Origin of the sequence: Micromonospora sp. HNM0581 (assembly GCF_012726175.1) — a bacterium.
In the GTDB taxonomy this organism is placed as follows: domain Bacteria; phylum Actinomycetota; class Actinomycetes; order Mycobacteriales; family Micromonosporaceae; genus Micromonospora.
The window spans coordinates 1-56,310 of record NZ_JAASAD010000021.1 but is presented as its reverse complement, the minus strand read 5'-3'; the positions used below and the strand labels follow the sequence as shown (position 1 = coordinate 56,310).

At 69.7% G+C, this 56,310-nt stretch carries 52 protein-coding genes, 1 tRNA gene and 4 pseudogenes; 41 read left to right on the top strand and 16 right to left on the bottom strand.

The genetic code is table 11. The features are described 5' to 3' along the window. Nucleotides 1-211 precede the first annotated feature (211 nt). The gene (locus HCA58_RS23680) at nt 212-805 is read right to left on the bottom strand and encodes a hypothetical protein (RefSeq protein ID WP_240956528.1); all 594 of its coding nucleotides are present in this window, start codon (nt 803-805) and stop codon (nt 212-214) included. Here HCA58_RS23680 and HCA58_RS20640 point away from each other — a divergent pair. The 3 genes and pseudogenes from HCA58_RS20640 to HCA58_RS23675 all read left to right on the top strand — a co-directional run. Then, nucleotides 774-1,085 carry a hypothetical protein gene (locus HCA58_RS20640; protein ID WP_169599486.1) on the top strand — a complete coding sequence of 104 codons (312 nt, stop codon included), beginning with the start codon at nt 774-776 and terminating at the stop codon, nt 1,083-1,085. The two genes, HCA58_RS23680 and HCA58_RS20640, sit on opposite strands and share 32 nt — an antisense overlap. Nucleotides 1,086-1,093: 8 nt before the next feature. After that, a complete protein-coding gene (locus HCA58_RS20635; protein WP_169599485.1) occupies nt 1,094-1,549 on the top strand; it encodes a hypothetical protein in 456 nt (151 codons plus the stop codon). A 97-nt stretch (nt 1,550-1,646) separates the two neighbouring features. Further along, a pseudogene (locus tag HCA58_RS23675) lies at nt 1,647-1,925 on the top strand (hypothetical protein); the annotation flags it as partial. Nucleotides 1,926-2,197: 272 nt separating this feature from the next. On the opposite strand, the gene HCA58_RS20630 reads toward HCA58_RS23675, so the two are convergent. Further along, on the bottom strand, nt 2,198-2,761 hold the full coding sequence (locus tag HCA58_RS20630) for a hypothetical protein (RefSeq protein ID WP_169599484.1): 564 nt from the start codon (nt 2,759-2,761) through the stop codon (nt 2,198-2,200). 346 nt (nt 2,762-3,107) lie between these two features. Between HCA58_RS20630 and HCA58_RS20625 the strand changes: the two genes are divergently transcribed. Together HCA58_RS20625 and HCA58_RS20620 are read left to right on the top strand one after the other, a co-directional pair. Further along, nucleotides 3,108-3,650, top strand: coding sequence for a ricin-type beta-trefoil lectin domain protein (locus tag HCA58_RS20625; RefSeq protein ID WP_169599483.1), 543 nt, complete (start codon nt 3,108-3,110; stop codon nt 3,648-3,650). Nucleotides 3,651-3,719: 69 nt separating this feature from the next. Further along, a complete protein-coding gene (locus HCA58_RS20620) occupies nt 3,720-4,463 on the top strand; it encodes an SDR family oxidoreductase (RefSeq protein ID WP_169599482.1) in 744 nt (247 codons plus the stop codon). A gap of 100 nt (nt 4,464-4,563) precedes the next feature. On the opposite strand, the gene HCA58_RS20615 is transcribed toward HCA58_RS20620, so the two are convergent. Genes HCA58_RS20615 through HCA58_RS20605 form a run of 3 tightly spaced genes read right to left on the bottom strand, consistent with a single transcriptional unit; the run spans nt 4,564 to nt 7,363 of the window. Then, the gene (locus HCA58_RS20615) at nt 4,564-5,355 is read right to left on the bottom strand and encodes a peptidase (RefSeq protein WP_169599481.1); all 792 of its coding nucleotides are present in this window, start codon (nt 5,353-5,355) and stop codon (nt 4,564-4,566) included. A gap of 1 nt (nt 5,356) precedes the next feature. Next, nucleotides 5,357-6,649 carry a VWA domain-containing protein gene (locus HCA58_RS20610; protein WP_169599480.1) on the bottom strand — a complete coding sequence of 431 codons (1,293 nt, stop codon included), beginning with the start codon at nt 6,647-6,649 and terminating at the stop codon, nt 5,357-5,359. A gap of 57 nt (nt 6,650-6,706) precedes the next feature. Beyond that, the gene (locus HCA58_RS20605; RefSeq protein WP_169599479.1) at nt 6,707-7,363 is read right to left on the bottom strand and encodes a 4'-phosphopantetheinyl transferase superfamily protein; all 657 of its coding nucleotides are present in this window, start codon (nt 7,361-7,363) and stop codon (nt 6,707-6,709) included. Between the two features lie 360 nt (nt 7,364-7,723). Between HCA58_RS20605 and HCA58_RS20600 the strand changes: the two genes are divergently transcribed. Then, nucleotides 7,724-7,894: a hypothetical protein gene (locus tag HCA58_RS20600; RefSeq protein ID WP_346776059.1), complete on the top strand. Its 171-nt coding sequence runs from the start codon at nt 7,724-7,726 to the stop codon at nt 7,892-7,894. 236 nt (nt 7,895-8,130) lie between these two features. Here HCA58_RS20600 and HCA58_RS20595 read toward each other — a convergent pair whose 3' ends face one another. Then, entirely contained in the window at nt 8,131-9,819 is a 1,689-nt protein-coding gene (locus HCA58_RS20595; protein ID WP_169599478.1) for a phospholipid carrier-dependent glycosyltransferase, read from the bottom strand. 83 nt (nt 9,820-9,902) lie between these two features. Here HCA58_RS20595 and rsmI point away from each other — a divergent pair, with 83 nt between their 5' ends. Further along, entirely contained in the window at nt 9,903-10,751 is an 849-nt protein-coding gene (gene rsmI / locus HCA58_RS20590) for a 16S rRNA (cytidine(1402)-2'-O)-methyltransferase (protein ID WP_169599477.1), read from the top strand. A 9-nt stretch (nt 10,752-10,760) separates the two neighbouring features. Here rsmI and HCA58_RS20585 read toward each other — a convergent pair whose 3' ends face one another. Further along, a complete protein-coding gene (locus tag HCA58_RS20585) occupies nt 10,761-11,705 on the bottom strand; it encodes a hypothetical protein (RefSeq protein WP_205809227.1) in 945 nt (314 codons plus the stop codon). Between the two features lie 150 nt (nt 11,706-11,855). Here HCA58_RS20585 and metG point away from each other — a divergent pair, with 150 nt between their 5' ends. Beyond that, a complete protein-coding gene (metG, locus tag HCA58_RS20580; protein ID WP_169599476.1) occupies nt 11,856-13,658 on the top strand; it encodes a methionine--tRNA ligase in 1,803 nt (600 codons plus the stop codon). Nucleotides 13,659-13,759: 101 nt separating this feature from the next. Here the strand turns inward: metG and HCA58_RS20575 are convergent, their stop codons facing one another. Both HCA58_RS20575 and HCA58_RS20570 read right to left on the bottom strand, forming a co-directional pair. Further along, a complete protein-coding gene (locus HCA58_RS20575; protein ID WP_169599475.1) occupies nt 13,760-14,611 on the bottom strand; it encodes an alpha/beta hydrolase in 852 nt (283 codons plus the stop codon). Nucleotides 14,612-14,694: 83 nt separating this feature from the next. Then, nucleotides 14,695-15,951 (bottom strand): hypothetical protein, encoded by a 1,257-nt coding sequence (locus HCA58_RS20570; RefSeq protein ID WP_346776058.1) that lies wholly within the window; start codon nt 15,949-15,951, stop codon nt 14,695-14,697. 75 nt (nt 15,952-16,026) lie between these two features. Here HCA58_RS20570 and HCA58_RS20565 point away from each other — a divergent pair, with 75 nt between their 5' ends. The 6 genes from HCA58_RS20565 (at nt 16,027) to HCA58_RS20540 (ending at nt 22,215) form a co-directional block, all read left to right on the top strand. Beyond that, nucleotides 16,027-16,929 carry a TatD family hydrolase gene (locus tag HCA58_RS20565; RefSeq protein ID WP_169599491.1) on the top strand — a complete coding sequence of 301 codons (903 nt, stop codon included), beginning with the start codon at nt 16,027-16,029 and terminating at the stop codon, nt 16,927-16,929. Between the two features lie 85 nt (nt 16,930-17,014). Continuing rightward, on the top strand, nt 17,015-17,887 hold the full coding sequence (gene rsmA / locus HCA58_RS20560) for a 16S rRNA (adenine(1518)-N(6)/adenine(1519)-N(6))-dimethyltransferase RsmA (protein ID WP_169599474.1): 873 nt from the start codon (nt 17,015-17,017) through the stop codon (nt 17,885-17,887). Nucleotides 17,888-17,965: 78 nt separating this feature from the next. Beyond that, nucleotides 17,966-18,913: a 4-(cytidine 5'-diphospho)-2-C-methyl-D-erythritol kinase gene (locus HCA58_RS20555; protein WP_169599473.1), complete on the top strand. Its 948-nt coding sequence runs from the start codon at nt 17,966-17,968 to the stop codon at nt 18,911-18,913. Nucleotides 18,914-19,072: 159 nt separating this feature from the next. Further along, nucleotides 19,073-20,875 (top strand): ABC-F family ATP-binding cassette domain-containing protein, encoded by a 1,803-nt coding sequence (locus HCA58_RS20550; RefSeq protein ID WP_169599472.1) that lies wholly within the window; start codon nt 19,073-19,075, stop codon nt 20,873-20,875. A 126-nt stretch (nt 20,876-21,001) separates the two neighbouring features. Continuing rightward, nucleotides 21,002-21,457, top strand: coding sequence for a DUF4383 domain-containing protein (locus HCA58_RS20545; RefSeq protein ID WP_169599471.1), 456 nt, complete (start codon nt 21,002-21,004; stop codon nt 21,455-21,457). Nucleotides 21,458-21,738: 281 nt separating this feature from the next. Next, nucleotides 21,739-22,215, top strand: a complete 477-nt coding sequence (locus HCA58_RS20540; protein WP_169599470.1) for a DUF4383 domain-containing protein — start codon at nt 21,739-21,741, stop codon at nt 22,213-22,215. Between the two features lie 4 nt (nt 22,216-22,219). Here HCA58_RS20540 and HCA58_RS20535 read toward each other — a convergent pair whose 3' ends face one another. Both HCA58_RS20535 and HCA58_RS20530 read right to left on the bottom strand, forming a co-directional pair. Next, the gene (locus tag HCA58_RS20535) at nt 22,220-22,903 is read right to left on the bottom strand and encodes a TetR/AcrR family transcriptional regulator (protein WP_169599469.1); all 684 of its coding nucleotides are present in this window, start codon (nt 22,901-22,903) and stop codon (nt 22,220-22,222) included. A gap of 106 nt (nt 22,904-23,009) precedes the next feature. Beyond that, complete coding sequence (locus HCA58_RS20530; RefSeq protein WP_169599468.1) at nt 23,010-23,966, bottom strand: acyl-CoA desaturase; 957 nt, start codon at nt 23,964-23,966, stop codon at nt 23,010-23,012. A gap of 283 nt (nt 23,967-24,249) precedes the next feature. Here HCA58_RS20530 and HCA58_RS20525 point away from each other — a divergent pair. The 8 genes from HCA58_RS20525 (at nt 24,250) to cysN (ending at nt 31,941) form a co-directional block, all read left to right on the top strand. Beyond that, a tRNA-Gln gene (locus HCA58_RS20525) sits at nt 24,250-24,321 on the top strand. Nucleotides 24,322-24,420: 99 nt separating this feature from the next. Beyond that, complete coding sequence (gene glmU / locus HCA58_RS20520) at nt 24,421-25,944, top strand: bifunctional UDP-N-acetylglucosamine diphosphorylase/glucosamine-1-phosphate N-acetyltransferase GlmU (protein ID WP_169599467.1); 1,524 nt, start codon at nt 24,421-24,423, stop codon at nt 25,942-25,944. A gap of 61 nt (nt 25,945-26,005) precedes the next feature. Beyond that, nucleotides 26,006-26,986, top strand: coding sequence for a ribose-phosphate diphosphokinase (locus HCA58_RS20515; protein ID WP_169599466.1), 981 nt, complete (start codon nt 26,006-26,008; stop codon nt 26,984-26,986). A gap of 267 nt (nt 26,987-27,253) precedes the next feature. Next, nucleotides 27,254-27,943 carry a 50S ribosomal protein L25/general stress protein Ctc gene (locus HCA58_RS20510; RefSeq protein ID WP_169599465.1) on the top strand — a complete coding sequence of 230 codons (690 nt, stop codon included), beginning with the start codon at nt 27,254-27,256 and terminating at the stop codon, nt 27,941-27,943. 115 nt (nt 27,944-28,058) lie between these two features. Further along, nucleotides 28,059-28,649, top strand: coding sequence for an aminoacyl-tRNA hydrolase (pth, locus tag HCA58_RS20505; RefSeq protein WP_169599464.1), 591 nt, complete (start codon nt 28,059-28,061; stop codon nt 28,647-28,649). A gap of 180 nt (nt 28,650-28,829) precedes the next feature. After that, nucleotides 28,830-29,657, top strand: coding sequence for a 3'(2'),5'-bisphosphate nucleotidase CysQ (locus HCA58_RS20500; protein WP_169599463.1), 828 nt, complete (start codon nt 28,830-28,832; stop codon nt 29,655-29,657). A gap of 74 nt (nt 29,658-29,731) precedes the next feature. Next, nucleotides 29,732-30,640 carry a sulfate adenylyltransferase subunit CysD gene (gene cysD, locus HCA58_RS20495; RefSeq protein WP_169599462.1) on the top strand — a complete coding sequence of 303 codons (909 nt, stop codon included), beginning with the start codon at nt 29,732-29,734 and terminating at the stop codon, nt 30,638-30,640. Then, entirely contained in the window at nt 30,640-31,941 is a 1,302-nt protein-coding gene (cysN, locus tag HCA58_RS20490) for a sulfate adenylyltransferase subunit CysN (RefSeq protein ID WP_169599461.1), read from the top strand. Before cysD ends, cysN begins: the two co-directional genes overlap by 1 nt. 93 nt (nt 31,942-32,034) lie before the next feature. Here the strand turns inward: cysN and galK are convergent, their stop codons facing one another. Next, on the bottom strand, nt 32,035-33,204 hold the full coding sequence (gene galK / locus HCA58_RS20485) for a galactokinase (RefSeq protein ID WP_169599460.1): 1,170 nt from the start codon (nt 33,202-33,204) through the stop codon (nt 32,035-32,037). Continuing rightward, nucleotides 33,201-34,184: a UDP-glucose 4-epimerase GalE gene (gene galE, locus HCA58_RS20480; protein ID WP_169599459.1), complete on the bottom strand. Its 984-nt coding sequence runs from the start codon at nt 34,182-34,184 to the stop codon at nt 33,201-33,203. Before galE ends, galK begins: the two co-directional genes overlap by 4 nt. Before the next feature lie 170 nt (nt 34,185-34,354). Here galE and HCA58_RS20475 point away from each other — a divergent pair, with 170 nt between their 5' ends. From HCA58_RS20475 to HCA58_RS20455, 5 genes are all read left to right on the top strand, one after another. Further along, the gene (locus HCA58_RS20475) at nt 34,355-35,368 is read left to right on the top strand and encodes a hemolysin family protein (protein WP_169599458.1); all 1,014 of its coding nucleotides are present in this window, start codon (nt 34,355-34,357) and stop codon (nt 35,366-35,368) included. Nucleotides 35,369-35,381: 13 nt separating this feature from the next. Next, nucleotides 35,382-36,407 (top strand): tryptophan--tRNA ligase, encoded by a 1,026-nt coding sequence (gene trpS / locus HCA58_RS20470; protein WP_169599457.1) that lies wholly within the window; start codon nt 35,382-35,384, stop codon nt 36,405-36,407. A gap of 35 nt (nt 36,408-36,442) precedes the next feature. Next, a complete protein-coding gene (locus HCA58_RS20465; protein WP_169599456.1) occupies nt 36,443-37,012 on the top strand; it encodes a 2'-5' RNA ligase family protein in 570 nt (189 codons plus the stop codon). A gap of 81 nt (nt 37,013-37,093) precedes the next feature. Further along, the gene (locus tag HCA58_RS20460; protein WP_169599455.1) at nt 37,094-38,017 is read left to right on the top strand and encodes a YhjD/YihY/BrkB family envelope integrity protein; all 924 of its coding nucleotides are present in this window, start codon (nt 37,094-37,096) and stop codon (nt 38,015-38,017) included. Nucleotides 38,018-38,095: 78 nt separating this feature from the next. Further along, on the top strand, nt 38,096-38,530 hold the full coding sequence (locus HCA58_RS20455; RefSeq protein WP_169599454.1) for a hypothetical protein: 435 nt from the start codon (nt 38,096-38,098) through the stop codon (nt 38,528-38,530). 116 nt (nt 38,531-38,646) lie between these two features. On the opposite strand, the pseudogene HCA58_RS20450 reads toward HCA58_RS20455, so the two are convergent. After that, a pseudogene (locus HCA58_RS20450) lies at nt 38,647-39,135 on the bottom strand (alpha-amylase); the annotation flags it as partial. On the opposite strand from HCA58_RS20450, the pseudogene HCA58_RS20445 reads away from it, so the two are divergent. From HCA58_RS20445 to HCA58_RS20405, 9 genes and pseudogenes are all read left to right on the top strand, one after another. Continuing rightward, nucleotides 39,136-39,418: pseudogene (locus tag HCA58_RS20445) on the top strand (ABC transporter permease subunit); the annotation flags it as partial. A 176-nt stretch (nt 39,419-39,594) separates the two neighbouring features. Then, the gene (locus tag HCA58_RS20440; RefSeq protein ID WP_169599453.1) at nt 39,595-39,936 is read left to right on the top strand and encodes a hypothetical protein; all 342 of its coding nucleotides are present in this window, start codon (nt 39,595-39,597) and stop codon (nt 39,934-39,936) included. Nucleotides 39,937-40,213: 277 nt separating this feature from the next. After that, nucleotides 40,214-41,278 (top strand): BMP family ABC transporter substrate-binding protein, encoded by a 1,065-nt coding sequence (locus tag HCA58_RS20435; protein WP_169599490.1) that lies wholly within the window; start codon nt 40,214-40,216, stop codon nt 41,276-41,278. 159 nt (nt 41,279-41,437) lie between these two features. Further along, nucleotides 41,438-43,183, top strand: coding sequence for an ABC transporter ATP-binding protein (locus HCA58_RS20430; protein WP_346776060.1), 1,746 nt, complete (start codon nt 41,438-41,440; stop codon nt 43,181-43,183). A 60-nt stretch (nt 43,184-43,243) separates the two neighbouring features. Continuing rightward, nucleotides 43,244-44,569 (top strand): ABC transporter permease, encoded by a 1,326-nt coding sequence (locus HCA58_RS20425; protein ID WP_169599452.1) that lies wholly within the window; start codon nt 43,244-43,246, stop codon nt 44,567-44,569. A gap of 3 nt (nt 44,570-44,572) precedes the next feature. Beyond that, the gene (locus tag HCA58_RS20420) at nt 44,573-45,853 is read left to right on the top strand and encodes an ABC transporter permease (RefSeq protein WP_169599451.1); all 1,281 of its coding nucleotides are present in this window, start codon (nt 44,573-44,575) and stop codon (nt 45,851-45,853) included. Nucleotides 45,854-45,917: 64 nt separating this feature from the next. Further along, nucleotides 45,918-46,622 (top strand): cytidine deaminase, encoded by a 705-nt coding sequence (locus tag HCA58_RS20415; RefSeq protein ID WP_169599450.1) that lies wholly within the window; start codon nt 45,918-45,920, stop codon nt 46,620-46,622. Between the two features lie 131 nt (nt 46,623-46,753). Further along, nucleotides 46,754-48,034 (top strand): thymidine phosphorylase, encoded by a 1,281-nt coding sequence (locus HCA58_RS20410; protein ID WP_169599449.1) that lies wholly within the window; start codon nt 46,754-46,756, stop codon nt 48,032-48,034. A 109-nt stretch (nt 48,035-48,143) separates the two neighbouring features. After that, entirely contained in the window at nt 48,144-48,824 is a 681-nt protein-coding gene (locus tag HCA58_RS20405; protein WP_169599448.1) for a DUF4272 domain-containing protein, read from the top strand. On the opposite strand, the gene HCA58_RS20400 is transcribed toward HCA58_RS20405, so the two are convergent. Further along, nucleotides 48,821-49,669, bottom strand: coding sequence for a putative RNA methyltransferase (locus tag HCA58_RS20400; RefSeq protein ID WP_169599447.1), 849 nt, complete (start codon nt 49,667-49,669; stop codon nt 48,821-48,823). The genes HCA58_RS20405 and HCA58_RS20400 overlap by 4 nt on opposite strands. Nucleotides 49,670-49,814: 145 nt before the next feature. Here HCA58_RS20400 and HCA58_RS20395 point away from each other — a divergent pair, with 145 nt between their 5' ends. Further along, nucleotides 49,815-50,894: an adenosine deaminase gene (locus HCA58_RS20395; RefSeq protein ID WP_169599446.1), complete on the top strand. Its 1,080-nt coding sequence runs from the start codon at nt 49,815-49,817 to the stop codon at nt 50,892-50,894. A 20-nt stretch (nt 50,895-50,914) separates the two neighbouring features. Here HCA58_RS20395 and HCA58_RS23665 read toward each other — a convergent pair whose 3' ends face one another. Continuing rightward, the gene (locus HCA58_RS23665) at nt 50,915-51,259 is read right to left on the bottom strand and encodes a hypothetical protein (protein WP_240956527.1); all 345 of its coding nucleotides are present in this window, start codon (nt 51,257-51,259) and stop codon (nt 50,915-50,917) included. A 463-nt stretch (nt 51,260-51,722) separates the two neighbouring features. Here HCA58_RS23665 and HCA58_RS20385 point away from each other — a divergent pair, with 463 nt between their 5' ends. The 4 genes and pseudogenes from HCA58_RS20385 to HCA58_RS20370 all read left to right on the top strand — a co-directional run. Further along, nucleotides 51,723-55,229, top strand: a complete 3,507-nt coding sequence (locus tag HCA58_RS20385) for a nitrate- and nitrite sensing domain-containing protein (RefSeq protein WP_169599444.1) — start codon at nt 51,723-51,725, stop codon at nt 55,227-55,229. Beyond that, nucleotides 55,226-55,630, top strand: a complete 405-nt coding sequence (locus HCA58_RS20380; RefSeq protein WP_013731521.1) for a roadblock/LC7 domain-containing protein — start codon at nt 55,226-55,228, stop codon at nt 55,628-55,630. The genes HCA58_RS20385 and HCA58_RS20380 overlap by 4 nt, the downstream gene beginning before the upstream one ends. Before the next feature lie 100 nt (nt 55,631-55,730). Then, on the top strand, nt 55,731-56,108 hold the full coding sequence (locus HCA58_RS20375; RefSeq protein WP_091634396.1) for a DUF742 domain-containing protein: 378 nt from the start codon (nt 55,731-55,733) through the stop codon (nt 56,106-56,108). Nucleotide 56,109: 1 nt separating this feature from the next. Next, nucleotides 56,110-56,310, top strand: a pseudogene (locus HCA58_RS20370) (ATP/GTP-binding protein); the annotation flags it as partial.

Genomic DNA, 56,310 nt, shown 5'->3' with positions numbered 1-56,310 from the left:
TCGTCGATTCTGGCCGTTCGTCGGCGTGCAGATGGGCAACCGGATCGCCAGCGCCACCGACAACGGCGGCCGGCGGGTGGAGTCGGGTACGACGGTGCCGGCCGGCTCGTCTCGGTCACCTCACCGGCCGGCCGCACCGTCGACTACGCCTACGACGGCAACGGCAACCTCACGTCGGTCACCAACCCAAGGGCCGGACCACCACCTTCGCCTACGACGACGCCGACCTGCCGGTCACCGTCACCGACCCGCTGGGCCAGCAGACCCTGCGCGGGTACGACGGACTGGGCCGGCTCACCACCCTGACCGACCGCAACGGCGACACCATGGTGCGCGAGTACGACCCCTCGGCCGGCTCACCTTCGCCGGCTACGGCCGGACGGCCGGGCCGAGTTACCAGAGCAGCCGGACCTTCACCAACGACGGCCGGGACCGGCTCACCGAGGTCGAGGACACCGCCGGCGGCACGATGACCGTGCAGTACGACGACCTCGACCAGATCACCGCCGTCACCATCGGCTACTCCTACGACGACGCCGGCCGCCGGTCCGGGATGACCGTGCCGGGACAGCAGCCCATCGCGTACGGCTACGACGACAGCGGCACGATCGAGAGCCTGACCCAGGGCGGCACGGTCGCCACCTGGCAGCGGGACACCGCCGGCCGGGTCGAGCGGATCGACCGGGCCGGGGTGGTCACCACCGTCGACTACGACGACGCCTCCCGGGTCACCGGCATGGCGGTTCGGCCAGGCGGCCCGGGGCGGCGGCTGGGTGCTGCCGCAGGGTGGCGGGGGAGCGAACATCGGCGGCCGGTGGTACACCGAGCACGCCCTGGAGCGGATGGCGCCGCGTACCCCCGAGGTGATGGCCCTGCCGGAGCGCCAGGCCCTGGAGCGGGCCTCCCGGGAGGGGCTGCGGCCGGGCACCCGGGCGTTCCAGACCTGGTGGAACAAGCACGGACCGAGCCCGCGCGGGGTGCCGCCGAGCGTGGTCGAGGCGGAGATCGCCAACCCCGGCACCACCGGGGTGCGGGTGATCCTAAACTCCCACGGTGACGTGGTCACCGTGATACTCGGGGGGTAGCGGAAGCAGTGACGGACTCCGACCACCCGCAGGTCCTGATCGGAGGACCGGGCGAGGACGGCGTGCTGATCCGGGTGTTCGGCCGGCTGCACCCCGGTGCCGACGACTACTGGGACGGCAACTGGCTGATGAGCCCGGTGGAGATCAGCGCCGGCGGCTTCCGGGCCGACCTGGACGCCGGGCTGCGCGCGGAGGAGCTGCGGGCGTTCCGGGAGGGCCTGGCCCGGATCGACGCGGAGATGTCCGGCGAGGCGACCCTGACCTCGATGGAGGAGTGGCTCTTCCTCACCGTCGCGGTGGTTTCCCGGAGCCGGCTGGCGATCACCGGGCTGGCCAAGGACCAGCCGGGCGGCGGGAACGAGCTCCGGTTCGGCGTGGCCGGGCTGGACCAGTCCTACCTGCCGGCGATCATCGAGGCGCTGGAGGGGATCGAGTCGGCGTACCCGGTGCTGGGCTCCCCGTGACGGAGCGGGCCTCCGGCCCCGACCGGCCGTCCCCCGACCTCGACCGGCGGGCGGCGGGCCTGGACCGGCGGGCGGCCCTGCGTGGCGCGCCCGACCGGAGGGGCCTCCGGTGAACCGACGCGTGAGCCGTACTGCCGTGCCGTGCTCGGCACCGTATTCCGATCAATCGGGGTCACTGGCCGCAGGAGGGTGAGCAGTGACCGGTGGCCCGGAGCGAGGCATCCTCGCAGTGCACGTGCGAGGGCTCGACGGCATGTGTGTCGGCTGCCGGGTGTGGTGGTCGCGGCTCGCCCCGTACCCCTGCTGGCAGGTGGATTGGGCGACCAGTCGGCAGGCCCGCGTGAGCGTAGCCCGATTTCTTGGTGGCGTGCGGTGAGCACCCACGGGCCGGTCCTGCCGACATGGAGTTGTGGGGGCTGCGACCTGCCCTGGCCGTGCCCGACCCGGCGGCGGGAGCTACGCGCGGAGTACGCCGACGCTCCGGTGTCGCTGGCCCTTTACCTTTCGCTGGTTGGTCGGCTTGCGTCCGGTGTGGGGGATGGTGGACTTGCTGATGGAGGCGGTGGTCCAGCCAGTTGCGGCGGGCGTCAGAGCCGGAGGAGCCGGAGTTCGAATGCTCCGGCTCCCGAACGAGGGCCTGGTGCCGTGTCAGTAGCCGAGGCGCCACTTCTGGTAGCCCGTGGAGTTGCAGCCGATGTAGTAGACGTCTCTGGAGTTGTTGCTTCCGATGCAGGTGTCGTAGTAATACTCCTGGAACCGGACGACCGTCCAACTTGACCCTTGAGCCTCCCAACGGCCCATGAAATTGCAGTCGCCCACGTTGCTGCTGGTCAGCAGACTGCCCCGTTGGAGGTTCGGCCACCACTTGCCCTGGTGAAGGCAGCGCCCGGTCTGCACGTTCCACAGGGTGACCACGTCGTAGCCGGAGCGCGCGACAAGTCGCGGTTCCCACAGCTGGTACCTGTTACCGAACTGACACGGCAGGCTGTAGACGTCGCCGGCTGCGTTGCTGTCCAGGCATCGACCACTTGCCCAGTTCCGCAACATGTTGTGGCCGACGTAGCCGGCCGTCGCCGGAGCAGTGGCGCCGAGAACTGCTCCGGCCAACACGGTCGTGACGACCAGGAAGCCCGCCAGCCATCGACTCGGCTGGCCCGACCGGCGTCGCCGCAGACGCTTGAGCACGAACATGTGCCGCTCTCCCTTCGCCATCAGGCGATTCGTAGTTGCCTATCCGCGCGACCTGCCATGGTTCTGACGCGGCTGCCGGATAGATCGTTCGGTCATTCGCACAACGGGGGGAGATCCACGTTCGTTCACGTCAGCTACGCGGCGATTCGATCCGGGCAGAAACCTGCAGGCCCGGTCCATCGCCGGCTGCCGGTTTCTGGATTTTCTGGGCGGACCGACCAGTTACATGGTAGGGCGGCACGAAGCCTGGGCGACGACTCGGTGAACGCGGCGCCGGTCGGATCCGTCGTGCGCATGGGTGTCCCGTCGGAGTGTCCATCCAGACGGGACAGCGTCTCACTGAGCCTTCTACGAACTGGGAGCTAGCGTGGTTCAACTCCAAAGTCGACCGACTGGTATCGGGGCTGTGGCCGGGCGGCCACGCCGCAGTCTGCTGATGATGCTCGTCATGCTGTGCGCGGCGGCTGTTTCGGTGGTCGTCGTGCCATCCCCGGCAAAGGCTCTGCCCGGTGAGAACTACCTGCGTAATTGGCGCACCGGCAGGTGCCTGGACGCCAACGACCGGGGTTACGTCTACACGCTGCCGTGCAGCATGCCGGTGAAATCGAACCGGTATCAGCTCTGGCGGCCGATTCACCAGGGAAGTTTGGATGGTCGCGACCTGGTCATTCTGCAGCACGTCAAGACTGGCAACTGCGTGCAGGCGAACACGGGCGGATTCACTGCGCTGAGCCAGTGCAATTCGGCTCAGAGCACCCAGTGGAAGGTGGCCGGCGGCAGCGACTGGTATCAGGTCACGTTGGTCAACAGGTTCAGCGGCCAGTGTTTGGACGGCAACGTGCAGGGCAGCGTGTACGGTCACGCGTGCATCGCCGGGAACGGCTATCAGCAGTGGCGACTGGGCTATTGAGTCGGGTAGCAACGGCTGCGGCGTGCCCCGACCGCCTGCTGTCCTGAGTGAACTGTCAGGATTGCGGGCATGACTGTCCGACTTGCCGGCAGGGTCGCGCTCATCACCGGCGGTAGCCGGGGCATCGGTGCCGCCGTCGCACGCCGGCTTGCTGCCGACGGCGCCGATGTCGCCTTCACCTACCGCAGTGCAGCGGACAGCGCGAAGGCCGTGGTGACCGACATCGAGGCGTACGGGCGCGTTGGGTTGGCCATCAGCGCGGACAGCGCGGACCCGGTGGCGGTGGTCGGTGCCGTCGAGCGGACCGTCGCCGAGTTGGGGCGGCTGGACATCCTCGTCAACAACGCCGGGGTGTTCGCGGGTGGGCCGATCGAGTCGGTCAGCCTCGACGCCCTCGACCGTGCCGTCGCGGTGAACGTACGCGGGGTGTACCTCACCACCCAGGCGGCGGTCCGCCACCTGGGTGACGGCGGTCGGATCGTCAACATCGGCAGCAGTTTCGCCAGCCGTGTTGCGGCTCCCGGGGTGAGCGCCTACGCGATGACCAAGAGCGCGGTCAACGGGCTGACCAGGGCGCTGGCCAGGGAACTCGGCCCGCGTGGGATCACCGTCAACCTGATCCTGCCCGGCTCGACCGACACCGACATGAATCCAGCGGACAGCGCCGGTGCCGACGCTCAGCGGTCACACATCGCTCTGGGCCGGTACGCCACACCGGCCGATGTGGCAGCTACCGTCAGCTACCTGGTTGGTGCGGACGGACGGCACGTCACCGGCGCGTCGATCGCTGTCGACGGCGGTTCGACAGCCTGAACCGGCTACCGGGGGAGTGGCCAGCTGCCGGCGTGGTCCGGCTTCACCGGGGGCCGCCGGCAGGTCGTGTGGGCACCTCAGCACGACCTGCCGGCGGGGCTCACCGGGTGGCGGGGCGCCGGGTGAGGGCGAAGCCGACCACTCCCGCGACAGCGGCCAGGATCCCGCCGAAGGTGGTCCAGATCCAGCGGGAGCCGGCCTCGGGTAGCCAGCCGGTGAGGCTCAGGTCCCAGCCGTCGTCCCCGTCGCCCTCCGGTGCGGCCGTCGGCTCGGCGTCCAGGACGGCGCCTGCGTTCGTCGGTGGCACGAGAGCCGCCTCCAGCCGGCCGTCGTCAGCGGAGGTGCCTTCGTCGTCGATGGTGGCCACCAGCAGATCAACGTCGATGGGTAGGCCGAGGTCGGGTTCGGGAACGTCGACCACGGCCAGCCGTACGTAGTAGGTGCCGGGCAGGGGGTCACCGGACCACGGCTCCGCCCAGGGGCGTACCCGCCGCAGGGTGCAGCCGATGTCGACGGTGCGCACCGACGCGTCGGCGGTCGGCGTCTGCGCGCCTGCCGTGCATGCCTGCCGGCGGCGCAGCCCGTCGAAGACCTCCACGGTCCAGGTCGATCGGCCGCTGCGGTTCTGCGCCAGGGTGACCGTCGCGGCGATCTCGTGGATCTCACCCGCCGCAGCCGGGAACGACCAGTACAGGTACTCACCGGTCGAGGCGGCGACCCGGACGGGTTGGCCGGCGGCGACCGGGGTGGCACTGAGGTACGAGGTGCCCGCCTTGGTGACGGTCGCGGCACCGGGGGAGGGGGTGGGGGTGGGGGCGGCCAGTGCCGTACCGGGGGTCAGGGCGACACCGGCGGCGATCAGCGCGGCGGCGGTTGCCGAGCGGGTAAGCATCTCAGTTCCTCCAGGTGGCTACCCACCAGCGGGTGAGCAGGCCGGTGATGAGCCCGGTGAGCAGGCCGGCCAGGGTCAGCAGGAGTAGCAGTACCCAGCCGCGGCCCAGGTCCGGCCCGTCCGGGGCGGGTGACGCGGCGACCACGTCGACGGTCAGCTCGACGGGCATGCCCGGGTCCGCTGCGGTGCCTGCTCGGGGCGCGAACATGTTGCTCACCACCAGGCAGACGGTGGTGACGGTTGGGGGTGCGCTCGCCGCCGGAGTCGGCTCGGTGTCCTCCTCACGCTCGGTGTCCTCCCCGGCCGACCAGCGAAGGCCCGCGGAGATCACATCGGCGCGTCCGCTGCCGGCGTCCACCCCGCGGACGAGTTCCCGGCCGTCGGCTGCGGTGGCCCGGAGCAGTACGCCGTAGTCGGGGTTGACCGGGCGGTCGAGTGCGACGCTCACCGAGGCGCGCAGTTCCTGGCCCGGCCGCACCGGCACCCGGTACCAGCGGTGTTCGGAGAAGGTCTCCCGGTCGGTGTAGACGCCGGGGGAGAGCAGCGGTGCATCCGGGCAGGCGTTCGTTCCGTCGACCTTCGCCGGGGTGGTGGCGTACGTGTCGCGAGCCCGGTCCACGAGTTGTTTCAGCCGGTCGGTCAGATCGTCGGCGCTCTGTGCGGCTGTGTAGGTGCCACCGGTGGCGGCCGCGATGCAGAGCAGCTGCCGGCGTACCTTCTCGTCCGGTGCGAGACCGAGGGTGTCCACGACCAGCGTGGTGCCCTGGGCGGCCAGTTCGCGGGCCACCTGGCAGGGGTCCGGTGGGGCGCAGGTGTCCTCACCGTCGGTGATCAGCACGATCCGTCGGGCGGTGGTGCCGGCACCGAGGTCCTTGGCGGCTTCACGCAGGGCGAGTCCGACGGGAGTGAAACCGGTTGGGCGGAGGGTCGCCACCGCGGCTTTGGCCTGCGTCCGGTCGACCGGACCCACCGGCACGATCTGCTGCGTGTCCAGGCAGCCCTGCTCCTTGTCCTTGCCCTGGTAGGTGGCGCCCAGCACCCGGATACCCAGCTGTGTCTCGTCGGGTAGGGCGTCCACCACCTCGCCGAACGCCTGCTGGGCCACGGAGATCCGGCTGCGTCCGTCGATGTCGGTGGCCCGCATCGAGCCGCTGACGTCCAGTACGAGCTGGACCCGGGGTGGTTCGGTAGTCGGTTCCGCCCGGTCGTCGGCGAGTGCTGGCGCCGGGCCGGCTAGCGTGGTCGCCGTCAACAGCCCGATGAAGGCGGTTGACGACCATCTCCTGTTGATCACTGAGCGGAGTCTAGACAAGTCCACTCAGGACAGATCAGGCGGTCGCGGTGCCACGTGCTATCGCAGGGTGAGCGTCGCGGCCGTACGGACGAGGTTGGCGTCGACCGCGAAGTGGCCGCTGATCACCGTGGGCGGATCGACGACCCGGGTGTCAGCGACCCGGGCGGGCGAGATCTGCGCGGTGAAGGCCCCGGCGTCGGGATCGAGGTGTACGAGCGCGTCGTGGAAGTCCAGCCAGCTGCCGACGACCGGATGCCACACCTTGTAGACGGTCTCCTTCGCGCTGAAGATCACCGCCGGCCAGTGGATGCCCGGGGGTAGTCGCTGCACCTGCTCGTCCTCCTCGGGCAGGCAGATCAGTCGGCGTACCCCCGGATTGAGTTCGCGGTGCTGCTCGGCGTCCATGCCGACCGCCCGGATCTCGTCGGCGCGGGCGACAGCCGCCGCGCAGTAGCCGCGGGTGTGCGTGATGGTGCCGACCAGACCTGCCGGCCAGACGGGTGCCCGGTCGGCGGCGGCCGGCACGGCCACCGGCCGCAGACCGAGCGCGACCATGGCGCGGCGGGCGCACACCCGACCGGCGGTGAAGTCGCGGCGGCGGCTGTCCACGGCGCGTTCCCCGAGACAGGCCGCCTCGGCCGCGTGCAACTGCCCGGACCAGTCGTCCGGACCGGCGACGGCCACTGCGACGGCGGGCGGGAGCAGGTCACGCATCGGTGACTCCGGGGTCGTGCTTTCGGTCAGCGGTGACGGTACCAGCGACCGGCGACGGTGGATGATCCCGGTTGATCCAATGCCTGGGACAGGTCGCGGTGGCCACGGTTGGTCAACGTACCGCAATGACACGATGCCTCGGCGTTCCCGGACGCGGCAGGGGCACACGCATGTTCGGCCCGGCGGTGGGCCCGCCCGCCGTCGACGGCATAGGCGGAGAGGAGCGGGATGACGGGTCTTTCGAATCGCTCGGGGGGCACGACGGCGGCGGGCAACGTCGCGTCCCCGGCGTGGGCGGGCGAGCACGCCCCGTCGACCCCCGAGTGGACATGTGGTACCTGCGGCGCCGAATGGCCCTGTGTGTCCAAACGAAGGCAGTTGTTGGCCGAGTACGGCGCGGATCGGGCGATGCTCAGCATCTACCTCGGTTCCTGTCTCGCCGCTGCCGCCGAGGACCTTCCCGTCGCCGGGGCGACGTCGTTGCAGGACCGGTTCTTCGGGTGGTTGCCGCGCCGCTCGCGACGGTACTGAAGGTGGCGCAGGGTCAGCTGGTGGTCACTCGGCGGCAACGACGGCGCCGGTTTTCCTGCCGCATCCAGCATTCGTCGGAAATCTGACCCACGCCGCCCCGTTGTGCCCTCGGTCGCGGGTGGTTAAGCTGCTGGTGCGCGCCCCAATCGCCCGCTTCCCCCGTGGCAGGCGATCGGGGCGCGTCTTGCTTTCCGCGGAGGGCCCGTACGCCTCAGGCGTACGGGCCCTCCGCGGCGTCAGATCCAGCGGCCGTCCAACCACATTCGCGCCGACCAGTCCTCGTACGGCAGGGTCGAGCCCACGAAGATCGGATAGAAGTACGCGAAACAGAGGACGACAAGCGCCACGTAGGCCCCGGCAACGACGCTGCCGACCAGCCTGCGGTCCCTGCTCGCCTCCTCGTCGACGCCGGTGACGGCACGGGTGCCGCTCGGCCCGGCCGGCGAAGCGACGGCACCCAGCACATAGACCACGGCAAGCACCAGGAACGGCAACGCGGGTGCGGCGTAGAAGGAGAACATCGTCCGGCCGTCGAGGGCGAACCAGAACCAGGGCAGCAGCCCGGCCGCTACGGCAAGCAGGATCGTCGCCGCCCGCCAGTCCCGCCGGGCCAGGCCGAGCCAGACCAACGCCACCAGCGCAGGCAGGAACGACCACCACAGCAGCGGCGTACCCAGCAGGAGGACCTCCTCGGCGCAGCTCGCCGCACCGCAGGGGCCGTCGCCGGTCCAGTGGAACGCCACCGGCCGCCCCAGCAGCAACCACTGCCACGGCCACGACTGGTACTTGTGCGGATCGTCGAGCTGGTTGTGGAACCCGAGCGCGGCCTGGTGGTACTGGATCAGGTTCCATAGCGCGCCGACGACAGGGGTGTCGCTGAGCCCGGCATCCGGGTAACGCTCGGCGAGCCGGTAGTAGCCCTCCTGACCGAACAACCAACCGGACCACGTCGCCACGTAGGTGACCGCCATCAGCAGACCGGCGAGCACCATCCACGGAACGCCGTCGAGCAGGGTGTCCCGCCACGGCCGGCGTACCCCGGCGGACCGCCGGGCACCGACATCCCACAGGAACATCAGCAACGCGAACACCGGCACGAAGAACAGGGCACTCCACTTCACCGCGAAGGCGCAGCCGAGTAGTACCCCGGTCGCCAGTCGCCACCAGGGCCAGTTCCGCCAGCCGCCGGGCGGGCGGCCGGCCCGCCCCCGGGAGGTCGGATCCAGCCCGGACTCGAGGGCTCGGACCCACCGGCGTCGGGTCGCGTCGCGATCCAGGACCAGCGCGCCGAAGGCGGCCAGGACGAAGAAGAGCAGGAAGATGTCGAGCAGTGCGGTGCGGGAGAGCACCAGGTGGAATCCGTCGATCGCGAGGAGCAGACCGGCGGCGCAGCCGAGCACCGTGGAACGGAACATTCGGCGGGCGATGCGGATCAGCAGCAGCACCGACACCGTGCCCAGCAGTGCCGCCGAGAAGCGCCAACCGAACTCCGGCGCGGTGGTGAACAGGTGACCCGGTACGGAGATCCCGTGCTCGGCGTCGTGGTAGCCGAAGGCCCACTCGCCGAAGCCGATCAGCCACTTGCCCAGCGGCGGATGGACCACGTACGACGGGGTGTTGTTCGGGTAGTTCCACTCCACGCCCTTGTCGACCAGCCCCCAGGCGTCCCGGGCGTAGTAGACCTCGTCGAAGATCTTGCCCGGCGGATGGCTGAGGTTCGCGAACCGCAGAACCGCCGCGATCACCACCACCACCGCCGTGGCCAGCCACGAACGGGCGTCCAGCCCGGCCTCGACGGTGGCCAGCCGGCGGCGGATCGTCGCCGGTACGCCACCCTCCACCGGACCAGGGTCGGTGCCTGCGTTACCTGCCGGCTCCGCGGGCTGGTCGGGGCTCGCGCTCTGTGCTGTCGACGCACTCGTCACCCGGCGATCGTAGGCTGCGAAGGGGACCGCGGGCGCCTGTCGTCCCCAATCCGGTACGTCCGTCGATGAAGGAGCGCATAGCTGTGGGTGGAATGTCCGAAACCGGTCGCCTGATCCTGCTCGGCGCGCCGCTCGGCAATCCCGCCGACGCCTCCGCCCGGCTGCGAGACACACTCGCCGTCGCCGACGTGGTCGCCGCCGAGGACACCCGCCGGCTGCACCGGCTCACCCGCGACCTCGACGTGACCATCACCGGTCGGATCGTCTCCTACTTCGAGGGCAACGAGGAGCGGCGCACCACCGAACTCGTCGACGTGCTCACCGAGGGGTATGTGGTCGCACTGGTCACCGACGGCGGCATGCCGAACGTCTCCGACCCCGGCTACCGGCTGGTTCGCGCCGCCCTGGCCGCCGGGGTGCCGGTCACCGCCGCGCCCGGTCCCAGCGCCGTCACCACCGCCCTCGCCGTGTCCGGGTTGCCCTGCGACCGCTTCTGCTTCGAAGGTTTCCTGCCGCGGGCTCCGGGCGCCCGCCGCACCCGACTGCGGGCACTGGCAGCCGAGGAACGCACACTTGTCCTCTTCGAGGCGCCGCACCGGATCGCTGCCGCGCTCACCGACCTGGTCGACGCCTTCGGTGCCGACCGACCCGCCGCGCTCTGCCGCGAGCTGACCAAGACATACGAGGAGGTGCTCCGTCGCCCGCTCGGTGAGTTGGCCCGATGGGCCGCCGACAGCGACCCGCGCGGCGAGATCACTCTCGTGGTGGCTGGTGCCCCCGCCGCTCCCGCCGTCCGCCCCGACGACGACGCGCTGCGCGCGGCGGTGGCCGAGCGAGAGGCTGCGGGCCGCACCCGCCGGGACGCGATAACCGACGTCGCAGCCGAGTACGGGTTGCGGAGACGCGACGTCTACACGCTCGTGCACAGGTGAACCGACTCGCTACCAGGCCGCGATCAGAAAACCGAGGGTGACGAGCAGTGGGCCGGCCAGCGAGGCGGTGATCGCCAGCCGCCGTTCGCCCGGATCGGGCAGTCGTGCCGCACCGGTCCAGCGGGCGATGCCCACCGCGCAGCCGAGCACCCCGAGCAGCCCGAGCAGCCAGCGGAGCTGGGCCCCCACCCCACGATCGGCGTACGCGACGTGTCCGTCCGGCCCGGTCACCCGGGCGGGCACGGCCGTACCGGGTACCGCACGATCCCGGGGCACCCCACTCACCCGTACGCCATGGGTCCGGAACTCCTCGTCCGCGGCAGTGAAGATGCCCCGGCACCGCTGGGTCAGGCCGTCGCCGGAGCATTTGGTCACCACCACCGTGCCGGAGGTGGCGTGCCCGACGGCGAGCCAGAGCGGACCGGCACTGACCCAGGCGAAGAAGGCCGCCGCGAGGCTCAACCCGACAAGCGCGGTCAGCCCCGCCACAGGATCCGGTGGGTGGCTGCTGCGGGGCCGGTGCCGGCGAAGCTGCCGGAACCGCCGCCACCACGGACCACTGTCGCCGGAAGTCTCCTGCCGTACCGGCGTGCCGTCCCAGTGCACCTGTTCGATCGGCGCCCAGAAGGGGTCCTCGTCCGGCGTGTCGTCGTCGTGTGGACGCGGCCGGCGACCCCGCCGTCCCGCCGCCCGCACCGGGACCCGCCGAGGCAGCAGGTCCACCGGCGCGCCCGTCGTCGGCTCCACTGCGACTCCGGTCGGTGAACCGGCCGGGTCGAGGTCGGTCGGGTCGGGTCCGGCCGCGTCGGCCGCACCTTCCGTTGCCGCCGCCGCCACCGCGCGGGGCTGGGGCGCCACCGTGTGGGTACGCGGCGACGTGCCGGAACCCGGTCCGGTGTCGGGAGGGCCGTCGGAGTGGTCTCGGGCGGCTCGGCTGCCAGTCACGTGCTTCATTTGACACCGGTAGCGGCGATCAAACAGGCAGCTCAGGAAGCGTGTCGGCGACAATCCGGACTATTTGTCGACAGTGTTCCGGTCAACGTGTCGACCAGAGACCCCCATTGGTTCGCGGTCACCGCGCGGGGGTCACTAGGCTTTCTGTCCATGAGTCACGTTCTCGCGGCAGTGGCCTGGCCGTACGCCAACGGCCCACGCCACATCGGCCACGTCTCCGGTTTCGGCGTTCCCTCCGACGTCTTCGCCCGGTACATGCGGATGGCCGGCCACGACGTGCTCATGGTCTCCGGCACCGACGAACACGGCACCCCGATCCAGGTGCAGGCCGACGCCGAAGGGCTGACGCCCCGCGAACTCGCCGACCGGTACAACCGAGTGATCGTGGAGGACCTGCACGGGCTCGGCCTCTCCTACGACCTGTTCACCCGCACCACCACCGGCAACCACTACGCCGTGGTGCAGGAGCTGTTCGAAGGGATGTACCGCAACGGCTACATCCTGCCGAAGACCACCATGGGGGCCATCTCCCCGTCCACCGGGCGGACCCTGCCCGACCGGTACATCGAGGGCACCTGCCCGATCTGCGGCTACGACAGCGCCCGGGGCGACCAGTGCGACAACTGCGGCAACCAACTCGACCCCATCGACCTGGTCGACCCACGCTCGAAGATCAACGGGGAAACGCCGGAGTTCGTCGAGACCGAACACTTCTTCCTCGACCTGCCCGCCCTGGCCGACGTGCTACGCCAGTGGCTGGACACTCGGGAAGGTTGGCGCCCGAACGTCCTGCGCTTCTCGAAGAACCTGCTCGACGACCTGCATCCCCGGGCCATCACCCGCGACCTGGAATGGGGGGTGCCGATCCCGCTCGACGGCTGGCGCGAGCGCACCGACAAGCGGATCTACGTGTGGTTCGACGCCGTCATCGGCTACCTGTCCGCATCCATCGAATGGGCCCGCCGCACCGGCGACCCGGAAGCCTGGCGGAAGTGGTGGTCCACCGATGATGAGGGAAAGGACTCGCAGTCCTACTACTTCATGGGCAAGGACAACATCGTCTTCCACTCGGTGATCTGGCCCGCGCTGCTGTCCGGCTACTCCGGAGAGGGCAGCCGGGGCGGCGAACCAGGCCGGGTCGGGAGACTCAACCTCCCCGCCGAAGTGGTCTCCAGTGAGTTCCTTACCATGGAGGGACGCAAGTTCTCATCCTCCCGCCGGGTTGTCATCTACGTCCGGGACTTCCTCCAACGCTACGACGCCGACGCCTTGCGATACTTCATCGCGGTGGCCGGTCCGGAGAACAACGACACCGACTTCACCTGGGCCGAGTTCCTGCGCCGCAACAACGACGAGCTGGTCGCCGGCTGGGGAAACCTGGTCAACCGGTCCGTCTCGATGGCAGCGAAGAACTTCGGCGGGATACCGCCGATCGGCCCGGACGGGCTCACTGAAGCCGACGAGGCGCTACTCGCCGTGGCACGCGCCGGTTTCGGCACGGTCGGCGACCTGATCGCCCGGCACCGGCAGAAACAGGCCATCGGCGAAGCGATGAAGGTGGTCGCCGAGGCCAACAGGTACCTCTCCGACCAGGCGCCGTGGAAGCTCAAGGACGAAGCCGCCAAGCCTCGGATGGGCACCATCCTGCACGTCGCCCTCCAGGTGGTGAGCGACGCGAACACGCTGCTCACCCCGTTCCTGCCACACTCCGCGCAGAAGATCCACGAGCTGCTCGGTGGCACCGGGGTGCACGCCCCCATGCCGGTGATCGAGGAGGTCGCCGACCTCGACGACGGCCCCGCGTACCCGGTGCTGACCGGGGACTACACCCAGGGTGCGCGGTGGGAGTCCGTACCACTCGTGGTGGGCCGGGCGCTGGCGGCACCCAAGCCGGTCTTCCGCAAGCTCGACCCGTCGATCGTGGACGAGGAACTGGCCCGGCTCGAGGGCTGACGACACGATCCACCGCCACGGGCGCGACCCACTCGGGACCGCCCGTGGCGTGACCACTCCGACCCCGTGTCCGCCACCGCGCGCAGGCAGCCCGAACCGGATCAACTGCGGGCCAGAGCCGGCGTACCGATGAACTCCATGATCGCCTGGTTCACCTCGTCGGCGTTGGTCCACGGGGTGCCGTGCGGGGCACCCTTCAACGTGACCAGGCGGCTGTCGGCGAGCATCGGCTGCAACCGTTGACCCGTCTTCGGGTACGGCAGCACGTTGTCGTTGTCGCCCTGCACGATCAGCACCGGCACGTCGATGCGGGACACGTCGGCCCGGAAATCCGTACCCCAGGCATCCACACAGTCGTGGATGGCCCGAGCCGAGGCCATTGCCGCGATGTTCCAGTGCGCCCGGTAGGCCTCCTCACTGACCAGCCTGCCCCTGTTCTCGTCGTAGTTGAAGAAGTTGTTGCAGAACTGCGTGAGATAGGCGAACCGATCACCGTCGATCGCCTGCTTGAACTCCTCGAAGAGGCTCACCTCGACGCCCTCGGGGTTGTCCGGTGCCTGCCGCAGGTACGGCGCCAGCGGCGCCAGCAGCACCGCCCGGTCCACTCGCTCCGAGCCGTACGCACCCAGGTAGCGGGTCACTTCACCGGTACCCATCGAGTGGCCGACCAGAATCGTGTCCCGTAGATCCAACTCGGTCATCAACACGTCGAGGTCGGCGGCGAAGGTGTCGTAGTCGTACCCGAACGCCGGCTGCGCCGAACTGCCGAAACCACGCCGGTCGTACGTGATCACCCGGTGACCGGCGTCGAGCAGGGGTCCGGAGACCTTCTCCCAGGTCGCCCCGTTGAAGGGAAAGCCATGGATCAACACGATCGGCTGGCCCGACCCGTGATCCTCGTAGTACAGGTCGATGGGCGCGGAGTTCTCCGTGCCGACGGTGATGAAGGGCATTTCGTCCTCCTGTCAGGGCGGGAAACCGAGCCTTCCCCGGCAGGCACCCGATATTCCTGCGTCACCCCACCCGACAGGCCAGCTCAGCGGAGGTACGGGTGATCCACCACCTGGTCGTCGGTGATCTCACCACCCGGAGCCCACGTCTCGTACACACCCCGTTCGTGACACTGGGCGCCGGTTGCGGCGACCGCGTCCGGATCCGGGCGTCGCAGTCGCAGCCGCAGCCAACCCGCCTCCTCGCGCAGCACCAGACACGGCACCCCCCGCCAGGCAGCCAGGCGCAACCGCCGCCGCACCCCGCCGACCGGGTAGCGGGCAGCCCGGGTCAGCGCCAGCACCCGGAAATCGCCGGGCAGGTCGGCGACCGCCTCGTACTCCGCACCCGCGTACGTGCCCACCAGCCGGGTCGAACGTGGCGCCTCCCCGGTCGGTACGTACTCCTGATCGGGTGACAGACCCGGCACCGCGGCGAGCAGGTGTCGCCACTGCGGTCCGACCATCCGTAGCCAGCCCCGCTGCTCGGCCTGGTAGGCGTAGAGCACCACCTCCTGGCCCTCCGGCGAGTACGCCAACAGGGTGGCGTTCGCCGGCATCGGCAGGTCGCTGAAGTCCCGGGTGACGAACTCGGGTATCAGGTGGTGACTGCTGGGGGTGAAACCGGTGCCCAGCACCGCCGGTCCCAACCGGTCGCGGGCACCCAGCGCCGTCAGCCCCCGGTACGTCGCACCCGCCGGCACGTCGTAGTCGCCCGGGTCGGCGGCCCGCCACCGCAGCGCGTACGTCACGTCCGCGCCCTCCCGGCTGTCCCCACCGTCGGTACGCAGCACACCTGTCGTCGCCGGGGTGCGCAGATGCGCCACGTCGTGTTCCCGGTAGCAGAATCCGTGCGGCAGCCAACCCCGCACGTAACCGGCGAACTGCCGGGCCGAGAGCATCTTCATCATCCGGGTCCCGCGCCGTACGCTCGCCGAAGCGCGTACCGCGGTGATCAGCGGGTCGTCCGCAGCGGCCGGCTGCTGGGCCAGGCGGTGCACTTCCGACCAACCTCGCTCCCGGTGCAGCGGCACCAGTAGGGGCGTCTCCGGATCCTCGGCCTGCTCGGTCGCACCGTAAACGGCGCCGATCTCGGTGACGTGCACGAACCGCCGCCACGGCAGCACCGCACCCGGCCGCGGTGCCCACTCGAAACCGGCCGCCTCGTCGGCGCTGAACAGCTCGTACGCCGCACCCCGGGCGATCTCCTCAGCCGGGTACACCGCTCCGCCGAACGCCACCCGCAGACCAGTCTGCTCCGGCACCGCGCCGCCGGGCCGGGAAAGTTCGCTTCGCGCGTCCACCCTGCGACGGTAGGGGTGCGGAGCGTAGTCGGGATGAACTCCGGGTGGCGGCACGGTGGACTCGTGCGGTGTGTGATCCTGTCGACGATGAGCGAGCCGAACGAGTCCCGTAGTCAGCGCGCGGCCCGCCGCGCCGGAGAGTTCCCACCCGCACCCGAACCGCTGCCCCGACCCGTGCTGGACAGCCACACCCACCTCGACATCACCGTCAGCGAAGCCGGGATACCCGGTGGCGGAACCGCGGAGGATCCGGTCGCCGCAGCCATCCACATCGCCGCCGCTGTCGGCGTGGACCGGCTGGTGCAGGTGGGTGTGGACGTCGCCTCCTCCCGCTGGGGTGCCGAGGTCGCCGGCCGGTACCCGGCGGTCCTGGCCGCAGTGGCGCTGCACCCCAACGAGGCCCCCCGGCTGGCCGACCTCGACGGGGCACTACGCGAGATCGAAGCGCTTGCCGGTCAGGAACGGGTCCGTGGTGTCGGCGAGACGGGCATGGACCGCTACCGCACCGGTGACGAGGGCCGCGCCGCGCAGGAGGAAAGCTTCAGGGCACACATCGCCATCGCCAAGCGGTACCGCCGGACACTTGTGATCCACGACCGGGAGGCGCACGCCGACGTGCTGCGCATCCTCGACGACGAGGGCGCGCCGGACACGGTGGTGATGCACTGTTTCTCCGGCGACGCCGAGTTCGCCGCCGAGTGCGTCCGCCGGGGCTACCTGCTCAGCTTCGCCGGCACGATCACCTTCGCCAGCGCCGGCACGCTGCGGGAGGCCGCCGCGCTGACTCCGCTGGACCAGATCCTGGTGGAGACCGATGCGCCATACCTCACTCCCGTCCCGTACCGTGGCCGGCCCAACGCCTCCTACCTGATCCCGCTCACAGTCCGGGCGCTGGCCGCCACGACCGGCACCGACCTCGACGAACTCTGCACCGCCATCTCGGCAACCGGCGAACGGGCCTTCGGCCCCTGGAACTGATCAGCCAGACGGCTTGGCAGGGCACCTTTCCACACCTGAGGCGTCGACAGGGTGCCCTGCCTTGCACCCCGTACGCTGTCGGGTTATGGCCGCAGACCTGCTCGGCCCGGCGGAGATCCGGGACCTCGCCGCCCGACTCGGCGTCGCACCCACCAAGAAGCTCGGCCAGAACTTCGTCCACGATCCCAACACGGTCCGCCGGATCGTCGCCACCGCCGGACTCACCGGCGACGACGTGGCGATCGAGGTCGGTCCGGGGCTGGGCTCGCTCACCCTCGGCCTGCTGCCCGTCGTCGCCCACGTGCACGCCGTCGAGATCGACGCGACGCTGGCCGGTGCGCTCGCGGGTACCGCCGCCCGGCACGCCGGTGCCACCGCCGCCCGGCTCCGGGTGCACCGCGCGGACGCCCTGCGGATCGTCGCCGCCGACCTGGCCGATCCGGCACCCACCGCACTGGTGGCGAACCTGCCCTACAACGTCGCCGTGCCGGTGGTGCTGCGCCTGCTCGCCGAGTTGCCGAGCCTCCGGCACGGTCTGGTGATGGTGCAGAAAGAGGTCGCCGACCGCCTCGTCGCCGGTCCCGGCTCGAAGGTGTACGGCATACCGTCGGTCAAGCTCGCCTGGTACGCACACGCCCGTGCCGCCGGAAAGGTACCGCCGAACGTTTTCTGGCCGGTGCCCAACGTCGACTCCGGTCTGGTCGCCTTCACCCGACGCGAACCGCCCCGCGCCGACGTACCCCGGGAGCAGGTCTTCTCGGTGGTCGACGCCGCCTTCGCGCAGCGTCGCAAGACGCTGCGTGCCGCCCTGGCCGGCTGGGCCGGCGGTGCCGAACGGGCCGCCGCCACGCTCACCGCCGCCGGTGTTGACCCCAGCGCACGCGGCGAATCACTCACGGTCGAGCAGTTCGCCGCCGTGGCCGCGTCGGCCCCGAGTCCTACGCCGGCAGCCCAGTAGGCTGAGCGCCGTGCCTGCCAAGGAGCTGATCGTGACCGAGTCGTGCGACGTGCGGCTGCCCGTTCGGGACCTCGTCCCGTGACCGAGGCGTGGCGTCCGGGGGACGACGAGCCGCGTGGAGCGAGCGGTCCGGTCCGGGTACGGGTTCCCGCCAAGGTCAACTTGCACCTGGGGGTCGGCCCGCTGCGCCGGGACGGCTACCACGAGCTGAACACCGTCTACCACGCGATCTCGATCTACGACGAGCTGACCGCGCGACGCGGCGACACGCTGATCCTCACCATGGAGGGCGAGGGCGCCGGGGATCTCGCCCTCGACGACTCCAACCTGATCATCCGAGCTGCGCACGCCCTCGCCGGTTACGCCGGTGTGCCACCGCACGCCCGGCTGCATCTGCGTAAGCAGATCCCGTTGGCGGCTGGGCTGGCCGGCGGTAGCGCCGACGCCGCAGCCGCGCTGGTGGCCTGCGACGCATTGTGGGGCACCGGCCTGTCCCGGGACGAGTTGGCGGGGATCGCCGCCGATCTCGGCTCGGACGTGCCCTTCCTGATCCACGGCGGTACCGCGTTGGGTACCGGCCGGGGCGAGGCGGTCAGCCCGGTGCTGGCCCGCCCGACCTCCTGGCACTGGGTGGTCGCCATCGCCGACGGCGGCCTGTCCACCCCGCAGGCGTACCGGGAACTCGACCGGCTCCGCGAGACCGGTGCCGCCGGGCCGCCCCTGGGTAGCACCGCCGGCCTGCTCGCCGCACTGCGGCAACGTGACCCTCGGGTGCTCGCCCCGAACCTCGGCAACGACCTTCAGGACGCCGCTCTGGCCATGCGACCGTCGCTGGCGAGCACCCTGAAGGCCGGCGAGGCGGCCGGGGCGCTGGCCGGCATCGTCTCCGGTTCTGGCCCGACCTGCGTGTTCCTCACCGCCAACGCCGCCGAGGCCGAACGCGTCGCCGCCGAGTTGGCAACGGCCGGGGTGTGCCGGCAGGCCCGCGTCGCCCACGGCCCGGTGCACGGCGCCCGCGTGAGCTGACGCCGCCGAACCCGCCCGAGCCGGGGCTCGTGCGCCGTTCGGGCTGAGCCGACGTCGGCGCGGTGACCTTCGTGGCGTTGCTTCCGCGTACCCTGGAACGACAGGCGTCCCCAGGTGCCCGCCGGCACCCGGGACGCCTTGATCATGAAAGGTGGGTACGTGGCCAACATCGTCAACCTGGATCGGGTGTCCAAAGGCTACGGCGCGGCCGGGCCACTGCTCACCGAGGTCTCACTCGGTCTCGACGACGCCGACCGGATCGGCGTGGTCGGGCTCAACGGTGCCGGCAAGTCCACGCTGCTACGACTGCTGACCCGCACCGAGCAGCCCGACGAGGGTCGGGTCACCCACCGCCGCGACCTACGCGTCGCCTGGCTTCCGCAGAATCTCACCCTCAGCCCCGAGGTCACCGTCCGCGACGTGGTCCTCGGCACCGAGTGGCTCGCCGAGAGCATGGGGGCGGAGCACGAATGGGCCGGCGATGCCGGCGTACGCGCCATCCTCGACGGGCTCGGCATGCCCCACCTCGGCCTCGACGCTCCGGTCGGGCCGATGTCCGGTGGTGAGCGCCGTCGGGTGGCACTGGCCGCCCTGCTGGTCCGCGACGCGGACCTGCTCATCCTCGACGAGCCCACCAACCATCTCGACGTCGGTGGCGTCGACTGGCTTGCCCGGCACCTGCTCGATCGCAAGGGCACCCTGGTCGTGGTCACGCACGACAGGTGGTTTCTCGACGCTGTCTGCACCACCACCTGGGAAGTCGCCGACCAGACCGTACGGGCCTACGAGGGCGGCTACGCCGCCTGGATTCTCGCCCGCGCAGAGCGGGAACGAATCGCCGCCGCCACCGAGGCACGCCGGCAGAACCTGCTCCGTAAGGAGATCGCCTGGCTGCGCCGTGGCCCCCCGGCCCGGACCTCGAAGCCGAAGTTCCGCATCGACGCGGCCAACGCGCTCATCGCCGACGTGCCACCGCCCCGCGACACCACGTCGCTGCAACGACTGGCCACCGCCCGGCTCGGCAAACAGGTGTACGACCTGGAGGATGTCCGGCTGCTTGCCGGTCCCAAGACGATCCTCGACGCGACCACCTGGCAGGTCGGTCCCGGTGACCGGGTAGCCATTCTCGGTGCCAACGGTGCGGGCAAGACCACCCTGCTGCGGATGCTGGCCGGTGTCACCCGCCCCGACGGCGGGAGGTTGGTCACCGGCAGCACCGTCCGGCCGGCCTTCCTCTCCCAGGAACTCGCCGAACTGCCGAACGACCTGCGCGTCCTCGAAGCAGTCGAGGAGGTTGCCCGGCGAGTCCGACTCGGCGACCGGGAGATCTCCGCCGCCCAGCTCGCCGAAGTCTTCGGCTTCGACGACCGGCGCCTCTGGACCCCGGTCGGTGATCTCTCCGGCGGTGAGCGGCGTCGACTCCAGATGCTGCGACTACTTGCCGGCGAACCGAACGTGCTGCTGCTCGACGAACCCACGAACGACCTTGACACCGACACCCTCGCGGCCCTGGAGGATCTGCTCGACTCCTGGCCTGGCACGATCGTGGTGGCCAGCCACGACCGCTATCTGATCGAGCGGGTGACCGACACCGTGTACGGCATGTTCGGCGACGGTCGACTGGTGCACCTGCCCGGCGGGGTCGACGACTACCTGGCTCGCACCGACGACCGGTCGCGGTCCGGACGTACCCCGGCTCCCGACGCCCTGACGAACACCCCGGCCGGTGGCGGGATGAGCGCCGCCGAGGCCCGGCAGGCCCGCAAGGAACTGGCGCGCCTCGAACGGCAGGTCGGCAAGCTGGAACAGAAGGAAGCCGACCTGTTGGATCAACTCGCGGCCAACGCCACCGACTACACCAGGGTGGCCGAGTTGGACGCCCAACTCACCCAGGTACGCGGCGAGCGGGAAGAGGTCGAGCAGGCCTGGCTGACCCTGGCCGATGCGATCCCCGCGACCTGAACCGACCCTGTTCGGCCGGATACGCTGCGCCGACGCGGGATTCCCGGGACCCCGTGTGCGGCGTCACAGTGTCGGATGCGGGAGAATCGTCGTCGACCCTCACCCAACGGCGTTGGAGAAACAGACATGGCCCACACCCCCGTCAACCACCCCGCGCGGCCGATCTACCGGGCGTTCGGCGGGCTGATCGGTCTGTACCTGGTGGCTTTCGGTGTGATCGGCCTCCTGGCCAGCACCGGTGAGTCCTTCTTCGGCCAGGGTGACACCGAGGCTCTGGGACAGGGTACGAACCTCGGCTTCTCCCTGCTCAACATCGTGGTTGGCGCGATCGTGTTGGCCGGCACCGCCATCGGGCGCAACCTCGACGTATTGATCAACCAGTGGTCCGCTTACCTGATCATGGTGGTCAGTCTGGCTGGACTCGCCTTCATTCGGACCGAGGCCAACGTCTTCAACCTGAGCGTCGCCACGGTGATCGTCCACATGGTGCTCAGCCTGGTGCTGTTGATGGCCGGTATGTACGGCAAGGTCGGCAGTGACGACGAGCACGAGGCGTGGCAGAAGGCACGGCTCGTGCTCTGAGCTGTCGCTGCTGGTTCCGGTAGTGGTTTCGCCGGAGCCCGACCCTCCGGTCGGTGAGGTTGGCTCCCTGCGCGGGTCGGGCTCCAGCGAAGGCCCGTCGATCGCGTATCCGTCGGGCGCGCCCGAGATGCGCAGGTGCGTGGTTGCGTCCCAGGCGGCCCTGCGGCCGTTTCCGGGCGCGGCTCGGCTGCATGGGTGGTGGCCGAGTTGGCATTCGAAGGACGCAGGCTCGCCACATGCGGGACAATGTCGTTGTTGTCCCGTTTCGCGTGGAGGAGCCGATGCCGCATTTCCCGGTGAATCATCCGGCGCGGCCGTTCTACCGGGTGCTCTCCGGTCTGGTCGGCCTCTACATCCTGATCTTCGGCGTCTGGGGGACTGCGCTCACCTGGGGTGACCCGTTGTTCGGCCGGGACGGCAACTGGGCGCTGGGCCTCCGCACCAACCTGGCCTTCTCGCTGGCCTCCATCGCCTTCGGGATCGTGCTGATCATCGGTGCGTCCCGGCGAACCAACCTCGGCCACTACATGAACCTCACCGCCGGAGCGGTCTTCTTGGTCACCAGCATCTTGATGATGTCGGTACTCCAGACCGACGCGAACTTCTTGAACTTCTCCATGTCGACGGTGATCGTCTCGATGCTCTTCGGACTGATCCTGCTTGGCACCGGCCTCTACGACAAGGTCGGCCCACACGAGGACGCCGCGAACGAGCGGAGCCGCCGAAACCACCCGGTCGCCGGGACCCACCGACGCTGACCGGTCAGCGTCCGCCCGCCGTGATCAACCCCGGCTTGGCTTCCAGGTGTGACAACCCGTTCCAGGAAAGATTGACCAGGTGCGCGGCGACCGTCTCCTTGCGTGGTTCCCGCACCTCCAGCCACCAACGGCCGGTCAACGCGACCATGCCGACAAGTGCCTGCGCATACAACTCGGCAAGCTTCGGATCGTAACCCCGACCGGAGAACTCGGCGCCGAGGATGTGCTCGACCTGGTGCGCCACGTCGTTCATCACGCTGCTGAAGTTGCCGGTCGCCGAGAGTGCTGGCGACTCCCGTACCAGCACCCGGAATCCGCTGGTCTCCTCCTCGATGTAGCCGAGCAGCGCCAGCGCGGCCTGTTCCAACAACTCCCGCGGATGGCCAGCGGTCAACGCCGTGGTGATCCGATCCAGCAGGGACCGCACCTCCCGGTCCACCACCACGGCGTAGAGCCCCTCCTTACCGCCGAAGTGCTCGTACACGACTGGCTTGGAAACCTTCGCCCTCGACGCCACCTCCTCGATGGAGGTGGCGTCGAAGCCACGCTCGGCGAAGATCTGCCGACCGATCGAGATCAGCTGCTCGCGGCGCTGGGCGGCGGACATGCGTACCCGGACCGTCGGCTTGCCGGACGCGGGCACCACCCGCCGTCGCTTGCCGCCCTCCTGCTGGGGGGGCCCGGCCATCTCGTCACCTCGCTGGCGCTCGGTGACGCCCTGTCGTGGGATGCTGCCTGTCTTCCGCCCGGTCACCCGAACATACTGCCAGGTAACTTGCGGATTGGTTGCCCGGTCACCGGTCCGCCGGCCGGGCCAGCTTCGCCGCGATCCGGTCTGGCCTTGGCCAGCGCACGTCCCACGCCGCGCCCGCCTTCTCGAAGAACCAGATCACCCGGGCCGAGACGTCGACCTGCCTCCGCAGCACGCCGTGCCGTGCACACGTCGGATCGGCATGGTGCAGGTTGTGCCAGCTTTCCCCGAAGGACAACAGCGCCAGCGGCCAGAAGTTCGCCGCCCGGTCGCCGTGACGCATCATGAACGGTCGCTCCCCGTACACGTGACACACCGAGTTGATCGACCAGGTGACATGGTGCAGCAACGAGATGCGGACCAGGCCGGCCCAGAAGAGTGCACTCAACGCGCCCTGCCAGGACCACGTCAACAGCCACCCCATCAGGGCTGGGCCGAGCACCGAGACGATCACCAGCAGCGGGAAGAGCCGGTCCATCCGCCGGATGTCCCGGTCGGCCAGCAGGTCCGGTGCGAACCGCTCCCGGTTGGACAGCTCGCGGCCGAACAGCCAGCCGATGTGCGCGTGGAACAGCCCCTTGGTGAGGCCGCGCAGCGTGGCGCCGAACCGCCACGGCGAGTGGGGATCCCCTTCCAGGTCGGAGAAGGCGTGGTGCCTCCGGTGGTCGGCCACCCACTGAATGACGTCGCCCTGGACGGCGAGCGAACCCGTGACGGCGAGGGCTATCCGTAGCCACCGCCTGGCCTTGAACGAGCCGTGGGTGAAGTACCGGTGGTAGCCGACCGTGATTCCCAGGCCCGACACCAGGTACCAGAAGACGGCGATGCCGACGTCGGTCCAGCTGAGCCAACCGCCCCAGGCCACGGGCACGGCGGCGATCAGCGCCGCGAACGGAATCATCACGAAGGACCACAGCGCGACAAGGATGCCGCGAGACTGGGTGCCCTGGGTGAGGGGCTTGGGGTTGGTTGGTTGCGGGCCGAGAACAGCTGCGGACATGGCACCTCGCAGGGGACGGTCGGTTCGCGGAATCTACGCCTACGTCACCGTAACTTAGGGGTGCGGTAGATCACATCAAGCACCGACAGGTGTAACTGGTGGACGTCAAAGAAGCACAACCCCGTCGAACGGCGGCGACGGGTGCCGAGGGCATCTCGTGATCCATGTGCCGGGTGGGTCGCGAGCCCTACCGGCGGGCAGAGGGTATGATCGGCGAACTGTTCCGGTCGATGACCGAACGCGCCTCTGCGATGTGATGCGTTCTGTCGACTTGACAGCTCGATGGGGTGTGGGGTAACGGCAACCCGCAGGCCTTTGGAGCCTTGAGCTCCTGGTTCGAATCCAGGCACCCCAGCAATTGCCTCTATGGCGATCCTCGCACCGTTGATGAACAGGCCGGATTGTCTGGTTAGCATGGGCGCGAGACTGTCCGCGTTCCGACGGGAGCCACGTCGTGCCCGAGCCTTACCCCCGTACCGTCGTCGTGCTCGCCGCCGGTGAGGGCAAGCGGATGAAGTCCTCGTTGCCCAAGGTCCTGCACCCGCTGCTCGGCCGGACGCTGGTGGGTCACGTCCTCAACGCCGCCGCCCCGCTGGATGCGGTACGCACCCTGGTGGTGGTGGGGCACGGTGCCGACCAGGTCCGGACCCACCTGGCCGGGATCGCCCCCGGGGCCACCGCGGTGCACCAGGCAGAACAGCACGGCACCGGGCACGCGGTGCGCATCGCGATGGAGGCCGCTCCCGAGGCGACCGGCACGGTGGTGGTGCTCAACGGCGACGTGCCGTTGCTGCGCCCCGAGACGGTCGGCGAACTGGTGGCGGCACACGAGAGCGAGGGTGCCGCAGCGACCGTGCTCGCGGCGGAGGTGCCGGACCCGGCCGGGCTCGGACGCATCGTGCGGGACGCGACGGGCCGGCTGGAGCAGATCGTCGAGCAGCGGGACGCCACTCCTGCCCAACTGGGGATCAGGGAGATCAACGCCGGCATCTACGCTTTCGACGCGATCCGGTTGCGCGACGTACTCGGCAAGTTGTCGACCGACAACGACCAGGGCGAAGAGTACCTCACCGATGTCTTCGAGCTGCTGGTCTCCGCTGGCGAACCGGTCGGTGTGCACCTGGCCGCCGACCACACCGAGACGCTCGGCTGCAACGACCGGGTGGAGTTGGCGGCGCTGCGCCGGTTGTTGCGGGACCGGGTCAACGAGCGGTGGATGCGGGCCGGCGTGAGTCTGCTCGACCCCGGGACCACCTGGATCGACGTGACGGTGGCGCTGGACCGCGACGCGGTGGTGGACCAGAACACGCAGCTACGGGGCGGTTCGGTGGTCGGCAGCGGCGCCGTGGTCGGGCCGGACGTGACTCTGGTCGACACGGTGGTGGGGCCGGGTGCGACGGTGCTGCGCAGCCACGCGGTCGGCGCCGAGGTGGGGCCGGGCGCCAGCGTGGGACCGTACGCGTACCTGCGCCCGGATGCCCGGTTGGCGGAGCGCGCGAAGGTGGGCACGTTCGTCGAGGTGAAGAACACCGAGATCGGTGCCGGCTCGAAGGTGCCGCACCTGACGTACGTCGGTGACGCGACGATCGGCGAACACAGCAACATCGGTGCGGCGTCGGTGTTCGTGAACTACGACGGTGTGCAGAAGCACCGGACGGTGATCGGCAGTCATGCCCGGACAGGTGCTGACAACATGTTCGTCGCGCCCGTCGAGGTGGGTGACGGGGCGTACACGGCGGCCGGTTCGGTGATCATCGAGAACGTGCCGGCAGGTGCGATGGGTGTGGCTCGGGCACGTCAGCGCAACATCGAGGGCTGGGTGCTCAAGCGGCGGGCAGGTACCGCTGCCGCCCAGGCGGCCGAGCGTGCGCAGGGTGCTTCGGCCGTCGTCCCCTCCGCAAGCGAAGGTGAGGAGATCCACGGCACCGCCGAGTCGGTGGGCGGTACGCATCGGGCGGGAGATACTGCAACCGAATAGTCCCCGGCCGACCACCACCGCAGGCCGGGTACCTCCTACCGAATACGGGAGCAGACGGGCCATGGGCAGCATCGTCGCCGAAAACCGCAAGAGCCTGATGCTCTTCTCCGGACGTGGTTTCCCAGAGTTGGCCAGGGAGATCGGTGAGGTGCTCGGCGTCGCGCCGACGCCAGCCGACGCGTACGAGTTCGCCAACGGCGAGATCTTCGTACGTTTCAAGGACTCGGTACGTGGTTCGGACGCCTTCGTGGTGCAGTCGGTCACGCACGGGGTCAACACGTGGGTCATGGAGACCCTGATCATGGTCGACGCGCTGAAGCGTGGTTCGGCCAAGCGGATCACGGTCGTCCTGCCGTTCTATCCGTACTCCCGGCAGGACAAGAAGCACCGCGGGCGGGAGCCGATCTCGGCGCGGCTGGTCGCTGACCTGCTCAAGACCGCCGGGGCGAACCGTATCCTCACCGTGGATCTGCACACGGCGCAGATCCAGGGATTCTTCGACGGGCCGGTGGACCACCTCTTCGCGATGGACATCCTGGCCGAGTACGTGGAGCGCAAGTACGCGGGCCGGCCGATGACCGTTGTCGCGCCGGACTCGGGTCGGGTGCGAGTGGCCGAGCGCTGGACGGATCGGCTGGGGGGTTGTCCGCTCGCGTTCATTCACAAGACCCGGGATCCGATGAAGCCGAACCAGGTGGTGGCGAACCGGGTGGTCGGTGAGGTCGAGGGCCGGGTGTGCCTGATCGTCGATGACATGATCGACACGGGCGGCACGATCTGCCGGGCGGCGGACATCCTGCAGGAGTCGGGGGCGGCGGACGTGATCGTGGCGTCGACCCATGCGTTGCTCTCCGATCCGGCGACGGAGCGGTTGAAGAACAGCCCGATCAGTGAGCTGGTGGTGACGAACACGCTTCCGTTGCCGCCGGAGAAGCAGCTCGACAAGATCACCGTGTTGTCGATCGCACCGCTGTTGGCCCGGGCGATCCGCGAGGTCTTCGACGACGGGTCGGTGACCACTCTGTTCGGTGGTTTGAGCTGAGCGCGGCTCGCCACTGAGTCGTCTGGCCGGTGCCGGTCCGGGTCCCAGGGCGGGTACGGGGACTGCCGGAAAGCCCGGAAACCGCTCGGGTAGACTGGTGCGGTTGCCACGGCGAGGGTGCCCTGCGGGCCGCTGAGAAGCGCCGCACGGAGGCACCGTGATCGACGCGGTGCTCCGGGCAGTCTTCTGACGCATGCGCCCCTGCGAGCCCCCCGCCCAGCACCGCCAGACGACAAGCTGCCGCAGCGAAGCATCAGGAGTTTCCCCGTGTCCGAGGTAAAGATCAGCGCCGAGCCCCGCACCGAGTTCGGCAAGGGTGGTGCCCGCCGTACCCGCCGGGCCGGCAAGGTGCCCGCCGTGCTGTACGGCCATGGCGAGAAGCCCAAGCACATCGCACTGCCGGCCCGCGAGTTCGCGGCGGCCATCCGGAACGGTGGCGCCAACCAGCTCCTGGTGCTCGACATCAGCGACGGTACCCAGGCGTTGGCGTTGCCGAAGTCGATCCAGCGGGACCCGGTCAAAGACACCTTCGAGCACGTCGACCTGCTGCTGGTGCGGCGGGGTGAGAAGGTCACCGTGGAGGTTCCGATCCAGCTCACGGGTGATGCCGCGCCGGGCACGCTCATCGTGCACGATCACGACACCCTCACGGTGACCGCCGACGCTACGAAGGTGCCGGATCACCTGGAGGCTTCCATCGAGGGTGCCGAGCCGGGCTCCCAGGTCACCGCCGCTGACGTGACGTTGCCGGCGGGTGTGGAGCTGGCCGCCGATCCGGAGCTGACGATCGCCACGGTCACTGCCGCGCCGACCGCCGAGCAGCTGGAGTCGACGTTGCCCGAGGCGGAGGAGGCCACCGAGGAGGCCGAGGCCGGAGCCGGCGAGGTCACCGAGGCGGCTGCCGGGGCGTCGGCCGCCGAGGGCGAGGCGGGCGCCGAGGGCCGCACCGAGGCCTGACAGTCTTTCTGTTCTGCGACAGGCGTCCCCGGTCCTCGGGGGCGCCTGTCGGCGTATCGGATGACCGGCGGCGCGGGTGGTGGTTCACCACCGGTGCGAGTGGGAGGGGCGGGCGGTGACGGACGAGGTAGGGCCGTGGCTCGTGGTGGGCCTGGGTAATCCGGGTCGGGAGTACGCGGGCAACCGGCACAATGTCGGGTTCATGGTCGCCGATCTGCTGGCTGGTCGGCTGGGCGGGAAGTTCGGCCGGCACCGACGGACGGTGGCGCAGGTCGCGGAGGGGCGGCTGGGGTTGGGCGGGCCGAAACTGGTGCTGACCAAGCCGCTCACCTTCATGAACCTGTCCGGTGGGCCGGTGGTGAGTCTGGCGCAGTTCTTCAAGGTGCCGCCGGGTCGGGTGATAGCGGTGCACGACGAGTTGGACATCGGTTACGGCCAGGTGCGGGTCAAGTGCGGCGGTGGCGAGGGCGGACACAACGGCCTGCGGTCGATGTCGAAGTCGTTGGGCACGAAGGACTACGTGCGGGTGCGGTTCGGTATCGGTCGGCCGCCGGGGCGGCAGGACCCGGCGGACTATGTGCTGTCGGATTTCGGCATGGCGGAGCGCAAGGAGTTGGACTTTCTGGTGGACCGGGCTGCGGACGTGGTGGAGTCCGTGGTCAGCCGGGGTGTGGAGGCGACCCAGAACCTCTACCACGGGAGCTAGCGCGGTGCCCGAGGTGTTCCCGTCGGCCGCCGTTTCGGCTCGGACGGCATTTTCGACAGGTGTGTCCCGGGTGCCCTGCGGCGGTCGGGCTCACCGGTGGCCCGGTAGTGTGCGGGGTCGGCGGTCGGGGCGGGGCCGGTCGCTTGGCGTACGCGGGATCGTGGCGACGGGAGCGGAAGCATGAACGGTCCACCGATGATCGACGGGGCGTTCGCGCGGTGGCTGGCGGATCGGGCCGGGCGGGCACTGCTGGACCTGCGGGCGGAGATGGGGTTCGCCGATGCCGGTGCGTTGAAGTCGGCGGGTGACAAGGTCTCGCACGACCTCATCCGTACCGAGTTGGCGAGGTGGCGTCCGGGTGACGCGGTGCTCTCCGAGGAGGACGAGGGTTCCCGGTTGGCGTGGGCGGCCGAGGTGAACGCCGGTGCCATTTCGCGGTTGACCGCCGACCGGGTCTGGATCATCGATCCGTTGGACGGTACCCGGGAGTTCAGCGAGCAGGGCCGCGCGGACTGGGCGGTTCACGTGGCGCTCTGGGCCCGTAACGCGACGACGTCGCATGGTCTGGTCGCTGGGGCGGTCGGGCTGCCGGCTCAGCATCGGGTGCTGGGTACGGACCTGCCGCCGGCCTATCCACCGATGACGCCGGAGGCGGCGACGGCGGGTGGTGCGGTGCGGTTGGCGGCGAGTCGTAGCCGGCCTCCGGCGTTCCTGACCGACCTCGCGGACGAGGTCGGGGCGCAGCTGGTGCCGATGGGCTCGGCCGGGGCGAAGATCGCCGCTGTGGTGACGGGTGAGGTGGACGCCTACATTCATGCCGGCGGGCAGTACGAGTGGGACTCGGCGGCACCGGTGGCTGTGGCAACGTCCACCGGTCTGCACGCTTCCCGGATCGACGGCTCTGCGCTGAAGTACAACGAGGCGGATCCGCGCCTGCCTGACCTGTTGGTGTGCCGCAAGGATCTCGCCAGCCGGTTACTTGCGGCGTTGCAGCGGCATTGCGGGTAGCCTGTCGCTACTTCCTGACATAGCCGACCGGAAAGGTCTGGAAAGCGGATGACCGAGCGAATCGAGCCGGTGCCATGACCAATGTCGCGTACCAGGTCACCCACCTCGACGCGCTGGAGGCGGAGAGCATCTTCGTGATGCGCGAGGTCGTTGCCGAGTTGGAGCGGCCGGTGCTGCTCTTCTCCGGTGGCAAGGACTCGATCGTCATGCTCCGGCTGGCGCAGAAGGCGTTCGCGCCGGGTCACATCCCGTTCCCGGTGATGCATGTCGACACGGGTCACAACTTCCCGGAGGTCCTCGACTACCGCGACCGGCGGGTGGCCGAGCTGAACCTTCAGCTGGTGGTGGCGAGCGTGCCGGAAGCCCTGGCCAGCGGCCTGGTCCGGGAGGCTGCGGACGGGACGCGCAACCGGATCCAGACACCTGTGCTGCTGGAGGCGGTGGAGAAGCACCGTTTCAACGCTCTGTTCGGCGGGGCGCGGCGGGACGAGGAGAAGGCTCGGGCGAAGGAACGGATGTTCAGTTTCCGTGACGAGTTCGGCCAGTGGGATCCGAAGAACCAGCGGCCGGAGCTGTGGGCGCTCTACAACGGTCGGCACCATCCGGGTGAGTCGATCCGGGTGTTCCCGCTGTCCAACTGGACCGAGTTGGACGTGTGGCACTACATCGCCCGGGAGCGGATCGAGTTGCCGTCGATCTACTACGCGCACGAGCGTGAGGTGGTCGAGCGCGACGGGATGCTCTACGCGGTGAACGAGTTCCTGCCGGCGCGGGCCGGTGAGGATCGGTTCAAGGCCCGGGTGCGGTACCGCACGGTCGGTGACGCGTCCTGCACGGCGGCGGTGCGCTCCGACGCGGACACGGTCGAGAAGGTCATCGATGAGGTCGCCGCCACCCGGATCACCGAGCGAGGCGCGACCAGGGGTGACGACCGGGTCAGCGAAGCCGCGATGGAGGACCGCAAGCGGGAGGGCTACTTCTGATGGGTACCGAGACTCTGGCCGCGGCTCCGGTCGCCGAGGGTCGGCCGATGGATCTGTTGCGGTTCGCCACGGCGGGCAGCGTGGACGACGGTAAGTCGACCCTCATCGGTCGGCTGCTCTACGACACGAAGTCACTGTTCACCGACCAGTTGGCGGCGGTCGAGGCGGTCAGCGCGGCCCGTGGCGACGAGTACACGAATCTGGCGCTGCTGACCGACGGGTTGCGGGCGGAGCGGGAGCAGGGCATCACCATCGACGTGGCGTACCGCTACTTCGCCACGCCTCGACGCAAGTTCATCATCGCGGACACTCCCGGGCACATCCAGTACACCCGGAACATGGTCACCGGCGCGTCCACCGCCGACCTGGCGCTGATCCTGGTGGACGCCCGCAAGGGTCTGGTGGAGCAGTCCCGCCGGCATGCCTTCCTGTGCTCACTGTTGCGGGTGCCGCATCTGGTGCTCTGCGTCAACAAGATGGATCTGGTGGACTTCTCGCAGGAAGTCTTCGATCGGATCGCTGACGAGTTCACGGCCTTCGCCGCGAAACTGGACGCGCCGGATCTGACGGTGGTGCCGATCTCCGCGTTGCGGGGCGACAACATCGTCACCCGTTCGGAGAACATGCCCTGGTACGACGGGCCGGCGTTGCTGCACCACCTGGAACGGGTGCACATCGCCAGCGACCGCAACCTGGTCGATGTCCGTTTCCCGGTGCAGTACGTGATCCGTCCGCAGTCGACCACCGTGACCGACTACCGGGGCTATGCCGGTCAGGTCGCGTCGGGGGTGCTCAAGCCGGGTGACGAGGTGATGGTGCTGCCTTCGGGCTTCACCAGCCGGATCGCCGCGGTGGAGACCGCCGACGGACCGGTCGCGGAGGCGTTCCCGCCGATGTCGGTGACGGTGCGCCTGGAGAACGAGATCGACATTTCGCGCGGGGACATGATCTGCCGGCCGAACAACGCGCCGGCGGTGGCGCAGGACATCGAGGCGATGGTCTGCTGGATGGACGAAACCCGTCCGTTGCAGGTTGGCGGCAGGTACGCGATCAAGCACACGACCCGCGCGGCGCGGGCGATCGTCCGGGGCCTGCACTACCGTCTCGACATCAACTCGCTGCACCGTGACGAGTCGGCGAGCGAACTGCGGCTCAACGAGATCGGTCGGGTCCGGCTGCGGACCACCGTCCCGCTGCTGGCCGACGAGTACCGCCGCAACCGCGCCACCGGTGGGTTCATCGTCATCGACGAGGCCACCAACCGCACGGTCGGCGCCGGCATGATCGTCGAGACGCCCTGACCGACCTACCCGGACCCAATTGGTTGATCAGGAAGTTCTGCCCGGGCCTCTGTTGGGGAAACGGAGAAGAACTTCCTGATCGACGGGTAGGGGTCAGTCGATTCGGGTGACGCCCGGGGAGGGTGTGGCGGTGAAGAAGGAGGGGGCGGCGAAGGCACGGTCGGTGTAGGCGGCGGCGACGGCCGCGCCCACCCGATCGGACCTGTCCGCTTCGACCAGGGCCAGTACACAGCCGCCGAAGCCACCGCCGGTCATCCGGGCACCGAGCGCCCCGGCGGCCAGCGCGGCATCGACTGCGGTGTCCACTTCGGGGACGGTGATGGCGAAGTCGTCCCGCATCGAGGCGTGCGACGCGGTGAGCAGCGGCCCGATCCGCCGAGCCTGCCCGGCGTTAAGCAGCGCGACGGTGTCGAGCACCCGCTGGTTCTCGGTGACCACGTGACGGACCCGGCGGCGGATCTCGCTGTCGGGGAGCCGGGTCAGCGTGTCGTCGAGGCCGGTGGCCGGGAGATCCCGGAGCGCGGTCACGCCGAGCAGGGCCGCTGCCTTCTCGCAGCTGGCCCGGCGGCCCGCGTACTCGCCGTCGGCGTGCCGGTGCGGGGCGCGGCTGTCGATCACCAGGACCGCGAGGCCGGCGCTGCCGAGGTCGAACGGGATGTGTTCGACCTGTCCGGTGCGGCAGTCGAGGAAGAGGGCGTGTCCGGTGCGGCAGCGGATCACCGCTGACTGGTCCATGATGCCGGTGGGTGCACCGACGTACTGGTTTTCGGCGCGCTGGGCCAGCCGGGGCTGCTTGTCGGTCGACAGTTCCAGCCCGCCCAGGTCGACGAGCGCGGTGAGCACGGCAGCCTCCAGCGCGGCGGAGGAGGAAAGCCCCGCGCCGAGCGGTACGTCGGAGGCGACGGCCAGCCGGGCGCCGGGCACGCCGAGCCCCGCTTCCCGCAACGCCCACACGACCCCGGCGACGTACGCGGCCCAGCCGGTCACCCGGCCGGGCCGGGAAACGTCGTCGGTGCCGAAGGTGACCGTCTCACCGGTGAGTTCGGAACGGACCGTCCAGTTGCCGGTCGGCTGTGGAGCGGCCGCGACGACGGTACGCAGCGGAAGTGCGAACGGCAGCACGAACCCGTCGTTGTAGTCGGTGTGTTCACCGATCAGGTTGACCCGTCCGGGCGCTGCCCAGCGGCCGGCGGGCGGCTGACCGTAGGTGTTTCGGAAGCAGGTGGTGGCACGCTCGGCCACGTTGTCGGCGGGGAAGGTCACCGGCGGTGCAGGACCTGTGTGCGGTAGAAGGTCCAGGCGTCGGTGACCATGTCGTGCAGGGTGGCCTTGCGGGGTTCCCAGCCGAGTTCGGTGCGGGCGAGCGCGGCGGAGGCGACGAGTTCGGCCGGATCACCTTCGCGGCGGGGCGCCACCTCGACTGGCACCGGGTGCCCGGTGACCTCGCGGACGACCTCGACGACCTGCCGGTTCGTGAAGCCGTTGCCGTTGCCGAGGTTGTAGATGCGGTGCTGCCCCCCGGTCGCCGCGTCCAGGGCGAGCAGGTGGGCGCGGGCCAGGTCGGAGACGTGGATGTAGTCGCGGACACAGGTGCCGTCGACGGTCGGATAGTCGTCACCGAAGAGCTGCAGCTTGTCGCGTCGTTCGGCGGCCACCTGCAACGCGATCGGGATGAGGTGGGTTTCGGGATCGTGCCGTTCGCCGAGGGTGACTTCACCGTCGAGGTGGGCACCGGCGACGTTGAAGTAGCGCAGCGAGACGGCGGCCAGGCCGTGCCCGATCGACTCCGAGGTGAGCGCCATGTCGACGGCGAGCTTCGTTGCTCCGTACGTGTTCGTGGGCGCCTTCACTGCGGTCTCCGGGATTGGCAGTTCGGTGGGGTTGCCGTAGACGGCGGCGGTGGAGGAGAACACCAGCCGTGGCACGCCGGCGGCCCGTACCGCGTCCATCAGCGCCAGGGTGCCGACGGTGTTGTTGTGCCAGTACCGCTCGGGGGAGACCACCGACTCGCCGGCGGCGATCAGCGCGGCGAGGTGCAGTACGCCGTCGAAGCCGGCCTGCGGGGTGAGCACCGTGGCCGCGTCGTGGATGTCTGCTTCGACGTGGACGGCGTCGGGGGCCAACGCGGCGCGGTGACCAGTGCGCAGGTCGTCCAGCACGACCACCTCGTGCCCGGCGTCGAGCAGCATTCGGGTGACCACGCTGCCGATGAAGCCGGCGCCGCCGGTGACGAGCAGTTTCACGTCGGTTCCTCCCGCCTGGCCGACCCGGGTCGCGGCCTCGTGATGGTCACCCTACGGCGGCTGGCTGTGTCTGCGCTTTGCCCCTGGACCGACGAAGCTGAGTGCGATCCACGCAAAGGTGAACAGCGTGGCCGTGTCGGTCGCGGGGTACAACTGGTTACCATCTGTGCATGCGGGCCTCGCGTCGGCGCGTACCCCGGCGGCCTGGCCATGACGTGCCCTGCCGTCAGCCAGGACCTCTGGCCCGAGCGGTCGCCCGGGTCGTGGTCCGGGCTGCCGACGGTGCCCTGCGGCTGGTCACCGACCTACTCGGTGCCGGCCCGACCGCCGGCCGGGAACGGATCAGTGAGGCGGAGCTGCGGGATCTGGTTGCCGCCAACACGGTCCTCGATCCGGTGGAGCGGCGCATCATCGACGACGTGCTGGTGGCAGGGGCGAGCCTGGTGCGCGAGGTGATGATGCCCCGTACCGAGGTGGTGTTCCTCTCCGCGACGTCGACGATCGCCGAGGCGGAACCGTTGGTGCGGGCTGGACCGCACACCCGCTATCCGGTGGTCGACGGCACCCACGACGACGTGATCGGCGTCGTGCACCTGCGTGACCTGGTGCTCGGGCCGGACCGGGAACCGGGCGCCACGGTCGGTGAGCTGGCCCGCGAGGTCAAGCGGCTGCCGGCGAGCAAGCGGGTGCTCGCCGCGTTGACCGAGATGCGGCGGGAAGGGCATCACCTGGCGGTGGTGATCGACGAGTACGGCGGCACCGCCGGGATCGTCACCTGCGAGGACCTGATCGAGGAGCTGGTCGGTGAGATCCATGACGAGTACGCCGACGACCCCGGGCCGGTGTACACCGGGCTGCCGGCGGTGGTGGACGGTCGGCTGAACCTCGCCGACTTCGTTGAGCGTACGGGTGTACCGCTGCTGACGGGCCCCTACGAGACGGTGGGCGGTTTCGTGATGGCCGCGCTGGGGCGGCTGCCGGTACCGGGCGACGAGGTGCCGGTTCCCGCCGAGTCGGCGACGCCGGCGGGTGGCTGGCTGCTGCGGGTGCTGACTCTGGAGGGTCGGCGGGTGTCCCGGCTGGCGGTCACCGTCGCGCGCCTGCCTGACCAGCGGCGCGGGGTGGTGTCGGTCGGTGAGCGGCCCGACCTGCCGGCCCGTCATGACGTACGTCCGGCTAGCTGACAGAATTGCCGGCATGTCCGACGTACCCGTCCGCCCCCGCGTCTTCTCCGGCATCCAGCCGACGGCCGACTCGTTCCATCTCGGCAACTACCTCGGGGCGGTGCGGCACTGGGTGGCGTTGCAGGAGTCGCACGACGCCTTCTACTGCGTGGTCGATCTGCACGCCATCACCGCAGGGCACGAGCCGAAGGTGCTGCGCCAGCGGTCCCGGGTGGCTGCCGCGCAGCTGCTCGCGGTGGGGCTGGACCCGGAACGCTGCACCCTGTTCGTGCAGTCCCAGGTGGCCGAGCACGCCCAGTTGGCGTGGCTGCTCGGCTGCATCACCGGTTTCGGCGAGGCCAGCCGGATGACCCAGTTCAAGGACAAGGCACAGAAGCAGGGCAACGAGCGGGCCAGCGTCGGCCTGTTCACGTATCCGATCCTGCAGGCCGCCGACATTCTGCTCTACCAGGCGAACGCCGTGCCGGTCGGTGAGGACCAGCGCCAGCACCTGGAGCTTTCCCGTGACCTGGCGCAGCGGTTCAACTCGCTGTTCGGCCAGACCTTCACGGTCCCGGCCCCGCACATCGTGAAAGCGACCGCGAAGATCACTGATCTTCAGGACCCGACCGCCAAGATGTCGAAGTCGTCCTCGTCGCCGGGTGGCATCGTCGACCTGCTCGAAGATTCGGCACGTTCGGCGAAGAAGATCCGGTCGGCGGTCACCGACACCGGGCGTGAGATCGTCTTCGACGAGGCGACGAAGCCGGGCATCTCCAACCTGCTCACCATCTTCTCGGCGTTGAGCGGGCGGGGCATCGACGACCTGGTGGCGGCGTACGACGGTAAGGGTTACGGCGATCTGAAGAAGGATCTCGCCGAGGTGGTCCGGGAGTTCGTCACCCCCATCCAGCAGCGCACCCGCTCGTATCTCGACGATCCCGCCCAGTTGGAAGAACTCCTCGCGACCGGCGCGGAGAAGGCCCGTGCCGTGGCGGCACCGACGTTGCGTACCGCGTACGAGCGGGTGGGTTTCTTTCCCCCGGTACGCGGTGAGTGACCACTCGATCGGCGGCGGCGGGCGGGTAGGGGTCGATGACCCGAGGGGTGGCGTGCAGCGTGGAGCAGGGGACCGGGGCGCTGACGGTCGGTGACAGCGTCGAGATCGGCATCGCGGTGGACATCCCGGAGCCGTGGGGCGGCCTGCTGACCCGGCGTCGGCGGGAGTCCGGTGACCCGAGCGTGGTGCCGGCCCACGTCACCCTGCTCGGGCCGACCGAGATCCCGGTTGCCGCGTTGCCGCCCGTGGAGCGGCACCTCGCCCGGGTCGCTGCCGCTCATCTGCCTTTCCGGCTGCATTTGCGCGGCACCGGCACTTTCCGGCCGGTAACCCAGGTGGTCTTCGTCGCGGTCGCCGCCGGCATCAGCGAGTGTGAACTGCTCGCCGCCGCGATCGGTGCCGCCCCGCAGCTACGCCGGGAACTACGGTTTCCTTACCATCCGCACGTGACGGTCGCGCAGGATGTCGCGCCGGAGGCGCTTGACAGGGCGTACGAGGACCTGGCGGACTTTTCCGCGATGTTCGAGGTGGACCATTTCACGCTCTTCTCGCACAGCGGGCAGGCTCGGTGGCAGCCACGCCGGGACTTCCAGCTCGGTGGGTGACCGTCCCGGCCGGCACGTCGGGTACGCCTGGTTCGTCGACGACGGATCGGTGGGGATGACACGGATCGTGAGGATGGCCGGGTGAACGTTCTGGGCCGGGTCGAGGCGGCCGTCGACCGCCGGCTGACCGCCGCACGTCGCCGTTCCCCGGCCTTCGGGCACCTGTGGCGCGCCGGGGTGCTCTACACCGACGTGCAGGGCGGCCGGCTGGCCGCAGCGATCGCCTACTACGGCTTCTTCGCGGTCTTCGCGCTGGCCCTGGTCGCGTACGCGATTTTCGGCGCGATCCTTGAGGACAACGACGAGGTGAGCGCGGCGGCGGCGGAGTTCCTCGGCGAGAACCTGCCGTTTCTCGATCCGGCCCAGGTCGCCGAGGGCAGCGGCACCGCCGGGCTGGTCGGTCTGTTGATCCTGGTGCTGACCGGTATCGGGTGGGTGGAGGCGATCCGTTCGTCGCAGCGGCTGATCCACGGGCTCAACCAGCATCCGGGGAATCTGGTCGTGCGCCGCCTGGTCGATCTGGGTGTCCTGGTGGTCGTGTTCGTCCTTCTCGGCCTGTCGGTGGCGGCGGTGGACGCGCTGGAATCGTTGCTGCGGTTCCTGTTGCGCAGTACCGGTTCGTTCGCGCTCACTACGGTCAGTGCACTGCTCAGTGTGCTCGTCAACGCGGTACTGGCCACGCTGCTGCTGGTGGCGGTCCCTCGGGTGCGGATGAGCCGGTCCCGACTGCGGCCGGTGGTGCTTGTCGTCGCGGTCGGCATCACTCTGCTCAACACCGTCGGGCGGTTCTGGGTGGGGCGGGTGGAGCACAATCCGGCGTACACGGTGGTGGCCACCGCCGTCGGGCTGCTGGTCTACCTCTACCTGCTCAACCAACTGGTGCTCTTCGGTGCCGCGCTGGCGGCGACGAGCCGGCGTGGGCGGGTGGTGGACCTGGCCGGTCGGCGCCCACCTGTCGACCCGGACGTGGACACCGGTCCTGGCACCCCGGGCGGGGCGGGCTGAGGCGTGCCGTCCGGCCCGCCGGCTGCGCGTTGCGTCGAACCCGCCCCCACCTGCCCGTAGACCGACGATGATGGGCTCGTGGGGGCACTCGTGACGTTGGACCTGCCAGCCGACTCGCCGATGCTGGGGCTGCCATGGATCATCACTTTCGGTCCGCTCGGCGACGACGAGTGGGAGCCGGTGGTGTGTGGCCCCTACGAACGACGGCACGCGTTGGCGTTGGCCGAGGCGGTGGTCGCCGAGGAACAACTGATGGCGGTGGTGGAACCGCTGGTGCCTGCGGTGTCGGTGGAGCAGATCGAGGGTGAGATCGCCGCGGCGCAGCTCGCCGCGCGGGACGAGGTGACGCGGGTGGACCAGGCTGACCTCTACGGCGACTACGAGGACACCATCGACGAGGAGGAACTGGCGGCGGGCGAGCACGACCGGGCTGCCGGCCCGCTGCCGGCACCGGATGCGGCTGAGCTACGAGCCGGATTCGCCCGGATCGCGGCCCAGCTCACCAGCGGCTGATCCCGCACCGGCACCACAGGGGTCGTGGCTGCGCCGCCCGAGGGCGCAGCGCACGCCGGAGGGCCGGGTCGACGATTCTCGCCGGTTCAGTTTCGTTCGAACCAGACCGCCGCGTCGCTGATGTTCACCACGCAGGTCAGCACGGTGTCGCCGGTTCGGCGGGTGAACGCGAGCACGCCGGGGCCGGAGTCCAGCCAGGTGATGGGGCCGAGACCGGCGAGCGCCGGCTGGGTGCGGCGGATCCGCAGCGCCGTGCGGTACAGCTCCAGGGTGGAGCCGGGGGTGCCGGTCTGCGCGGCCACGGACAGGGCACGCCAGGTGGTCGGGGCCGGCAGCCAGCTCAGTTCGCTGCCGACAGGTCCGAAGCCGTACGGCGTGAGTTCGCCGCTCCACGGCAGTGGCACCCGGCAGCCGTCCCGGCTTTCCCCGGTGCGTAGGAAGGCCGGATCCTGACGTAGCTCGTCGGGTAGGTCGAGCACCTCGGGCAGGCCCAGTTCCTCGCCCTGGTAGAGGTAGGCGCTGCCGGGCAGCGCGAGCATCAGCAGCGCTGCGGCCCGGGCCCGGCGCAGCCCGACCTCGCCGTCGCCGTAGCGGGTGACGTGCCGTGGCGGGTGGTGCTGCCGCTGGCCCGCCCGGCTGTGGCAGTGACCGCCTTCTACACCTTCCTCACCGCGTGGGGTGAGGTGGCGTACGCCTCGGCGTTCATCCAGACCGACGACAGGTTCACCCTGGCGTACGGGCTCCAGCAGTTCGTGCCGCAGTTCAATCCGCAGTGGGAGTACCTGACCGCTGCGGCAGTGCTGGTCACCCCTGCCGGCCGGGCTGGTCTTCTTCTTCGCCCAGAGGCACCTGGTCTCCGGTCTGACCGCCGGCGGTACGAAGGGCTGACCGGCCGGGCGCGGGTGGGCGCAGTCGGCAGCGCTACCCGCGTCGACGGCGCCGGTGCCGGTCGCCCACTCGCCGTGTTGGCCGGCTACGCGGTGGTCGGCCTGACGCTGGTGGCATCCCGAATCCACGGGGGTGCCTCTACTACGATGCGTCGTTGATAGGGCAGGATGGGTCGGGTGGAAGCACTTCGACTCATCCTTCTCTACGTTCATCTGATCGGGTTCGCCCTGCTGCTCGGCGGCGCGATCGCCCAGCATCTCAGTGGCAAGATCCGGATCAACGCCGCCATGCTGTGGGGTTCGGTCGTCCAGCTGCTGACCGGCATCGGCCTGAGCGCGCCGCTGCGCGACGGCGACGAGCCTGCACCGGCGAAGCTTGTGACGAAGCTGGTACTCGCCCTGCTCATCTTCGTGATGGTCTTCTTCTCCCGCAAGCGGGCCGAGGTCAACCGGGGGCACTTCCTCGCCATCGTCGGGTTGACCCTGGTCACCGCAGCCGTGGCGGTCTTCTGGCGCTAGTCGCCGATGACGCGGGTCGGCCGAGAAAAAGGTGTGGTTCCAGCACGCAACCCGCCCGCGTACCGGCACTCTGGGTGATGTGGTCCACCCAAGCATCACGTAGGGGTAACAGGCCTCCAACAGTCCTGCACGATTGTCGGTCGGCAGGTGGGCGCGGGCGTACGCTCTGCTCCCGTAACGTGGGACGCCGGCGGCAAGACGCAGGCCGGTTCAAGGGCGCCACCGCGTATCACGCGGTGTGCAATGGGAAGGAGACGTCTTGCGCTCGGTGCGTGGGATGCGGATCGCCTCGATGATCGCGGCGGGTGGGCTCGTGCTGAGCGCCGCCGCCTGTGGCGAGGCCCCGGATGAGGACAACAACGCCGGCTCCGGCGGCGAGCAGTACACCGCCTGCATGGTCACCGACGTGGGCGGCATCGACGACAAGTCGTTCAACGCCTCCGCCTGGAAGGGCCTGGAGAACGCCAAGGCGGAGAACAGCGACATCGACATCAAGTACGTCGCGTCCAAGGCCGAGGCGGACTACGAGCCGAACCTGACCCAGTACGTCAACCAGGACTGCGACTTCATCCTGGCCGTCGGTGGGCTGATGGGCGACGCGACCAAGAAGATCGCCGAGGCGAACCCGGACCAGCAGTTCGGCATCGTCGACGCGGACCCGGGCGTGACGAACGTCTACCCGATGCAGTTCGACACCGCCCAGGCCGCCTTCCTCGCCGGCTACGTCGCCGCCGGCATGAGCGAGAGCGGCAAGGTGGGCACCTACGGTGGCCTGAAGATCCCGCCGGTGACCATCTTCATGGACGGCTACGCCGACGGGGTCGCCTACTACAACGAGGCCAAGGGCACGGACGTCCAGGTCCTCGGGTGGAACAAGGAGACCCAGAACGGCTCGTTCACCAACGACTTCGTCAAGCAGGACGAGGGCAAGAAGGTCAGCGACGCGCTTGTCGCCCAGGGCGCGGACATCATCATGCCGGTGGCCGGTGGCGCCGGCCTCGGCACCACCGGTGCGGCTCAGGCCTCCGGCGGCAAGTACAACACCATCTGGGTGGACGTCGACGGTTGCGAGAGCACCCCGAACTGCCCGGCGATCATCACCACCGTGGTGAAGAACATCCCGGGCGCGGTGCAGGAGGCCGTCCTCAAGGCCGCTGGTGGCGAGCAGCTCCAGGCGGACCCGGGCTTCGTCGGCACCCTGGCCAACGACGGCGTCTCGATCGCCCCGTACCACGACTTCGACAGCAAGGTCCCGGCCGAGCTGAAGGCCGAGGTCGACAAGCTGAAGGCGGACATCGCCGCCGGCACCGTCACGGTCGAGTCGGCCGCGCAGCCGAAGTGACCCGTCGCCGGTAGCCCCGGTGGGACGATCACCGGAGGGACCGGCGAGCAGAGCACACACGATCCGGCCGCTGCGGCACGGGGGGAGACCCGCCGAGCCGCAGCGGCCGGTCCGCGCCACCGGTCCGGCCGACGCCGTGCCCACTCGTCGACAGCTACGCTGCACCATCGCTTCGCACGCCAGGAGGATGCGCTGAGACTCGAACTGCGCGGCATCACCAAGCGGTTCGGTGATCTGGTCGCCAACGACCACATCGACCTGACGGTGGAGCCTGGAGAGATCCACGCCCTGCTCGGCGAGAACGGCGCGGGCAAGTCGACCTTGATGAACGTGCTGTACGGGCTGTACCAGCCCGACGAGGGTGAGATCCTGGTCGACGGCAGGCCCCTGCGGCTGCGCGGCCCCTCCGACGCGATAACGGCCGGTATCGGCATGGTGCACCAGCACTTCATGCTGGTGCCCGTCTTCACCGTCACCGAGAACATCATGCTCGGCGCCGAGCGGGTGCGCGGCGGCATCGCCGGATTCCTGGACCGACGCCGCGCCCGCAGCGAGGTCGCCGAGGTCTCCCAGCGGTACAACCTGCGAGTCGACCCGGATGCGGTGATCGAGGACCTGCCGGTCGGCATCCAACAGCGGGTGGAGATCGTCAAGGCGCTGACCCGGGACGTGGACCTGCTCATCCTGGACGAGCCGACCGCCGTGCTCACCCCGCAGGAGACCGAGGAACTGCTCACCGTCATGCGGTCGCTGAAGGCCGCCGGCAAGTCGATCGTCTTCATCACCCACAAACTCGGCGAGGTGAAGGCGATCGCCGACCGGATCACGGTGATCCGGCGCGGCAAGACGGTGGGTACGGCCTCGCCGGAAGCCAGCCGGGACGAGTTGGCCGCCCTGATGGTCGGCCGCACTGTCCGGCTCACCGTGGACAAGGCCCCGGCCGCCCCGGGCGAACCCGTCCTGGAACTGTCCGGTCTGTTCGTCGACGACGACCGTCAGATCCGTGCCGTGGACGGCGTCGACCTGACCGTACGCGCGGGCGAGGTGCTCGGTGTCGCCGGGGTACAGGGCAACGGACAGACCGAACTGATCGAAGCCATCATGGGACTGCGTCCGGTGCTCGCCGGCACCGTCACCCTGGCCGGGCAGCGGATCGACGGCTGGTCGACCAAGAAGGTGCTCCGGGCTGGCGTCGGCTACGTGCCGGAGGACCGCAGCGTCGACGGTTTGGTCAAGGAGTTCACCGTCGCGGAGAACCTCGTCCTGGACATCTACGACCGACCACCGTTCGGACGGGGTCTGTCGTTGCGGCCGGACGAGATCACCCGGTCGGCGCGGGAACGGATCGAGCAGTTCGACGTACGCACGCCGTCGGCCGAGGCGCCGGTGGGCACCCTGTCCGGCGGCAACCAGCAGAAGGTGATCGTGGCCCGGGAACTGTCCCGGCCGTTGAAGCTCCTCATCGCCGCCCAGCCGACCCGTGGGGTGGATGTCGGCTCGATCGAGTTCATCCACAGCCGGGTCATCCACGAGCGGGACAACGACACCGCCGTACTCGTGGTATCCAGCGAACTCGACGAGGTGATCGGGCTGGCCGACCGGATCGCGGTGATGTACCGCGGGCGGATCATCGGCGTGGTCGGTCCGGACACACCGCGCGAGGAGATCGGCCTGCTGATGGCTGGCATCATCCCGGACGCGACCGGCGGCCCCCCGGATGCCGGATCCGTTCCCGACATCGGACCGACGGCCACCGTCGATGCCGACCCGGTCGCCGTCACCGATGCGGACACCGTTTCCGGATCGGGTGTTCCGGCGACCACCGACCGCGACGTCGCGGCCATCACCGACGGTGTGGCTCCGGCCGCCGAGGGCACCGGTAGCGAGGACGAGAAGGACCGATGAGCGAGCGAAACACCAGGCACAGCGGACCCGTGGCGGTGCGCGTCGCGGCGGGGTGCAGCGATGAGTGAACCGAACGCGCGGCAGGGCTCTCCGGACAAGGAGCCGGCGAGCGAGGAACAGGCCAACCGGAGCGCGATCGACAACACCGAACGCGCAGAGTCGGCCAGCGTACCCGGTGGGGCCGGGCCACGTCCGACGCTGGGACGGCTGTTCCTGGAGAACCTGTGGGCCGCCAACACCTTCACCGTGACCCTGTTGTCGCTGGTCCTGGCGATGGTCGTCGGTGCCATCCTCATGATCATTTCTGATCCGGAGGTGCTGGCCACCTACTCCTACGTCACCGCCCGTCCCTCCGACGCGATAACCGCCAGCTGGACGCTGGTCAGCGAGGCGTACGCGAACCTGTTCAAGGGCTCGGTCTTCGACCCGGCCGCGACCACCGTCAACACGGCGTTGAGTCCGATCTCGGAAACCCTCACCTACACCGCGCCGTTGGTCTTCACCGGCCTGTCGGTGGCGCTGGCCTTCCGGGGCGGCCTGTTCAACATCGGTGCCCAGGGGCAGGCGACGATGGGCGTCGTCCTGGCCGCGCTCGCCGGTTTCCTGCTGCCGCTGCCGCCCGTACTGCACCTGCTGGTCGCCGTCCTGGCCGGCGCGCTCGGCGGGGCGATCTGGGGGTTCATCCCCGGCATCCTCAAGGCGCGGACCGGCGCCCACGAAGTGATCAACACGATCATGCTGAACTACGTCGCCGTCTACTTCCTCACCTGGCTGATCGTGCAGAACGGGGTGCAGGACCCGGTCCGCACCGATGCGATCAGCCGATCCGTGGACGCCTCCGCGCAACTTCCTCGACTGTTCGGTGACGGGCTGCGCGCCCACGCCGGCATCATCGTGGCCGTGCTGGCCACCTGGGCGGTCGCCTGGCTGCTCAACCGGTCCACGCTCGGCTTCGAACTTCGGGCGGTGGGTGCCAACCCGGACGCGGCCCGCACCGCCGGCATCAGTGTCACCCGGACGTACGTGCTGATCATGGTCTTTGCCGGGGCCCTCGCCGGTCTCGGCGGCTCACAGATGGTACTCGGCACCACCGCCGCCGCCCTGACCCCGCTGGTGGTCGCGCAGATCGGTTTCGACGGCATCCTGGTCGCCCTGCTCGGCCGGGTGAAACCCTGGGGAGTAGCGCTGGCCGCGCTGCTGTTCGGTGCCCTGCAGGCCGGCGGCAACCGGATGCAGTCGTACTCGGGGATCTCGCTGGAGCTGGTCACCGTGCTCCAGGCCCTGATCGTCATCTTCATCGCCGCGCCGGCCCTGGTGAAGGCGATCTTCCAGCTCCGGGCCGCGCGGACTGCCCGGTTGCAGACGAGCCTCGCGAAGGGCTGGTGAGGCATGTCCACCACGGCTGTTCCCGACGTCGCTGTCACGCCGGTCGGTGCGGGCTTCTGGAGTCGTACCCGCAAGGTCGGTCTGGTGCTGCTGGCCCTCGGTCTGCTGGCCACCGTGCTGTTCGGTGCTCTAGCCACCGGCGAGCAGGCCCGTTTCACGCTCAGTGAGGACGCTGCCGGCGCCGCGCTGAAAGTCGACGGTACCGTCGGGGCGATCGTCTTCGGCCTGATCACGCTGGCCGCTGGCGGCACCATGTTCACCGGGCTGCCGAGGCAATGGTTCATTCCGGTGCTCGCCGTCGGCCTGGTCGCCTTCGTGTTGTCGTTCCTGTGTTGGCAGGTCTCCGCCGCACCGGCCGGGCAGAACTTCATGCCGCTGGTCAACATCGTGCGGGGCACCTTCCTCCTGGCCCTGCCGTTGATCTTCGGTTCGCTTGCCGGAGTGCTGTGCGAACGATCCGGTGTGGTCAACGTGGCCATCGAGGGTCAGCTGCTGATGGGTGCCTTCAGCGGTGCGCTGTTCGGCAGCATCTCCGGCAGCGTCTGGGTGGGTTTGGTCGCCGCCGCTGTCGGCGGCTCGCTCATCTCGCTGCTGCTTGCCGTGTTCAGCATCCGCTACCTGGTCGACCAGGTGGTCATGGGTATCGTGCTGAACCTGCTGGCGGTCGGCATCACCGGCTTCCTGTACGAGCGGCTGATGCAGACCGACGCCGCCCGCTACAACAGCGCGCCGCGATTCAGCAACTGGGAGATCCCGCTGCTGTCGGACATCCCGGTGCTCGGGCCGGCACTGTTCCGGGGCAACATCTTCCTCTACCTGGCCCTGCTGCTGGTGCTCGTGATCCACATCGCGCTGTTCCGCACCCGTTGGGGCCTACGGACCCGGTCGGTCGGTGAACATCCGACGGCTGCCGACACCCTGGGGGTACGGGTGCTCGGCCTTCGCTACCGCAACGTCATCATGGCTGGTGCGGTCGCCGGCATCGGTGGCGCGTCGTACACGCTGGCGCTCTTCTCGTTCACCAAGAACATGATCGGTGGCAAGGGCTTCATCGCCCTGGCTGCGTTGATCTTCGGTCGGTGGAGCCCGAGCGGCGCGCTGCTCGCCGCGCTCTTCTTCGGTTTCGCCGACCAGCTGGCCACCTACCTGGGCGCGATCAACAGTGTGATCCCGGGCCAGTTCCTGGCCATGCTGCCCTACCTGGCGACGATCCTTGCCGTGGCCGGGCTGGTCGGTCGGGTCCGGGCACCGGCCGCCGACGGCAAGCCGTACATCAAGGGCTGACCACACCTCTGGTCGGCTGGCCGACCGGTCTGAGCTGGTCAGCAGGCTACGGCAGAATGGCAGGATGAGCGAGATCGACTGGGAGCGGCTGCGTGCCGCCGCCACCGAGGTGATGCGGCACGCGTACGTGCCGTATTCGAAGTTTCCGGTCGGTGCCGCGGCGCTTGTCGACGACGGCCGGGTCGTGGTCGGCTGCAACGTCGAGAACGCCGCGTACGGTGTGGTGCTCTGCGCCGAGTGTGGGGTGGTCTCCTCACTGCACGCCACCGGTGGTGGCCGGATCGTCGCGCTGTCCTGCGTCGATGCCACCGGTGAACCACTGATGCCGTGCGGGCGCTGCCGGCAGCTGCTGTGGGAGCAAGGCGGGCCGGAATGTCTCGTCGAGGCACGGAGCGGGCCGCTGCGGATGGCCGAACTCCTGCCGCACGCCTTCGACGTGGCCGACATCGAGGCGGTGACCGGAGAGCGACCGGTGCCGGTGGTACCCGACCGGCTTGCTGCATGGCGGGGCCGGGGCACCGTCTTCGTCCACCCCGACCTTTCCGCCGGTCAGCAGGTGTGGACGGCCTACTGGGAGCGTTCGGCCGGTGACGACGCGGGCGCCGAGACGGGAGTACTCGAAGAGGGCCCTAGCTGGGACGATCCGGCGGAGGCGATCGTCTGGGGGCTGGCGCGTACGCCCCGCGTGGTGGTGGTCGACGCGTCCGGCACGATCTTCTGGGCCGGGGAGGGCGAACCGCCCACGGAGATCCCGGTTCGCTGGGGTTGAGCTTCGCGGATGGGCCGACCGTACCCGGCTCCGGGCGGTCAGGTTTGATCCCTCTGCCGGGCACGGTCGGCCCATCTCCGGTGGGCACGGTGCGTGAACCGGTATCGCCAACGACTAGGAAAGATCTCCTGATGAGTGGATTTGCGGCGGTTGACGTCATTCGGACCAAGCGTGACGGGGGGGTGTTGTCGGACGGGCAGATCGACTGGGTGCTGGACGCGTACACCCGGGGGTTGGTTGCCGACGAGCAGATGTCGGCGCTGGCCATGGCGATCCTGTTGAACGGGATGACCGGGCCGGAGATCGCCCGCTGGACAGCCGCGATGATCGCCAGTGGTGAGCGGCTCGATCTGTCCGCGGTCGCCCGGCCGACCGTCGACAAGCACTCGACGGGCGGGGTCGGTGACAAGATCACCCTGCCGTTGACCCCCCTGGTCGCCGCCTGCGGGGCTGCCGTTCCGCAGTTGTCCGGGCGCGGTCTCGGCCACACCGGCGGCACGCTGGACAAGCTGGAGTCGATCCCGGGCTGGCGGGCGGCGCTGAGCAACGAGGAGTTCATCGCCCAACTGCGTGACCTTGGTGCGGTGATCTGCGCCGCCGGCTCCGGGCTCGCTCCGGCCGACCGGAAACTGTACGCCCTGCGCGACGTCACCGGCACCGTCGAGGCCATCCCGCTGATCGCCAGCTCCATCATGAGCAAGAAGATCGCCGAGGGAACCGGGGCTCTGGTGCTGGACGTCAAAGTGGGCTCCGGTGCGTTCATGAAGTCGGTCGACGACGCCCGGGAACTGGCCCGGACCATGGTGGAGCTGGGCGGTGCGCACGGTGTGCGGACCGTTGCCCTGCTCACCGACATGTCGACCCCGCTCGGGCTCGCGATCGGCAACGGCATCGAGGTGGCCGAGTCGGTGGAGGTACTCGCCGGTGGCGGGCCGGCCGATGTGGTGGAGCTGACCCTGGCCTTGGCAAGGGAGATGCTCGACGTGGCCGGACTGCCCGACGCCGACCCTGGCGTGGCTCTTCGCAACGGGCAGGCGATGGACGTGTGGCGGTCGATGATCCGGGCACAGGGCGGGGATCCGGACGCCCCGATGCCCGAGGCGACCGAGGTCGAGGTGGTTCGCGCCGAGACCGACGGTTACGTGACGGACGTGGACGCGTACGCCATGGGGGTGGCCGCGTGGCGGCTCGGTGCGGGTCGGGCGCGCAAGGAGGATCCGGTGAGCGTGCCTGCCGGAGTGCTGCTACACAAGCGACCCGGTGACCCGGTGCGCGTCGGGGATCCCCTCTACGAACTGCGGGCCGAGCGGTCGGAGCTGCTTCCGGCGGCGCTGGCGGAGGCCGCTCGGGGGCTGGCCATCGCCGACCGGCCCCCGGCCGCGGTGCCGCTGGTGATCGACCGCGTCGAGTGACGAAACCCCCGGTCCCGGCCATGGTGTCGGAGCGTGCGGGCCGCTATTCTCGCAGGCCAGGGGGGGGACCGTCGGCGTCGAGACGTCGTGATCAGACAGGGATGTTGCCGTGATCGTGCCTGCCCCCGACCCCCGTGAGGTGCGTGAGGCGAGCCTTGAGGAACTGGCCCGGTTGCGGCTGCCGTTGCCGCCGCCGCAGTTTCCGCTGGTCTGGGAACCGGGCGACGACATCGAGCTACGGCCGACAGGGGCGATCGAGGCGCGGATCGCGGTGCTGCACCTGATCCTCGCCCGGTGCTTCGGTATGCCGCCGCAGGCCGCGATGAGCTGGCTGCTCGCCTCACACCTGGTGGAGATGGTCACCCCGCCGGAGTTCCAGTTCGTCACCGGGGCAAAGGGCGACCACCGCTCCTTCGTGCTGCACCACGACGCCCTGTTCTCGCTGGCCTGGGTGCTCGGACTGACCAAACAACTCGACCCCACCATGCCGGCCGACGACCGGCTGGTGGAACGGCTGCCGTACATCGCCGAGGGGGAAACCTTCCGGCAGTGGCGAACCCGGATCCTGGCCGCGCCACAGCACCCGGCGGACGCGGCGGCTCTGCTCGACCTGCACTACTGCCTGGACTGGGCGTACCTCGAGGTGAGCCGCGCCGGTCGGGCCCTGCCGGGGTTGGTGGACGCAAATGCGATCGGTCAGCGACGGTGGGCGCTGGAGTGGGCAGTCGTCCTACGGGGGCCTTATCACGACGAGCCCCCCGGCTGGGAAGAGGTCGATCTTTCCACCTAGACCGGGCTGGCCGGACGGTACGTCCCGAGCCGTACCGCCACGGTCACCCGGACCGGCTCAGCGAGAACACCGATCCGGGCAGCCAACCCCACCGGGTCGGTGTGCCAGGCGCTTGGACCCATGCCGACCAGGGTGGCAACCTCCGCGCGGGACAGTGCCAGGACCTGCCGGTGTACGGTCGTGGACTCCTCGGTGAAGTGTCCGGCCATGCTTGCCGCCACCCGGTCCGCCTTGGTGGGGTCGACCCGGAGCAGACCGAGGGCGGTGACCAGCTCGGTGAGGTGGTCGGTGGCGGGGGTCACCACCAGCAGCCGCCCGCCCGGCGCGAGTACCCGACGGAACTCGGCGCCGTTGCGGGGCGCGAAGACGTTCAGCAGCAGCGCCGCCGAGGCGTCCGCCAGCGGCAGCCGACGCCAGGTGTCGGCCAGCGCGGCGGTGACCCGTGGGTGGGCGCGAGCGGCCCGGCGCGACGCGGACTTGGAGACGTCCAACGCGAGACCGACGGCCTCGGGTGCCACCTCCAGCACCGACGACAGGTGCCGGCCGGTGCCCGCTCCCGCATCCACCACCAGGGGGTACGCGTCGGCGGAAGCGGCCTCGGTGAGGGCGGTGGAGACGATGTCGAAGTGACCGCCGGACAGGAAATCCGCTCGCGCGGCGATCATCCCGGCGGTGTCGCCACTGTGCGCGACGCGGCCGGTGAGCAGGTTGACGTAGCCCTGCCGGGCGATGTCGAAGCTGTGCCGGCGCGGGCAGCGCAACGCCCGGGATCCACCGGTGTCGACCTCGGTGAGCGAGTCGTGGCAGACGGGACAGCGCAGCCGGGCGACGACGCGGGGATCCATCACGGCTGCATCACAGGTCGAGTCTAGGGGCGTGGGTCGGGGCCACCCTGTGTGGCGGAAGGCTCCGACACACGCCCTGCGTGGGTTGCCGGCCGCACGAGCGGACTAGGGTCGGGTGCATGGGTTGTGAGCGGGGCGAGCGGTGATGGGCACTGTTGTCGGGTACGAGGACATCGTCAGGGCGCCGAAGGCGTTGTTGCACGATCACCTGGACGGCGGCCTACGTCCGGCGACGATCGTCGACCTGGCCACGGAGATCGGTCACGAACTGCCCACCAGCGACCCGACGGAGCTGGGGCGTTGGTTCGTGGCGGCGGCCGACTCGGGCTCCCTGGAGCGCTACCTGGAAACCTTCGCGCACACCGTCGCAGTCATGCAGACCGCGTCCGCGCTGCGCCGGGTCGCCCGGGAATGTGCCCTCGACCTGGCCGCAGACGGGGTGGTCTACGCCGAGGTCCGGTTCGCCCCGGAGCAACACCTTGAGCAGAACCTGACCCTCGACGAGGTGGTCGAGGCGGTTCTCGCCGGCTTCGTCGAGGGCAGCACGCTCGCGGCCGAGGCTGGCAAGCAGATCCGGGTGGGCACGCTGCTCACCGCGATGCGGCACGCGGCCCGTTCGCAGGAGATCGCCGAACTGGCCGTACGACACCGGGACCGCGGTGTGGTGGGCTTCGACATAGCCGGTGCGGAGGCGGGTTTTCCACCTACCCGCCACCTGGACGCCTTCGAATACCTCCAACGGGAGAACTTCCACTTCACCATCCACGCTGGTGAGGCGTTCGGGTTGCCCTCCATCTGGCAGGCGATCCAGTGGTGCGGTGCCGATCGCCTCGGCCACGGGGTCCGCATCGTCGACGACATCGTCCCCGGTCCACAGTTCCAACTCGGCCGGCTGGCCGCGTACGTGCGGGACAAGCGGATCCCGCTGGAGTTGTGTCCGTCGTCGAACGTGCAGACCGGCGCCGTCACGTCCATCGCTGAGCACCCGATCGGGCTGCTGCGGGACCTGCGTTTCCGGGTCACGGTCAACACCGACAACAGGTTGATGAGCGGCACCTCGATGTCGCGGGAGATGACTCTGCTCGTGGACGCCTTCGGTTACGGCTGGCGCGAGCTTCAGTGGTTCACGATCAACGCGATGAAGTCCGCCTTCATCCCCTTTGACGAGCGGCTACGGATCATCGACGAGGTGATCAAGCCGGCGTACGCCAAGCTGCTGGGCTGAGAGCGACCGGTCGGCCCGGGTCAGCCGGATCGCGGTGGGTGGCCGGCGGCGAGCAGCCCGGCCACCTGGCGTAGCACGTCCCGGCCTCGGGCGGCCTCAGCACCGAGCCTGGTCTGCCGACGCAACACCGCCGGCTCGGCCCGCAGCAACGCCAGGCCGCGCCGCATGAGGACCCGCGGGCCCTTGCGCTGCTCGGCCAGATCCCGAGCCAACCGGCGGAGGAAGGTCGCGCTGCGTGGTCGGCGCAGGGCGTACGCCCCCGCGAGGAGACCGCGTCGTCGGCACTCTCCGACGATCTCGGCGGCGAAGATCCCTTCGGCCACGAAGAGTGGCGATCTGGTCAGCTCAAGGCGCCGATAGGCCACCCGCCGATCCTTACTGATGGCGTACACCGGCACGTCCGCCCAGCCGTACCGGACCAATTGGTCAATGATCTCCATCGCGGCCTGGGCGTCCCACGAATCGGGCGATTCCCAATCGATCCGACCGTTTCGTAACGGTAACGACGGGTCATCGCCATCCTTGTAGAAATCGTCCAGACATAGCACCGGTAGCCCGGTTTGCTGCGCTATATACGACTTTCCAGAGCCTGATGGGCCAGTTAGAAGGACAACGCGGTGCGGACTGCTCATTACTTCGAGTAACTCCGAACAGACGGAACGCGATCAGATTGCATCACCATCTCATCACACCTCCGGTTGGGGCCAACCTGGGCTTTCTCTTTCGGTGACGGCGTGATGGAATCTCGGATGGTCCGACCCGCCGGGTCGGCTGCTGGGCGTTGTCCGGGGGCAACGCGGACGCTGCAACCACCACGAGGGCGGTGACGTGAGCAAACGGCCGAAGACGGCAGGTTCTCTCCTGTCGCGTCTGCGCCGGCCGGTAGGTCGGCTCCGCGACATGCCGATCTGGTCCAAGCTCGGTCTCATCATGATCGTGCCGACCATCGCCACGGTCGTCGTGGGTACCAGCGGTCTGGTCGACCACCTGGACGCGCTCAACGACGCCAACCGCGCCGGTGACCTTGCCGAACTCATCAGTCAGTCAGGTGAGCTGGTGGACGGCCTCCAGGACGAGCGCACCGCCGCCGTGCTGCTGCTGGGGCTGGATCCGCAGCGGAGCACCGCGGCGCAGAAGGAGGCGGCGTCGGCCCGCTACAACGAGGTCGCGGCGCGGGTCGACGAGGGCAAGGCCCCCTACTCGCGACAGCGGTCCGACCTCACCGACCTGCCCGTCAGCCTGAACACGCTGCTCGGGCAGATCGACGATGGTCTCGGCGACCTGCCGGGGGCCCGCAGTCAGGTGCTGAACGGTAAGTTCCGGATCACCGACGCGCTCCAGTCCTACGACGAGCTGATCAACCAACTGCTCGCCGTGCGGGACTCGGCCAGTCAGCTTGCCGGCGACAACGACCTCAGCGACCGGATGCGGGCTGCGGCTGCGGTGGCCAGGGAGAAGGAGTGGCTCTCCGTCCGCCGGGTGGTCGTGCACCGCGCGTTGATCGCTGGCGGTATGAGCTCGACCCTGCGCACCGACTACATCTCCAGCGAGACCGGTCAGCAGCAGGCACAGCAGACCTTCGACGCGGTGGCCACCGAGGCGGAGGCGGAGTTCCACGCCCAGACCATCGGCGGTGGCGACCGCCGACAGGCGACGATCTACATAAGTCAGGTGAACGCCGACAACTCGCCGGATCTCGCCGGCGTCACGTTCACTCCGCAGCAGTGGGACGAGGCGCTCGTCGCCAACGGCCAACTGATCCGTACGGTCGAGTCGAGGTTCGACTCCGACGTGGTCGGCGAGGCCAGCGATCTGCGCTCCGAGGTGCAGCGAACGGTGTTCCTGGAGACCGGTCTGCTGCTCACGATGCTGCTGCTCGCCATTCTCCTGGCCTTCCTGGTGGCCCGGTCCATGGCCAGCTCGCTGCGTGAGCTGCGTCAGGGCGCGCTCTCCATCGCCCAGTACGGGCTGCCCCAGGCGGTGGCCCGACTGCGTGACCCGCAGGTCACCGGGCAGCTCTCACCGGTGCAGCTGGCCAACCAGATCGCCGAACCGCTGCCGGTGCGCAGCAGGGACGAGTTCGGTCAGGTGACCGAGGCGTTCAACGCGGTCCACCTGGAGGCGGTCCGGACCGCAGCCGAGCAGGCCGCGTTGCGCTCGTCGGTCGCGACGATGTTCGTCAACCTGGCCCGCCGGTCCCAGATCCTGGTGGACCGGTTGATCGGCCACCTCGACCGCCTGGAGCGTGGCGAGGAGGACCCGGACCGCCTGGCGGAGCTGTTCCAGCTGGATCACCTCGCCACCCGGATGCGCCGCAACGACGAGAACCTGCTGGTGCTCGCGGGGGCCGACTCGACCCGGGTGCAGCGCGAGCCGGCCGCACTCATCGACGTGCTGCGGGCCGCCCAGTCCGAGGTCGAGCACTACACCCGTATCGAGTTCGGGGTGATCGACCGGGACATCGAGGTCGCCGCGCACGCGGTCAACGATCTCGTCCACCTGGTAGCCGAGCTGTTCGACAACGCGACCGCCTTCTCACCGCCGGACTCCCAGGTGCTCGTGGAGGCCCGGCGGGTCGGAGACCGCGCCTCGCTGTACGTCGAGGACCGGGGTATCGGCATCAGTGGCGAGCAGTTGGCCGAACTGAACGAACGGCTCGCCACGCCACCGCAGGTGGACGTTGCTGTCTCCCGGATGATGGGTCTGGTCGTGGTGGCCCGGCTGGCCTCCCGCCACGGCGTAAGGATCGAGCTGCGGCCGGGCAGCGACCGGGGCACCGTCGCCGAGGTCACGCTGCCGCCCACCGTGCTGGTGCCCCGGGCGCTGTCCGGCCGCGGGCAGCAGCCCGCTGCCCTGCCGGCCGCCGCGGGTCCCTCGTCCGGCCCGAGCCCGGCGTTCGGCGGGTCGGCCGCATTCGGTAACGGCGCGCACCCACCGGCCCCACCCGCAGCGCGCACCCCGGGCAGCTCGGGGAATCAGGTGACCCTCGGCGGTCGCCCCTTCGACCCAGCCAGCCGTAACGGCTTCGGGACACCGAGCACCGTGGGCAGCGGCGGCAACCTGCCCGCCTGGTCCGACCTGACCGGTGTCAGTGGCACCGGCGGTGGCAACGGCAGCGGCAACGGCTTCGCTCCGGTCAGCTCGAACGGTCAGCCCACCGACCCGCTGCCGCAGCGCCGGTCCACCGACGAGCCGGGCGGCCAGCCACCGGCGATCCCACGCCAGGTGGCGGGCAGCCCCGAGGCCGGGCTGTACGCCCCACCTGCGGTGTCGGCTCCGCCGGTGCGTCCGGTGTCGTCGCCCCCCGTGTCCGGCACGCCGTACTCGGATCCGCCGGTCTCGGCGGCTCCGGTCTCCGGTCACCCCGTGTCTGCCTCGCCTGTATCGGGCTCGCCCGTTTCGCCGCCGCCCGGCCACCCGCTGCCGCAGCGTCCCGTCTCAGCAGCCCCCGGCGCCGCTACGCCGTCGGCTCCTCCGGCCTGGCCGCCGGTGGCCAAGCCGGAGGAGGCCGCACCGCCCGTACCCGAGCGGTTGGCCGCCGCTCTGGACATGACCACCGAGCTGCCTCGGGTGCCACGTCAGACCCCGGCCCCACGTCCCGCCCCGGCACAGAACCAGCCGACCACGCCGACGCCTCCGCAGGCCCAGAACCGGCAGCGGTACGCTGATGAGACGATGGAGCTACCGATCTTCCGGGAGCTTGAGTCGGCGTGGTTCCGTACCCGCCGACCGGGTCCGGAAGAGTCGGCGGGGGCGCGCCGGTCGGCCACCGCCGGAGCGACGACACAGCAGCTCTCCACGGTCGACGTCGCCAATCGGCCGGCCCAGCAGCCCCAGACCGGCCAGCAGCCCCAGACCGGGACGACAGGTAACGCACCGATGGCACAGACTCCGACGGGGGCGGGCGCGCCCGGCGGGAACGGCGCGGCAGCGAGTGACGGGCCTCGGCCCGGCGCTGCCGACAGCGCGCCATCGCACCGCCCGACACCACAGGAGAACATCTGGCAGACCGCAGCCGACGACGGTTGGCGGGCGGCCACGGCTGCCAGCCAGGCGCCGCCGGCTGGCACCACCCAGACCGGGCTGCCGAAGCGCACGCCGATGGCGCAGCTCGTACCAGGGGCGGTCGAGAAGCCCACCACCTCGGTACAGCGCCGTAACCCGGAATCAGTACGCGGTCTGCTCTCCGCCTACCACCGGGGTGTCCAACGGGGACGTACCCACCCCTCGGACAGCAACCCGACCGGCCCGGAGGGAACTCCGGGCGGGCAGCAATCCTCGCAGTCTGGCTCTGGCCCGGTGGCCGGGAGCGGGCAGAAGGAGCAAGAAGGATGACTAGTACGCAGGATCTCGGTTGGCTGCTGGCCAACTTCGCCGATCGGGTGCCCGGTGTCGCGCATGCGGTCGCCGTCTCCGCGGACGGCCTGCTCCTGGCGTCGTCTCGAGACCTTCCGCGGGACCGGGCGGACCAACTGGCGGCGATCGCCTCCGGTCTGGTCAGCCTGACCCAGGGTGCGGCCCGTTGCTTCGAGGGAGGCGCCGTGCTGCAGACCGTGGTCGAGATGGACAATGGCTTCCTGTTCCTGATGTCGATTTCTGACGGGTCGTCGTTCGCGGTACTTGCCGCGCGTAGTTGCGACGTGGGACAGGTCGGTTACGAGATGGCCCTGCTCGTCGATCGGGTAGGCGATGCCCTGACTCCACAGCCGCGTACGGCTGTGGGGATGATGGGCTGATCGTCGCGCCGGCCGGTGGGGGCAGGCGGGGCGACAACATTGCATACGACGGGTAGCACCGGTCCGACCGGTGCCGGGTACGAAGGAGGTGAGCGGCAACATGGCTGATCGTGACGAGCCGACCGGAGCGCTGGTCCGTCCATACGCCGTGACCCGGGGTCGTACCCGTCCCCGCCTCGACATCGCCTTGGAGGCGTTGGTCGAGACGACGGTGCGCGGTCGGGCCGCTGCCACTGGCAACGGTGGCCAAGGCCGTGAGCACCAGTACATCGCCGCGCTGTGCGACGGACGCGTGCAGTCGCTCGCGGAGATCGCGGCGCGGATGCAGCTTCCGCTCGGCGTGGCCCGGGTGCTCATCGCCGACATGGCGACGGACGGCCTGGTCGCGGTCCACGAGCCGACCATCCTGGACGACTCGGACGACGCGGTGGGCACTGAATTGCTGGAGAGGGTGCTGAGTGGACTTCGCAGGCTCTGACATGTCGCACCGGCCGCCGGCCCCGAGCGGGCGCGTGACGTCGGCGAAGATCGTTATCGCCGGTGGATTCGGCGTCGGCAAGACGACGCTGGTCGGCTCGGTCTCGGAGATCACGCCGCTGACCACCGAGGCCATCATGACCTCCGCCGGAGTCGGCGTCGACGACACCCGGCAGGTGCCGGGAAAGACGACGACCACGGTG

What these genes read in the sequence shown, in the direction of transcription:
- trpS (WP_169599457.1), top strand. Translation starts at nt 35,382, where the DNA reads ATGTCCGACGTACCCGTCCGCCCCCGCGTCTTCTCCGGCATCCAGCCG.
- HCA58_RS20630 (WP_169599484.1), bottom strand. Translation starts at nt 2,761, where the DNA reads ATGGCGAAGGGAGAGCGGCACATGTTCGTGCTCAAGCGTCTGCGGCGA.
- HCA58_RS20395 (WP_169599446.1), top strand. Translation starts at nt 49,815, where the DNA reads ATGGGCACTGTTGTCGGGTACGAGGACATCGTCAGGGCGCCGAAGGCG.
- HCA58_RS20620 (WP_169599482.1), top strand. Translation starts at nt 3,720, where the DNA reads ATGACTGTCCGACTTGCCGGCAGGGTCGCGCTCATCACCGGCGGTAGC.
- HCA58_RS20475 (WP_169599458.1), top strand. Translation starts at nt 34,355, where the DNA reads ATGCGGGCCTCGCGTCGGCGCGTACCCCGGCGGCCTGGCCATGACGTG.
- metG (WP_169599476.1), top strand. Translation starts at nt 11,856, where the DNA reads ATGAGTCACGTTCTCGCGGCAGTGGCCTGGCCGTACGCCAACGGCCCA.
- HCA58_RS20545 (WP_169599471.1), top strand. Translation starts at nt 21,002, where the DNA reads ATGGCCCACACCCCCGTCAACCACCCCGCGCGGCCGATCTACCGGGCG.
- HCA58_RS20425 (WP_169599452.1), top strand. Translation starts at nt 43,244, where the DNA reads ATGAGTGAACCGAACGCGCGGCAGGGCTCTCCGGACAAGGAGCCGGCG.
- HCA58_RS20530 (WP_169599468.1), bottom strand. Translation starts at nt 23,966, where the DNA reads ATGTCCGCAGCTGTTCTCGGCCCGCAACCAACCAACCCCAAGCCCCTC.
- HCA58_RS20415 (WP_169599450.1), top strand. Translation starts at nt 45,918, where the DNA reads ATGAGCGAGATCGACTGGGAGCGGCTGCGTGCCGCCGCCACCGAGGTG.
- HCA58_RS23680 (WP_240956528.1), bottom strand. Translation starts at nt 805, where the DNA reads ATGTTCGCTCCCCCGCCACCCTGCGGCAGCACCCAGCCGCCGCCCCGG.
- HCA58_RS20375 (WP_091634396.1), top strand. Translation starts at nt 55,731, where the DNA reads ATGGCTGATCGTGACGAGCCGACCGGAGCGCTGGTCCGTCCATACGCC.
- HCA58_RS20535 (WP_169599469.1), bottom strand. Translation starts at nt 22,903, where the DNA reads ATGGCCGGGCCCCCCCAGCAGGAGGGCGGCAAGCGACGGCGGGTGGTG.
- HCA58_RS20380 (WP_013731521.1), top strand. Translation starts at nt 55,226, where the DNA reads ATGACTAGTACGCAGGATCTCGGTTGGCTGCTGGCCAACTTCGCCGAT.
- HCA58_RS20605 (WP_169599479.1), bottom strand. Translation starts at nt 7,363, where the DNA reads ATGCGTGACCTGCTCCCGCCCGCCGTCGCAGTGGCCGTCGCCGGTCCG.
- cysD (WP_169599462.1), top strand. Translation starts at nt 29,732, where the DNA reads ATGACCAATGTCGCGTACCAGGTCACCCACCTCGACGCGCTGGAGGCG.
- cysN (WP_169599461.1), top strand. Translation starts at nt 30,640, where the DNA reads ATGGGTACCGAGACTCTGGCCGCGGCTCCGGTCGCCGAGGGTCGGCCG.
- HCA58_RS20435 (WP_169599490.1), top strand. Translation starts at nt 40,214, where the DNA reads ATGCGGATCGCCTCGATGATCGCGGCGGGTGGGCTCGTGCTGAGCGCC.
- HCA58_RS20615 (WP_169599481.1), bottom strand. Translation starts at nt 5,355, where the DNA reads ATGCTTACCCGCTCGGCAACCGCCGCCGCGCTGATCGCCGCCGGTGTC.
- HCA58_RS20575 (WP_169599475.1), bottom strand. Translation starts at nt 14,611, where the DNA reads ATGCCCTTCATCACCGTCGGCACGGAGAACTCCGCGCCCATCGACCTG.
- HCA58_RS20400 (WP_169599447.1), bottom strand. Translation starts at nt 49,669, where the DNA reads ATGGATCCCCGCGTCGTCGCCCGGCTGCGCTGTCCCGTCTGCCACGAC.
- rsmA (WP_169599474.1), top strand. Translation starts at nt 17,015, where the DNA reads ATGGCCGCAGACCTGCTCGGCCCGGCGGAGATCCGGGACCTCGCCGCC.
- HCA58_RS20465 (WP_169599456.1), top strand. Translation starts at nt 36,443, where the DNA reads ATGACCCGAGGGGTGGCGTGCAGCGTGGAGCAGGGGACCGGGGCGCTG.
- HCA58_RS20585 (WP_205809227.1), bottom strand. Translation starts at nt 11,705, where the DNA reads ATGAAGCACGTGACTGGCAGCCGAGCCGCCCGAGACCACTCCGACGGC.
- HCA58_RS20500 (WP_169599463.1), top strand. Translation starts at nt 28,830, where the DNA reads ATGAACGGTCCACCGATGATCGACGGGGCGTTCGCGCGGTGGCTGGCG.
- HCA58_RS20420 (WP_169599451.1), top strand. Translation starts at nt 44,573, where the DNA reads ATGTCCACCACGGCTGTTCCCGACGTCGCTGTCACGCCGGTCGGTGCG.
- HCA58_RS20540 (WP_169599470.1), top strand. Translation starts at nt 21,739, where the DNA reads ATGCCGCATTTCCCGGTGAATCATCCGGCGCGGCCGTTCTACCGGGTG.
- HCA58_RS20515 (WP_169599466.1), top strand. Translation starts at nt 26,006, where the DNA reads ATGGGCAGCATCGTCGCCGAAAACCGCAAGAGCCTGATGCTCTTCTCC.
- HCA58_RS20410 (WP_169599449.1), top strand. Translation starts at nt 46,754, where the DNA reads ATGAGTGGATTTGCGGCGGTTGACGTCATTCGGACCAAGCGTGACGGG.